Genomic DNA, 57,671 nt, shown 5'->3' on the forward strand with positions numbered 1-57,671 from the left:
CGTACCGGCTCAAGCAGCGGCGCAAGGAACCAGAGTACAATCTCTCAGGGGTGGATCACATTCAAGCGAGCACCGGTGGATCACTCCCACGCGAGCGCGGCGGATCAGAATCTCGTTGACAAACGCACATCTGGCTCGGCCGGCGGCACAATACTGGTCCTCCCACTGTCGTTGTTCCTCATCGGAGTCGTCCGCGAGGTCAGAACAACACGTCAGTCTCTTGCGCCGGCGCCTTCCCGTCCTCCGTAGCGGTGATTGACCGGGGATTGTTGCGTGGAGACAGCGATCCGGCAACGATGTCTGCGCTAGGACAACGATTCTGCCGGGATGGCTGCGCTGGTGCAACAAACCCGCTCTGGGTTGCCGTGGCGCAGCAATCCTCGGCCGACCGCTGCATCGGCGCAGCGGTCCTGGCGAGATCGTTGCCTCAGGGCACAGGTTCAGCCGCGACGTGTGCGCTGGCGCAACGATGGACTTGCACTACCCACCGGGCGATGCCCTCTACCCCGTGGCGTCGGGACGACCTCGCTCCGGCTCCAGCGGGGCACCCATGTCCACCGTCGGGCTTTTCCAGCGGTCCATGATGTCCGTCCAGTTGGGGCTACTTTTTTCTTACCAACTCCACTCCGTCCTTAAGGGCAAATTCGTTCAGAACCGCCTTTAGGATCCTGGCCTTGTTTCTGACGTCGTCTTGTTTGATTTGCTCTCTTATGATTCTCCGGGCTGCTTCGTCCAATGAACCTCTCAGGCTCGCCAGATCGAGTAGCGTTGCAGCCTTGCAGAAAAAGCTCCTCGATCTACCCTCATCAAAACCCTCTATCATTGTTTCAAGTAATCTGATCCGTCTTTTCTGCTCTTCTACGAATCGCTCAATTCCATGTTCTCTTACAAAACGCAGGTTCACCATGACTTTCTTGTACGATGGGTAAGAAGAAGACTCTTCCAATTGCTGATATTCTTCACCACTTTTGAACTTGGGGCACGGAAAGTCTGAACACTCACCACAGACTTCAAGGTTCTTCTTCTTGACGCAACAAGTTATGAAAGAACATGATGGATGCTTATGAAAGAAATCGGGGCCACCACATCCAGGACATCTTGAGGCGCCTACCGTGTAATATCTCGGGCATAGACCGCAATCGAGACCACATACACCGATTGTCGGATATCTCTTCGTTGGGTGTCCTTTCGGCTCGGAGTCTGTTTGTTTCATGGGTTTTGCCTCCTCATTTCCAAAGCACTCGGTTGATCCCTAATCACCGCCAGACACAAGATTCTTCCACCTGGCAATACTACCTCCTGACACAGGCGTGATTGGAGGAGGCTCAACGGGTGGCAAACACAAACGAACCCAAAAAGGCGCATAAGTCCGATCAGGAGACGACACAGAAGGTTCAGGAAGCGCTCCGTAGAGACAAGAACCTCCGGGGCTATGCCCTGGAAGCAGATGTAGAAAACGGAGAGGCTATCGTGCGCGGTGTGGTAGACACCCTATCAGAAAAGCGGCACGCTGGGACCGTAGCCCGGGGCAAGCCGGGGGTCAAATCGGTTGACAACGTGATCTCATTGAGCACAGACGGCCAGACCGATGATCGGGACGTGGAATTCGAGGTGGCGGAGGAGCTGGAGGCAGACCCATCTGTCAACCTGAGGCACATCGGCGCGGAGTCCTCACGCGGAGCAGTGACACTCGTGGGTAACACGCGCGACCCGGACGAAGTGGAGGCTGCCAAGAAGGCTGCGGCAAAGGCTCGAGGGGTAACCAGCGTGACTAGCCAGGTTAAAGTGCATAAGGAACTCCAACCTGACGAGTTGTTTCACAGTCAGGTCAGGAATGACGAAGAGGATAATCCTCCGCGGGAAGTGCCCGGCCGCCGGTAACGCCTTGCCAGGACAGGGATCGCAAGACCGGCTACCCATCGAAGCGGGGGCCCCCGAGTGTAGGCACCCCGCTTACTGCACTTATCGAGGAGGAAACAGGCGTACGTCATCCGAAAAGTGCCGGGGAATCAGGCAATACGTTTGAGGGGCGGTGCGGTGTTGAGCCAATGGAGGTTTACCCGGGAAAACCCTTGCCCGACCTGCTATAGCTGGATTCCCAGGGATTCCCCTTGTGACCATGAGAAGTACGTGTGCCCCACCTGCGGAAGAAAGCAATGCCTCAGGCACTGGCCATATCCAATGAAATCCGAGACCGAAGCCATCCACTTCCTGAAATCAGCCGAAGTGGTTACAGGAAGAAGGTGCTTCGTCAGGAAAGTGGCCAACAACGCCGGCAAGGATAAGTGGAAGATATTCACCTCCGAGGAAGACTATCAGAGTTATCTCGAGAGCAAAAGGCACAAACGCCAACAGGCCTGATGCTCAGGACAAGCCCCGCCCTGACTCGGTGGCTTGAACCAGGGCGACAAACGCAATGGCGGAGTCGTCGTCATACGATAGACTCAGCAGTACCCGCGTCTTGCCCCGCTCGCTTGCCAGCAGGGCAAGGCGACCGCCAAGCTCGACCAGCGGCTCGCCCCGGGGGCCACGGAGGACTTCGATATCCCGCAGGTCGACACCGCCATCGACCCCGCCATCCCAACCGATGCCTAGTGACTTGAACACCGCTTCCTTCGCCGCGAACCTCGTGGCGTAGTAGGTGGCGGGGGCATGATGGCTCTTCCCCATCAGCTGTTCCCTCTCAGTGAAGACCCTGTTGAGGAATACGTCCCCCGATCTTGCGAGCGTCTCGGCCATGCGGCTGATTTCGATGATGTCCACGCCCACACCCAGCATCAACGCACCCGTCCCCCAACCATAGAACCATTGGTCGCCGCGCGACCGTTGGCTGGCGCAGAGCCGTCAGCGAGCGCGTGACCAGCGCGCTCAGCTTCTCGCCGCCACCAGGAGAGCAGCACCTGCCACGTCTCGAACCGTGGCGCCTCTAGACAGATCGCTCACCGGGCGGTCAAACCCCTGCAAGATCGGCCCATAGGCTTTGGCGCCCGCAAGCACCTGGACCAGCTTCGAGGATATGTTGGCGGCATCCAGATTGGGAAACACCAGTATGTTGGCTCGTCCCTCGACTGCGCCCGTATCCATCATCTTCCGGCGCGCAACCGCCTCGACCAGGGCCGCATCAGCCTGCATTTCGCCGTCGAAGAGCAGGCCTGGGGCCTTCTTACGGGCCAGATCCACCGCCCTGGCCACCTTATCCACGTTCGGGTGATTTGCACTGCTTTTGGTGGAGAACGACAGCAATGCGACCCTTGGCTCCCAGCCCAACAACTCACGGGTGCTCATGGCCGTGGCGACCGCAATGTCCGCCAGTTGTTCGGGACCCGGATCCGGGTTAATCGCAGGGTCTGCGAAGACCAGGAGGTTCCCCTGGCTTCCCGCAAAGCCGGGAATGTCCATCAGATAGAAGCTGGATGGGAGGCCGATCCCCTGCTTGAGGCCTATGATCAGCTCGCTGGCCATGATTACCTCGTCCGTGGGATGGGCGATGCCCGCCACCATACCGTGGGCATCGCCCTTTCTCACCATCATGGCGCCGAAGCAAAGCGGCTGGCTGAGTATCCGCCGGCATGCGCTCTCCGGCATGGTTCGAGGATATGGGTGTTTCTGTCTCAAACTGGATCATGCACAGGCGATTGGAGCAATGCCGGCGCGAATTGGTGCGCATTGGGCCAGTCAGGGACAGCATCACCGAAATCGCTTTTCGCTGGGGGTTCAACGATTCCGCCCACTTCAGCAAGGCATTCAAGAGGTTATTTGGTCTCTCGCCGCGCGACTATCAGAAGCGTCACTTCGGTGATCCGCCGAAACCGTGCGCGGATCCATCTTCGCGGCTACCCCCCGCGGCAGGCCATCGTCTGATGACGCGCACTTGATGGTGCCTCCCTGGTCCGGCCATAGTAAGCGCTGCCTCAGGCCCTGTAGGCTTTCCGGAAGAGGTCCAGGTAGTCGGCTCTGCTTATGGTCCTGCAGTTGCTCGGGGTCGAACCGTTGATAAACGACGCCTCGGCCAGGCGGTCGAAATCGTCCGGAGACACACCGGGCTGACTGCCGAACTCCGGGATACCGACGTCCTCGGAGAGCCGCTCGAGTTCTTCCACGAGGAAGGCAGCGGCCTCGCGCGGAGGCATTACGTCAACGGGTAATCCGCAGATCCGGGCTACCTCCGCATGCACCTCCGGGTTGGCCTGCGCGTTGAACTCCGTCACCACCGGCAGGAACATCGAGTTGGCCACACCGTGGGGCGTGTCGTAGAGGCCCCCAATCGCCTCGGCCATGCAGTGTACCGCGGCAACGTCCGAGTGTGAGAACGCCACCCCGGCCATTACCGAGCCAAGCATCATGATGTTCCGGCTCTCCCTGGTCCCCTCCAGCACGGCCTCCTTCAAGTTGCGGAAAGTGTACCGCATGGCCTCTTTGGCCCAGGCCTGGGAAAACGGATTCGACGCCTTGCAGGTATACGACTCGATCGCGTGGACGAATGCGTCCATCCCTGTCGAGGCCGTGAGCCCCTTCGGCAGGTTGTGCGTTGTGGCGGGATCCACAACGGCGAGCCTGGGAGCCAATCGAACGCTTTTCACCGTCATCTTGAACTTCCGGCCGGTGTCGGTTATGACCGAAGAGCGAGTAACCTCCGACCCTGTTCCGGCCGTCGTGGGCACAGCCACGATGGGCACCACGTCCTTGGGGAACCTGTCGCGCCCTTCGTACTGCCTGAGCGGCGCGTCGTTCGCCTGCAGCACGGCGATTGCCTTGGCCGAATCGAGCACCGACCCGCCCCCTACCGCAAGGATCATATGGGCCTCGAACTCCCTGATGGCCAGTCCGCCTTCTTCACAATCGATGTCGCGGGGGTTCGGCTTCACATTGTCGAACACCCGAATCTCGAATCCCGCCTGCCGCATATCCTCGAGCAATGGGTCGACGATGCCGGCCTTCCTGACTCCGGGGTCCGTGACGACAAACACCCGGCTCCCCTTGAGCGTTTCTTTAACTAGAGCCGGTAATCTCTTGAGCATCCCTTCACCGAACTCGATGCGCGGAGGTAGATGAAAGCTGAACGTTCTATCCATTTGCCCATTCCGCCCTTCAAAAGACGTTATCGAACAGCCTGCTGAGTTGACCCTGCACCGCACGACCCTTTCGGAGGCCCTCAGCAGGGCGCGAACGTCGCATTCCCCCACTCACAGGCGCGCGACTTTGACGCCCCTGAGCCGCGTCCTAGTCACCCGGACCTTGCCAGCATCCTTCCCTACCTCAATCTCGCAGGTCACGCTCCCTGGATTCGCCCGCTCGACCGTCTCCTCCTTCAGCACGGAACACACGGCCATGGCCGTCCTCAGTGGGGTCAGGCTGCCGCGATGGCTGAGAATGGGGCCAGGGGAACAGGGGAGTGGCACGGGCTCGGATATGACCTGGGGCGGTAGTCCAGGAAGCCCTCATCCACTTCGAGGTAGTCCCTCACGGGGTAAACCCCCGCATTGTTGATGAGCAGTGGAAGTGCCGAGCTGGACAGCGAATTCTGCGCTTTGTGTTACTTAGGCACGCTCAAGAACTATAGTTGTAGTATCTCAATTCTCTGCGCAGTCACACTCACCCCATTTCCCCTCTTCTCCAGTCTCCCAACTATCTGGAGTGCTGGCGCAGGATCTGCAAATATTAACTGTCCGTATAATTGGTATACTTTCTCGAAGACAGTTATATCGATAAGGCCGTGTTCATCTTCCAGAGACAAAAACACAACTGTCTTACCACTTCGTGTCGGAGGCCGGTGCGGTCGTACAGGGAATCCCGCCACTTTAACTACGGTTCCCGGCTTGGCGTTTAGCACGTTTTCGCTTGACAGGTATCCTTCAGCCTTAAGCCGGCTCCTCATAAGCATCATGGGATGATCACTGATCGTGATCCCGAGGACTCGATATTCATAGAGTACCTTTTCAGGTAGAGAAAAGTCATTGATAGAGGAATGGTCCTCCGAGATATTCCACCTTAAGTCTGGTTGCCTGCCATCGTCTACTTGTAAGCGCGCTGCCTCAATTACGCTGCTCAACTGCCAAAGCAGAGATCGCCTATTCGTACTGATTGAGTCGAACGTCCCGCACAATATGAGGTTTTCCGCGACGTTCCGCGGCGGGTCAACGCGGCGACAGAAGTCGAATAACGAGGTAAACGGCCGGGCTCGCCTGGTTCCTATGATCCGGTCAAGAGCCTGCCCCGTCATGTCCTTGACACACGCGAGCGAAGTCCTTATGGCCCCATCCTCCACAGTGAACGCTTTCCCGCTGCTGTTAATACACGGACCCAACACCCGGACACCTCGCCTTCGCGCCTCCACGCAAATCGTGTTAGCAGGGTAGTACCCCATTGGTTGATGACTGAGAATGGCTGCAAAGAAGTGCGCCGGGTAGTGGTTTACGAGGTATGCTGTTTTGGCAGCGGTAACGGCGAACGACGCAGCATGGGCCTCACAGAACCCGTAACCGGCATACGACTTGATGCAGCCGGCTATCTTCTCGGCCACGGCTTGAGGTGTTCCGTTTTCTACTGCTCGGGCCACGAACACCTTGCAGATCTCTTGCATCTCCTTGACAGATCTATTGTGGCTCATGACCCTCCGCAATCTGTCAGCCTCTCCGGGTGTAAATCCAGCGACGGTTACGGCGATTTGAATTACCTGCTCCTGGAATAGAACCACACCATAGGTTTTATTTAAAATGGCCTCCAGTCTGGGGTCTACATAGCTCACCGGCTCAAACCCACGCCTTCTCAATACGAACGGATCGACCATGTTCCCTTGTACCGGGCCTGGCCTAATAAGGGCTACCGATGCTACCAGGTCCTCGAACCTATTTGCAGCCAGCCGTCCTTGTAGGGCCCTTTGAGCGGGAGACTCAAGTTGGAACATTCCGATGGTGCGGCCCTGGCGGATCATCCTGTAGCTCTCCCTATCCTCAACAGGGATCTTGTCATAGTCGACGCTTCCTGCGGCGGTACTTCCTGGACTGCCGTTGATCATTGCCACACTATCCTCAACCACGGAGAGCATCCTTAGTGACAATAAATCGAGTTTAATGAGGCCGAGGGCTTCAATATCGTCTTTATCAAATTGGGTCACTACCACGCCCTTCGCGGCTTCCTGCAAAGGTGTTAGCTCGGTCAACGGTTTCCGGCTTATGACGATCCCGCCAAGATGAGTTGACAGGAAGCGTGGGAAACCTGCTATCTTCTCGGACGCCTCCAATAGATGCCCAAATTTCACGGGGTCGAGCCTCAAGTCGCGGAGCTCCGGCAAGCGTTCCACTACGCTCTTCAGGTCATCAGCAGGTACATGAGGCAGCCGCTTTGCCAGCCTGTCAATCTCTTCTTCCGAAAACCCCATCGCTTTGCCAAGGTCCCGAACTGCCGATCTCGCTTGGAAGGTGTTATATGTACACACAGACGCTACCTTGTCGGCTCCGTACTTCTTTGAGGCGTACTCCGCAACTTCGTCCCGGTAGCGCGCGTCAAAATCAACGTCGATATCAGGGCTCTGAGCCCTCTCCAGGCTCATAAATCGCTCAAACAGGAGTCCCCTTGCGATTGGATCCACATCAGTCAGATTAAGACAGTAGGCGACAGCAGAATCTGCGGCCGAACCTCGTCCCGCGTGGCGTATACCTCTACGTCGTGCATAGTTGACGATGTCGTGCACGATAAGGAAGTAGTCATCGTACCCCAAAGCAGTTATGATACCGAGTTCGTGTTCAAGCCTGTCGCGGATTTTGGCAGTAATCCTTCCGTATCGCTTCCGCGCTCCCTCGCGCACGAGGCCCCTGAGCATCTCCCTCGCGAGGGTTCCCTCTGGAGTGGGGAAAGATGGATAGCACTTTCCCTCGACCTCGAGCGCTACGCTACACCTCTCAGCAAGGAGTGAGGAACCATTCACGGCGGCAGGGTATTGGGCGAAAAGGGCCTCCATCTCGGCAGGCGTCTTGAGGTAGTTTTCAGCATTAATCTTCCGCTCTGGATTAACGTCATCCAGCTTGCTCAGCGTCCTCACGCAGGTCAGAAGGTCGTGGATAACGAAGCCGGCTTTACACGAATAGTGAACATTCGCGGTGGCTACCATGCCAAGCCCAAGCCTCCCGGCGATTTCTGAAAGACGCTCGTTAAGCATCGTGCTTCCGGGTAGAAGCCCCTCCGACAACTCGATGAAGAATTGGTCATTGCCGAACACGCTCACATATTTGCGTGCTGCCTCAAGAGCTCCAGCATAATCACCTTTTAGGATTCGGGAGGGAATCTCGCCCCGCCGGCAACCCGATAAGGCGATCACTCCCGCTGCATGGTCTCGCATGACCTCAATATCCAGCGCTGGTTTCCTTCTGGGGTTATCCAGATGTGCCCTGGTAAGCGCGGCGCAGATATTCCTGTACCCCTCGCTGTTTTCCGCCAACAGAGTAAGGTGTGGCGAAGGCTCCGTTCCGCACCATTTCAACGTGGCCTCCACCCCTTGAATGGGTTTCAACCCGCGCCTCAGAGCGGCGTCTCGGAATTTGACGGCAGCGCTCATGTTATCGTGGTCGGTAACGGCCAGTGCTTCCATCCCGAGGTCTGCAGCCCGGTCTACCAGCTCCTGGATCGAGCTCCCGCCATCCAGGAAGGAAAATGGGGAATGCGTATGAAGGTGAGGAAACTTCACGGTATCAACCCCGCTTGGAGCAAGATGAAAAGACGCTGTTCAATCGTATATCTTGTATAGCACCCACCGGCCGGCACACGCTTCGAGCTCTGCCACCATGCCCCCATCGGAGATCACCCTATAGATAACCCTTTCCGGCTCACCCTCCCACCACCGTCCGGTCTCGGCCCAAGTATCCATGATCCTCGACACTCTGAACCATCTACGCCAGAAGAATTTCGCGGGTTTCACCTGCGCGTCCGTTATAACCAGCACCGGTTGGTTCACTACCTTGCTCATTTGATACTCCTGCTTTTTGCCCTTATGGGATCCCATAGGGAGAGTAATTCTTCTCTCCTGGAAGTTTTGAGGTTGCTTCCTCTTGTAACAGCGTCTCCACTGTACCTATTACTGAGGGACACAACCGCATACTCGAGCCTTCTTGCAGGCACACGGGTGTTCATGTCTGCCGGGCCAAGGGGAAGAGGTATTTGCGCTCCTTCTGCCTTACCCAGCTCACCCACACTGATTACTATCTCTTCCACGGGGGCAGAAATGCCAGGCATACTACTGAAACATGCCCACGCTACTGTTTTCAGTGCTATGGGGGACGACTTGCGGAATGGGAAAACACGTGAGGCGGTTAGTCTTTCCCCGTTCTCCAACGCTACTTCGACGCGGATACTGCCTGCTCCACACCCCCTGCTCCTGAGTTCCCCGCTCACCCGAAAGCAAACTACCTCTAATCCCCTCTTGATAACCTCTGTCGAATCAGTGCTGCCATCAAACGAGACACGCCCGACGACCTCTGGGGGTGGATAGGCCTGCTTAACGTAGTCATTATCTATTCCTCGCACCAGATCGTGAATCTCGCCCCCCACACGCCCGAACTGTTCCACCAGCTTGACTTTAGGAACCCTGCTTATCTCCTCAACTGTTTTTATCCCAAGGGCCTCTAACTTAAGTTGCACCTCCTGTGGCACCTTCCATAGATAAGAGACCCTGAGGCGCTCAAGGAATTCCTTTTCGTTTCTAACAACAGCCAAGCACAGGGACACACCATCTATCCCCGACACTTCCTCCATTCCCTCTGCCCCTTGTCCCATGCTGATCTGGTCTGCCATCTGCACCGTAGCTGCGCGGGAAACGAATTTAGAACTTGCTACCCCTGCCAGCATGAGGAATGAAAGACCGGACAGTTCCGCCCTGGTCGCCTGTAAAGTGGCCTCTGCGTCAGCATTTCCGGACAACCTCACAAAGGCCTGATTGGGACTGATAGGCTCTACTACCGGAGAGTGGTTGTATAGGATATCCAGGAATCTGCGCGACGAAGCAGTGTATTTTCCTTCACAATACTTGGCGAAAACTATGTTTGGACAGATCAGCAGTGCTTGACGACGGGTCATGTTCATCCTGACACCGGAGCAGTAAGCCTTTCGAGAAACATCAAGACAGACCCCATCTTTAAGCACCGCCAGAGGGGTGTTTACGTCGTAGCTTTCACAAGCAGCATAGAGCCCTGCAAGATCAATAAATGCGACTATCGAGCCGGAACGGTTCATGGCGATCACCTATTATCAAACATATGTTCGGGGACAAGACCAATTATACCAGGGTTCCCCCAAAGTCAAAAAAACCGGTACGGGTGATAAAGCCCCTTAAACGCGACCCTGCGAGGATTTTTGTCCTGCGCGTGGCGCATTACCAGCACTTTCTTTCGCGCCGTGCTTAGTGCATATAGGTGGAAAATGAACCCTTTCAAGACACGGAGGGCGCCTTGATACCGGGGCAAGGTTTACACGCCGTCTATCCTGAACTCGAAGAAGGCCTCCATCTACGCCAAGCAGACAGATGACCCGCAGCTCCGCACAATGTGCGAGAGATTCCGTGACCTTCATGAGAAGAACGTCAGGGTGCTGTCCAATCTTGTCGGGGAGTCCGCCGGCGGGCCTGAGGGGATGGGCGGCGGATTTGGCTAGGTGAGACGATTCTAGTTCAAGGGGGTAGACGTGTGGCTGACAAGTTGAGCGACAGGGACATCGCGGCTGATCTGCTGTCAGGGGCGAAGCAGCTATCGACAGGATATCACGATGAATACGTCCAGAGCACCAAAGAGTTGTTTGACTACATGCATAACAAGGGCTGGCATAACGTAAAGCCAGTGACCGGCCCCATGGGGGAAAGCCCCCGAAGCTAACTGCGTGTAGAAGGTGCTGAGAGGCAACCACGGCGTGGTTGCCTCTTTCACTTAACGACCACTTGACCCTTCATGGATGGGTGGTAGGTGCATATATAATCAAACGTACCGGATTCGGTAAACGTGTGTTTGAAAACCCCGCCCTTGGCCAAGTTGCCGCTGTTGAATCCCTTGCCAGTGGCGGTGTGGGGAGCCTGGTCCTCGTTTACCCACGTCACGGTTTCTCCTTTGTGTATGGTCAGGGTTGCCGGCTGGAATTTAGACTTCTCGATTATTACCACGTTCTTGTCTGGCGTTGAGCCAGGTTGTTCATTCCCCGGCTGCTTACCACCGCAGCCACTTGTCAAGATGAGCACCGCAAGCATTACTATCAGCAGTAAGTACATCTTGTTCATGCGCATCCCGTTCATGCTAGCACCCCCCCTGTCTACCCTATTGTGAATCCCCAGAACCACAGGCCCAATCCGAGGAAAGCATGGATAAGCGCCACCACCACAATCGCATACCCATTGCGACGATGCCAAACGAACGGAATCTTTATGAGCCTTCTGCCGGTGACGACCTGGAGAGAGATCAACGCCAGCAATAACAGGCCCAGCCACAGGTGCAAGGGCTGACCAAGGATCAAGGTATCGCTATCATAGACGTCACTCCCCAGAATTCAGTCAGTTGTGGTACGTTACGGCGATTGTATCAAACAAAGCTGTAATTCGACCAGCGGCCAGTGCACGCTGTTAGCCATTCGCTGAACGAGGTGTAGACTACAGTTGGCAGTCGATTAAACATCTATTTAACTATTGCTGGTAAAGTACAGGCGCGAGGAGAAGCAGGTGTATTATTCTTTGGACGATTCGCACGTGATCAACCTCATAAACGAGGCAGCGGCCCACACTCTATGTACCCTAGCACTAAGGTCAAAGTAAGTCCAGGTCTACACAAAGGTAAAACACGATGAGGAAGTCGTGGGCTTAACTACCTTAAACGGAGGTGTCAGCACTTTCGAAGCACCCTGCCCGCGCGCTGACCCGTGAGTTCGCCGTCCGCGAGCACGGGCACCCCGTTGACGAGGACGTACCTGATCCCCAGAGGAGGCAATCGCGGCTCGGTGAAGGTGTTGCGGTCCATCACAGAAGAGGGGTCAAATAACACCAGATCCGCGGCATATCCAGGCTTGATTAGGCCCCTGTCGTCGAGACCGAGCCGGGTTGCGGGGAATCCGGTCATCTTGCGAATGGCCTGCGGGAGGGAGATGACGCCTTCCTCGCGAACGTAGCGGCCGAGGATCCGCGGGTAAGAACCGCCCACCCTTGGATGCGGTTTGCCGCCGAGAAGGCCGTCGGTTCCTACCATCCCCAGCCGGTGCTGAAGCCCCAGGCGAACGTTCTCTTCAGAACCGAGCATGGCTGCCATCGACACCGCGCACTCCTCTTCCAGGAGGAGGTCGAAGACGAACTCGGCAGGGGTTTTCCCCACCTGCGCCGCAGCATCGGTCACTATCGCTCCTTCGAATTGCCTGTTCGCCGGTGTCTTTACTGCGGTTATCATGATCCCTTCCCAGCCTGCAAGCTGGACGTAGTTGTCCCACGCTGGCTGTGTACCGTCGGAACTACCCGATTCACCGCATCCGGGGCCGTCTCCGTTGATGTCGCGTGCGATGCGACGTCGGGTCTCGCGGTCGGCGAGCCTACCCATGGTGGCGTCGACCCCCCCCTCCAGCGCCCAGGGTGGCAGGAGGGCCATAAGCAGTGTGCTGGCGGCGGTGTACGGATACTGGTCATAAGTGACGTCCATCCCGCCGTCGACTTCCCTGTCAATGCGGGCCAGGGCGGCCGCAAACTTGTCCCAGTTGCTCCTCCCGCCGGCCTTGAAATGGCTTATGTGCAGAGGTAGTCCAGCCTTGCCGGCAATGCGTATGGCTTCCTCGAGTGACTCCAGGAGGAAATTGCCCTCGTTCCGCATGTGGACGACCATAATCCCGCCCCAGTCAGCGACCCGCCGGTACAGCCTGATCAGCTCCGCTTCGTCCGAGAAAAGGCAGGGCGGGTATATCAGGCCGGTTGACATGCCGAAGGCTCCGGCTTTCATACCGTCGTCGATGAGACGCTCCATATTATGGAAGTCCTGCTCTCCCGCCCACGCCTGCCTGATTCCCATGACGAGCAGTCTCACGTTACCCTGGGGCAGGTAGGTGGCGACGTTGACGGCCGGGCAGGCCGCCTCCAGCCGGTCGAGGTATCCGGCGAGAGATCGCCAGTCCCAGTGAAGAAAGGGATTGCCCGCCAATCCGGCGAGGAATCGCCGCCATTCGGTTACACGCTCATCGTCCACTGGCGCCGGACCTATACCATCCTGGCCGATTACCTCGGTAGTCACGCCCTGGCGTATCTTAATCTCCGCCAGTGGCTCCACCAGGACCATCAGGTCTGAGTGGCTGTGCATGTCGATGAAGCCCGGGCAGAGGGCAAGGCCGCTGGCGGGAATCTCCCGGCGACCTCTGCCTTCCAGGGAAGGGGCGAACGCGGCGATGCGGTCACCCGCGACCGCCACGTCGCCGCGCTGGCCTGGATTACCGGTTCCATCATAGACTGTGGCTTCCCTGATAACGAGATCGAACAATTCGTACCCTCCCGTTGTACCTGGCGCTATCCTAGACGGCGCTGCGCCCGCCGTCGACCGATATGACCGCCCCGGTAATGAAGGACGCGGCGGGGCCGGCCAGGTAGACAACTACATCTGCAACTTCTTCCGGTGCAGCGATTCTCCCGAGGGGATACTCCCCGCGGATCCTGTCACACCAGTCCGGCGGCGGACCCCCTGGAAACAGGGCGTCAATCATCGGGGTCTCTACCAGACCCGGGCAGACGCAGTTAGCCCTGACCCCACCCGGGCCATAGTCGATGGCGACCTGGCGGGTGAGCGCGATAACCCCCGCCTTGGAAGCGGAATATGCAGCCTGGCGTGGAGTGGCCTGCAGGCCGACTCGGGACCCGATCGTGACAACAGCGCCGCCTCCCCGCTGCAGAATGGCCGGGATAGTACACTTGAGGGTGAGGTAGGTGCCGGTCAGGTTAACGTCGAGTACCCGATCCCAGTGCGCGCGCTCCGTGTCCAGCAACGACGCCGGGTACTGTACTCCGGCCGCAGCGCATACGATGTCCAGTTCCCCATAGAGACTCGTGGCCATTTCCATGGCCGCGGTGATATCGGCCTCGCAGGTCACGTCGGCTGGGTGAAACCGGACTTCCAGACCCGCTTCACGCAAGGCTTCCGCTGCCGCTTCCCCATCGGTCTCCGGCAGGTCGAGGCTCACCACCCTCGCCCCCGCTCTGGCAAGTGCGGCAACCGCTGCCCCACCGATGCCCCCCGCTCCCCCGGTTACAAGGGCCACCTTATCGCGCAGGTACCCTGCCCACGCATACCCGGTGAATGCCGTGGCCGCCGTCAGGCCTGCGCAACAGTCCATCATTCGGACACCACCGGGTTCGCCAGCCTGCAGACTCCCTCAACGTGCACCTCGACCGTGTCGCCGGGTTTTATCGGCGCCATGCCTGCGGGCGTGCCCGTTGCAATCACGTCCCCCGTTTCAAGGGTCATGAACCGGCTCACCGCAGCGACGATGGCGGGGATTTTATGAACCAGATAGGACGTATTGGAGTCCTGCCTCACCTCTCCGCTGACAATGCAACGGATGGTCAGCCGGTGAGGGTCGGGGAGTTCGTCGGGCGTTACCAGGTAGGGGCCGAGCGGTGCGAAGGTGTCGATGCTCTTCGACCTGAACCAGGGGTCCCCACGCTCAACGTCTGCGGCCTGCATTTCTCGTGCGCTCACGTCGTTACAGCAGGTGTAGCCGAGCACGTGATCGAACGCCTCCTCCGGCTTTATGTAGCGACCTGGTCTCCCAATAATGAGTGCCATCTCAGCCTCGGGGTCCACGCGCCCCGCCCAGGACGGGATCCTGATGGCGTCCCCGTGACCGATCACCGCCGAGGAAGCCTTGCAGAAGAACAATGGTTCCGCCGGCAGGTACAGCCCGCTTTCTGCCGCGTGGGCCGCGTAGTTGCGCCCGAGACAGACCATTTTGCCAGGCCGCCTGACCGGCGGCAGGTAGCGGACTCCCGCTCCCAGCTCCACCGGCCGCCCGGCCGCTGGTTCATCCAGCCGCGCGGCCAGATGGGCCAGGAGGTCGTACTGCATCGCCAGCGTCACGAGTGGCTCCGGTTCTTCCAGCGCGGCGTCGACCCCCGCGACGAGTCCAGTGACGTCCACCGGACTCCCCTCATGTTCGACCGCTACGAAACGCCTGCTTCCGGCTTCCATCAACGCGAGTCTCATTGACCGCACCATCCTTCCACGGCCACGACCCTGGCCGGCGCCCCGTCTCCGTCGCGGAGCTTGACCGGCAAGGCCAGCAGCCACACCTCGTCCTCTTTGATTTCCTCGAGGTGAGTCAGGTTCTCGATGAGTATCCGGCCGTTCCCCAGGTAAAGACGGTGAATGTCGAGGTCCAGGGGGAAGTCCACCGCCAGGAACTTGATCCCCTTTTCGAGCAGGTACTGGGCAGCGTCATAGTCCAGTCCGGGGATGTCGGTAAAGTACTTCCCGGAATCCCAGCGGCGGTCCCACAGGGTGCGGATGATGACGCCTACGTCGGGCCCCACGTTGAGGGCCTTCGCCTTGTCTAGGCCGATCCTCCCGCGCTCTCCGATTCCCGACGCGTCGAGAACCACCGCGCGGCTTATGACTTGAGCCAGCGGCACGTTGTCGATCGTGGTTGCCCCGGAACAGAAATGGGCCGGCGCGTCCACGTGCGTCGCTGAATGAGTGGCCATTTCCAGTTTCCTGACCATGCATTTGTTCTTCTCGTAGGTGCCGGTGACCTCGACTTTCACGGGTGCGTGGTAGTCGCCCCAGAACTTCGGCATCCCTTCGTAGACGGTTAGTGCCAGATCGATGAAACGCAATTGACCGCACCTCCTGAAGAATTGATCGGCCCTGTATCGATGCCGGCCGTGGCGCGTGGCTCAAGCCCCCTGATTACACGGGTGAGCCGCGTGAAATCATCCTGATGGCCCCCACCGGGCAGACCCGCGGTTCTGCGCAAAGGCCGCAGCCGCCGCAGGTTCCCGGATCTACCTGTCTCCGGCCGGCGCCGTCAACGGGCGTAATGGCGTCGTGAAAGCAGAACCCCTGGCATCGCCCGCAATCTGTACACAATTCCGGCGTGACCGAGGCTACTAGGTCACCACCGCGGGCGATCTGCTCCAGCTCCAGGAAGAAAACGGCAGCCTTCCCGATGAGAGCCTGCACGGTCGTGCCCTGCGAGGAAACGTAGGCCCCGATGCCCTCGACCATCGAGGTGATCACCTGGAATCCCGAAATCATCACAGCGGAGCATACCTGGACCGACCCCGCCCCGGCGAGCAGGTACTTGATTATGTCGCTGGCGCTGGTTGCCCCGCCGGTGGCGCTCACCGGCCGCCCGAGCCGCCTGTATGCAGCGAGCACCTGGGCCAGCACGGCATATTTGATCCACGGGCCGCCGTGACCGGCGACCGAGCGGTGCATCACCGGGGCCATCGTCTCGATGTCTATGTCGAGCCCGGCCGGCCGGTTGGCCAGGGTGACCCCCGCAGCGCCCGCCCGCAACACCCGCTCGGCTATGTGGACAATGTCGGGCCGGAGCGGGAGCTTGGCCACGACTGGTACCGGGCTGCCGGTCGACGCCGCCTGGACCTGTTCTTCGAGAATGGCCAGTGAGCTGCCATCTATGGAATGGGGGCACGACACATCCATCTCCAGCGCGCTAACCCCGCAGGAGCCAATCTGCGCCGCCAGGCCGCGCCACTCCTCCGGGTCCGCGGCCAGGAGGCTGCCGAAGACGGGCCGGCCGCCGGCGGCGCAGGGGAACGCCCGCGTACGCCGTCGCCAGCCGGTTTTGGGCCTGTTCCTTCATCCGGGCCCGCACTTCGCCGGCTGAACGCTTTGTCGCGCGTTCGGTCATGCGCCTTCCCTCCTCCTGTCACCTGTCCTCGCTCCGAGGTATGCCTGGCGCACACCCGGGTCGTCCAGGAGCTCGCCCCCGGTGCCCTCCATCACGACCCGGCCGGTTTCCAGCACGTACCCGTGGTCTGATATGGCGAGCGCCTGTGAGGCGTTCTGTTCTACCAGCAGTACCGGGATGCCACGGGAGTGGATGTCGATTATCGCCTGGAACAGGCGTTCTATCAGGATCGGCGCCAAGCCCAGAGAGGGCTCGTCTAGGAGCAACAGCCTGGGCTTCGCCATAATGCCCCTGGCCACGGCCAGCATCTGTTGTTCCCCTCCAGAGAGGGTGCCGGCGGGCTGGCGCGAGCGCTCCTCGAGGATCGGAAAGAGATTGTAGACATATTCTAGATCCGCTCCGAAATCGTCCCGACGGGAGTACGCGCCCATCAGGAGGTTCTCGTAGACAGACATGTTCGGGAATACCTTGCGGCCTTCCGGTACGTGGACTATCCCCCGGGCAACGATGAGATTTGGCTTGCGGGGCAATTCATCCCCCATGAAACGAATGCTTCCGGACTTAACCGTTATCAGGCCCGAGATGGCCTGCAGGAGGGTGGTTTTCCCCGCGCCGTTGGCCCCGATGATGCTGGTGATTTCCCCCTCGCGCACCGTGATCGTGGCCGAGGAAAGCGCCTGCACCGCTCCGTAGCATACCGAGAGGTCCCGGATCTCCAGCACTGCGGTCACCTCCTCCGCCCCAGGTAGGCTTCGACTACGAGTTCGTTATCCTGGATCTCCGTGGGTGTTCCGTGGGCGATGACCCTCCCGAAGTTCAGGACAGTAATCCGGTCGCAAAGATCCATGACGACGTCCATGTGATGCTCGATGAGGAGGACGGTAAGGCCGTACTCCCTGGTGATCCTCTGTATCAGGTCCGTCAGATCGAGGGTCTCCCGCGGGTTTAGCCCGGCCGCGGGTTCATCGAGGAGCAGAAGCCGCGGTCTCAGCGCCAGCGCCCTTGCGATCTCCAGCTTGCGCTGAAGACCATACGGGAGGCTCGTCCCTTGAACGCGGGCCATACCTGCCAGTCCCACGGCGGCCAGGATTTCCATGGCAGTGGAACGCGCCTGTGCCTCAGCGCGCTTGACACCGCCCGTACGCAGGCAGGCGTCGACGAGGCTGTATTCAGCCTGCCGGTGAAGTGCGGTTACCACGTTCTCCAGTACGGACATGCCCTTGAACAACCGTATGTTCTGAAACGTCCTCCCGATGCCCTGGGCGGCTATGCGGTGCGCGGGCATGCCCGCGATATCGGCTGAAGCCAGTCGCACGTGCCCCGAATCGGGGCGGTAGATGCCCGATATGAGGTTGAAAACGGTCGTCTTCCCCGCCCCGTTGGGACCGATCAGGCCATATATCTTGCCTTGTGGGACACTGACGCCGAAGTCATCCACGGCAACAAGGCCGCCAAAGCGTTTAGTCAGGCCCGACACTTCCAGCAGGAAGCCCACGGGGGCGGTATCGACGGCGCATGGCATGCTAGTCATGACGGCTCCCTCCTCTCGCGCCGGACGCGTGCGGCCAGTTGTCCAAGCCACTCCCATGAGACCTCGAAGTTCCCGCACAGGCCGCCCGGGCGGTAAAGGATGACTACCAGGATGGCCACGGCGTATATGACGAACCTCCAGGCAGCCGCAAAACGCAGGATCTCCGGCAGCGTGGTTATGAACACTGTCGCCATCACTCCGCCCGTGAGGCTTTGCAAACCCCCAAAGAAGACGATCGTCACCAGCTCAGCCGACCTGTTCCACCCGAACATGTTCGGCTCTATATAAGTGATGTAGTGGGCGAACAGCGCCCCGGCGAGTCCAGCCAGGCCGGCGCTGATGGCGAAGGCGGCCTGCTTGTACCAGAAGGTGTCGATGGCCATCGCCTCGGCGGCCAGCGGGTCGCTCATCAGGGCGATGCAGTTCCGGCCGTACTTGGAGCGCACGAAATTCCTGACCAGCGCGAGGGAGGCGGCCGCCAGTAGCAGGATGGCCCACGGTCCCGCCGATAGGGGTATGCCTGGCAGCCCCACGGCGCCACCCGTGATGCCTGGAAGCGCTGTGACCAGCGCGCGGATTGCCTCGCCGACGCCCATGGTTGCGAGAACGAAGTACTCGCGCCGTAATCTCAAGGTGGGGTAGCCGATGACCAGCGCTACGAGGACTGAAACCAGCGTGCCGCCAGCCCAGGCCAGCGCGGAGGGCAGGCGGAGGTTCAGCATCAGCAGCGCGGAAGCGTATGCGCCGATGGCCATGAATCCGGCGTGACCGAAGGAAACGAGGCCGGTGACGCCCATCAGGAGGTACAACCCCGCGACGATCATGACGTTCAGGGCGGTGAAGACCAGGATACCCTGGTAGAATGAAGACATGCTACCCCACCTTCAGGCCTTTTCTTGAGTGAACCTGCCCAGGAGCCCGCTGGGCCGGACCAGTAAAATGAAGATAAGTAGCGCGTAGATGAACACCGGGCTGAAGGCGCTCGACACGTAGGCGACGAGCATGATCTCGATCAGGCCGAGAACCACGCCTCCGACGACGGCCCCCGCGACACTTCCGAGCCCGCCGAAGATCGCGGCGACGAAGCCTTTCAGTATGAGTTGACCGAGCTGCGGGTACACCGAATACTTGATCCCCAGGAAGACGCCGGCGATGCCCGCCAGGCAGCCCGCCATGAGGAACGCGAAAGTGACTATCCGGTCGGTGTCCACGCCCATGAGGGCAGCCACCCTGAGATCGTAAGAGGCGGCACGCATGGCCCTACCGATCTTCGTTCCATAGATGATGAAGTTCAGCGCGACCAGCGCGAGGCACGCCGTCAGCATCATCAGGAAATCCAGGTAGCCCACGGTCACCGGCCACTGGATCAGGGGGGTGGATGTTACAAGCCTGGGATACACGTAGAAGGTGGCTCCAGCCCCGACGAGCAGCAGGTTCTCGAATAGCAACGACACCGCCATAGACGAGATGAGGAAATAGACGATGGGTATCTCCCTGAGGCGGATGGGCCGGAACGCTCCCTTTTCGGCCAGCGCGGCGACAATTGCCGTGGCAGCGCCGGCTACGGCGATTGACCCCGCCAGGCCCAATCGCAGCAGGCCCGCTCCCAGCAAACCCGCGTAAGCTCCGACGGCCAGCAACGAGCCGTGGGCCAGGTTCGTAAACCGCAGGATGCTGTATATCAACGAGAATCCCACCGCGATCAGGGCGTAGATACCGCCTATTGCTATGCCGTTGATGGTCTGCTGGGCAAGCAAGTTCACCCCTCCCCGGGACCCACTTCTGACATTCGCACGTCCTCTCTCCGTCGGGCGGTCCCGCCGATATCCCGGGACCGGCTTTTCGCGGCCGGTCCCGGAGCCATCATCACAGTCTCCTTCGGGTTCAGGGCGCCTTGTACCTGGTGACCAGTTTGAATGCACCGTTTTCAACCTTGATGATCGCCATCTCGATGTTCTCGGGACGGTGCGTCTTGTGGTCTATGGTGATAGTGCCCGTCAGGCCCGCGACGTCTTTTGTACTCTCGAAGGCATCGCGGAGGGCATCTCTCTGTTTGTCCACGCTCATGCCCGCCAGATTGCGCGCCCCGATGCGCTTCACCGCATCCTTGAAGACTTCGAACGAGTCATGGATCATCGCCGCGTTGATTTCGGGTTCGATCTTGTACGCCGCGAAATACTTGTCGCGGATGGCCTTCAGCTTGGGATCCTGGAACGATGCATAGTTAACGTAGTAGGACCCCTCAACTTCCTTGGCAGCCATCTGGAGCAGGACCTGGGAAGGCCAGCCGGTGTGCCCGAGAAAGGGGACATTAATCCCCAGTTCGCGGGCCTGTTGTGCGGCCAGGGCGATCTCCTTGTAGTAGTTCGGCAGCAGGATAGCGTCCGGGTTCGCCGCCTTTATCCTCGTCAGCTGGGCGCGGTACTCCACGTCCGAACCCTGGAACACCTCCTCCGCGACGATGTCCCCGCCGTTTGCCTTGAAATAGTCGATGAAGGGCCTCACCATCGTTGTCGCAAAGGCGTTGCCCTGGTTATAGAGCACCGCTACGCGCTTGAACCCAAGCTCCTTGAGGGCGTATGCCGCCATCGTCTTGCCCTGGACGATGTTCGAAGCAACCGTCAGGAACGAGTAGCGGTTGAGGCCGGTCATCTTCGGGGTGGTGACGTTGGGGTCCACCGCGTTGGCCAGGACGGGCACTTTCTTTTGCTCCGCCAGCGGGGCGAAAGCGAGGTTCGCGTTCGAGTTGTTGGTCCCGAACACCATGACGACCTTGTCCTGGTCGGCCAGCCTGTTGAATGCATTCACTGCTTCCTGAGCGTCACCCTTGAAGTCGTATGTCACGACTTTGACCTTGACGCCGTCCAGGCCGCCGGCCTTATTCAGCTCGTCCACGTAGATTTTGAACGCGTTGGATTGCGCCGTCCCCCAGGCTGCCGTACCGCCCGTCAACGCCGCAAGCTCGCCCACCACGATAACCTGTTCCCTGGCGCCGCCGCAGCCGGCCAGCAACCCGGCCGTCATCGCAAGCAGCAACACGATACCGATACTACGTGCCATTTACCTGTCCCCCCTCGTGAAATTCTCGTGAAATCAGTGGAATACGCCGAACACAGAGCGCCCTCAGCGCCCTCCCGCGAATCGCGACTTGCTTCCTTGTTCGCACCCCCTTCGCGCCTCCACTTGCGTCTCCGCCTTGCGCCTCGCGCCGTGCAGATTCCTGATTTACTCTGCCGGTCGCTCGCGATGCCGGATGTCCTGCCCCCGGCGACACCGCTCGGACTCGTAGGCGGCCAGCACCGCGGCCACCGCCGCGCGGCCATCGTAACCATCGACGGACGGGCGACGGCCCTCCCTGATGGATGCCACGAACTCCATCAGCTGGAGGTCGAAACCGTCCGCTCCTTCCGGAATGGGGATCTCTTCGGGGCCATCGGAATCTGATGTGAGAAGATACGACTTCCCCCACGTGTTCAGGCGTATGGCCCCCTTCGTACCCGCTATCAGCGCCGCGCACTCCGTGGCGTGGCGGGGGAAGGTCCAGCTCTCGAAGACCGTCGCGTAGGCGCCATTCTCGAACTCCACCAGCATGACTCCGTTGTCTTCCCCGTCTATGGGATGGACGTACTGCCCCAACCTGGCCGTCACCCGCGCCGACCTGGAGTCGAAGAACCAGCTCAACCGGTCCAGCGAGTGGACACCGTTGTCCAGCAGGATGCCTCCTCCGGCCAGCCTGTTGTCTGCCAGCCACCCCGGGTAACCCGGGTAGAAGCCCGCCCAGGCGATCCAATCCTGGGCCATGATCGGCCTGCCGATGCGACCCGCCGAGATGAGCTGCTTCGCCGAAATGCTGGCAGGCCAGAAGCGGTGGGTCTGGCCGATCATGAGGCGTACCCCCGCACGCTCGCAGGCGTCGATCATGGCATCGCAGTCTTCCAGGGTTGTGGCCATGGGCTTCTCGCACAGGACGTGCCTGCCTGCCCTGGCGGCCTCTTCAACCACCTCCCGGTGCAGGGTATGGGGGAGGCATACGGTCACGGCATCCAGCGGCTTCTCGAGCATGGCCCTGTAATCGGTGAAGTAGGGGAGGCCCAGTTCCCTGCTGAGAGCAGCGCCCTGCGGAAACCGGTCGGCCAGTCCAACCACCTCTACATCTTCGATCCTGGACAGGGCAATGGCGTGCGCCCTGGCCATACGCCCTCCCCCAATAATGCCGACCCGTGTCTTCATACCCCGTTTATTGCCCTCCCCAGTAGAAAATGGTACAGGCGACGAGGCCGGCCCAGGCGATTGAGCTTCTCCTCGCCCGCGGGAGCCACCAGGCCCGCCGCCACCAGGTGGTTCAGGAGCCTGTTCGTGCTGCGCAGGGTGATGCCGAGGAGCGGGGCGATGTCATTTGCGCTGAATCTCTCAGCCCCGAGGCTGCGGACGCAACCGTATAACCTGTCCACCGCCGTTGCGCTGACCCCTGCAGCCTCCGCGGCCGCGAGCACGGCGGGTTCAATGTGCCTGAGCCCATACTCCACGCGGGATTCCAACCCGAGCGGACCGAGCACCCGCCGTTCCTCCGTGACCACAAAGCAGGCGTCGCCCCCGCAGCGCTTGGCATGCTGGAGGGCGACCCTTGCGTTAGTACCCGCCTGGTTGGCAGTGTACCCGAGGCCGACTCCCAGGCTTACGGTGGTGTTGAAATGATGTTTGATGTCGGCGATGAGGGGGGCGCGCGTAAAACAGTTCGAAGACTTCTCGAACATGCCCCGGGTAGTGAAGAACAGGAACTCATCGTTACCGATGAAGTTCATGCACCCGTCGATCTGTTCAACATAGCGGAGGAGTGCGGCGTGTATCTCCAGTTTCAGTTGCTGTACCCTGTGTTCCGAGGCGGCTCGTCGGGCTATGCCCTCAAAGTTGTCTATGTCCACGAGCCCCACCACTACCTGGCTCGCCTTGTCCCGGAGGCCCTGCCCTATAAGGGCAGCCTTCTCGAGAGCCTCCTTGATCGAAGACTTCGTGGGCAATACACGGACGCTCGGCACGCCTCGCCGCTCGAGTTCATGGTGCGCTGACCTCAGGCAGGTCACCGCCACTGAAGTGAGGCCTCGCCTGAACAAGTTCTCGTGGAAGTTCACCAGTTCGTCTTTATCTATCGCCGCGCGGTACTCCTTTGAGTACACCCCGGAGGCACTGACTCCGAGCTCGTGATAGACCTCCTCGACCGTTTCGCGGGAGAACGTATCGGTACTGAGCCGTGTTATGTCATAATGATCGTGAATCTGAAACAGGGCGCGATACAATCCCGTTCCCTGCAGAGAAACGTGAAGCGCTGGCAATCTGATATCTTCGCGGGCGAGGGTACGGTAGTAGGGCACGGGACCTGTGAACAGTACCATGTCTACCGCAGGAGGCAGCTGGCGGTATATCGCCGGCGCCTCGTCATCATCGCTGTACGGCATTCCTACAAGCTCGAGCGCTGGGATAAGCCTGCCTACGTCCAGTACCCTCGACACGAGGTCGTCCGGCCCAATGACGGCCACAACGGCGGGCCGGGCCTGCGCTACGTAGTCCTCATGGCTGTTTCCCGCGTCCACCTTCTCGTTCAACGGTTCCTTCAACGGTCATCACTCCAGGGGCACATTTGAGACATGACCTTTTTATGACCTAAATTCTTCGCCGCCGGCATGAGAAATCCTTTCGATGAGATGTGGTAGTTGGGGGATGGTTTTGGAGACGGATGAGTACCGGTCGCCGGAAGGTGAACGATGAGGTATGGCGCCAGCCCCTAGTTCAGGGCGGCGATGCCGTCCATTCTACCAAGCGACATTTCGCCGGCGTACTTACCCTTCCTGCAGTACACCCTTGGTGTTCTCAGGGATATCTTGCTGAGCAACTCGTTGAAGCCTGTGCCTGCGGCAATGGCCTGCTCGCGCGCCGTGATGCGCTCGCTTCCCTGGCTGCCTATATAGACAACGTTGTCGCCGGGCTCTACGCCCCCGGCGTCCGAAACGTCAATGATCGCCGTGTCAGCGCAGGCCGCCAGGAGCCTGCACCGCCTCCCGTTCACGAGAACGCAGCCCCGGTTTACCTGGGAACTCATCATCCCATCAACGATACCCATGGAAATGGTCGCGGTTGTCATCGGCGTTCTGACCCACTGCCTGGCGCCGTAGCCAACGTGCCATCCGGGAGGCAGGCTCTTGACCTGAATCACTCTTGTTACGCAAGAAAGGGCCGGCCGCAGCTCGAACGGTGGGTTGTCGACGCCGCACAGGCCGTATATGAGGTCCCCCACGCGGACGGCCGACTTGAACATCTCCGGGAAACGGCAAACAGCCGAACTCGAGGCCATGTGGATGAGGCATCCATCAGGGGGATTCACGCCGGCAAGGAAGGCGTCGAACCTCTCGAGCTGCCTCTGGTTTTGTTCGGAATCCTCTCCGGCCGCGCAAAGGTGCGTTGCAAACCCCTCGAGCTTGCACCCTTTCAGCGACTTCAAGGCCATGGCCACGGCGTGGCCCTCCTCGGGCATAAATCCCATGCGACCCATGCCCGTGTCCACCTTTATGTGGAACCTGGGGGGCCACGCCTGGCGGTTCCCGACCTTTCTGAGGTAGTCCAGGGTACGGAAGTCGGGGACGAAGAACGATGCGTTGATGGAGATCGCCATGTCGATCTCATCTGGTAGCATAGCCGTCATTATTATCAGGTCTACCTTCGAGGTGTCTATCCCCGCCTTCCTGAGCTGCGAGGCCTCGGTGAGTTTTGCAACCGTCAGGTGTCTGCATCCCATTTCGACCAGGACCCTGGCGAGGGCCACCGCACCATGCCCGTACGCGTTGCCCTTCAGAACCGGAATGACCTCGCTTGGAGCGACGTATCTGCAGACAGTCTCGTAGTTGAAAGCTATGTTGTCCAGGTTGATTTCGCAAAACGTGGTATGGCCACTCATACACGAATCCTCCACTGTGCCCAACGCCGGTTGAGAAATCTGGAGCTGGGTCGCCCGGGGCATCGACAACGCCTGGGTTTACCGGATGATGAGCTCGCCGTCCTTGAAAACCATCTGCCCATCGATCCACGCAGTCGGCTTCCAGTACACCATGTCAATGTGAATGGGGGCCTTGCTCACGCCTCCAAACCCCTCGTTGTTTCCCAGGGCCACGTGCCCCGTCCCGTATTTTCCTTCATCCTCGATTATGTTACCGATAAGCCTGGCCTTCGGGTTCAGGCCGAATGCGATCTCCGCGATGTTGTCGGCGTCGGGGTGCCCGACGCCCTCGATGATTTCGCGCAACCTCCGGGCTTCGGCGCCACCACTGATAGAGACGGCCTTTCCGCCTTTGACCTCGATCTTGATGGGCTCGCGCACAAGGCCGATCATCGAGCTCGAAGCGTCACAGACGAAGACCCCCTCGGTCGTTCCTTCCACGGGAGCGATGTACACCTCGACGCTAGCTCCCATCTTTTCCCCGGGGTTGTGGCATATGGCCGGATTCGCAACCGGCAACCGTCCCTCGATACTTGCGTGAAGGTCTGTCCCGGCCGGTGAGGTTATGCGTATAGACTTGCCCTCGGCCATTCTCGCAGCAAGCGCGTCGACCAGCGGCTTCTGTTTCAGGAAATCGCACTCGATAAGCCCGGTTATCAGAGTGTCCGGCCTGGCCTCGGATAGCGTAAAAACCCTGGTCCCGTACTCCTTTGTCGCGCGGATGGTGGCCCTGGTGTGGAATATCGTTCTCGAAGTGGGCGCGATGACGACATCCGCGGCGGTCATAGCTTGGGCCACCGGCGCCGGGGGCTCATCCCCGGGCTTGGAGAGCGGCCTGGTCAGGATGATGCTGAACTCGCCTCCGGCCGCATCCACTGCAGCAGCCAGGGCTGTAGCGATGGTGAAGTCCCTCCCTGTATCCGTGACGATGAGTACCCTTTCGCCGGGCCTCAGCCCGATGTTCTGCTCGACGATCTTGCGAGCTCCCCTGGCCATTTCGATAGGTAACACGAATGGATCCCTCCACTCAAATAGATAGGCGAACCGAAAAGTTGGCTCGGGCATGGAGGCCGGCCCGTCCATGGGAAGACCAGCCGGCCTCCAATACGCGCCGTCATTGCGAGTTCTACGCTTCGTCCAGTTTCCCGCGCAGGGCCTGGTCTATCACCGACGTGATGTCCTTGTTGGTCGGCGGGGTGAGCAGGCTGACCACTACCATCACGACTGTGGTGACGATCATGCCCCACACACCGCCATAGATCCCGAACACGGGGTCAAACTCGGGCCCGCCGAGGAGCATCTTGGCTCCGACGATCGTCCCTGCGGCCAGGCCGGCTATGACTCCCTGCTTGTTGGCGCGCTTCCAGAACAACCCCGCGACGGCGACGGGGAACAGCGTTGCGCTCAGGCTCAGGGAGAGCAGGGTTAGTAATACAACCAAGTATGTGTCTTTGGCGTAGTAACCGACCAGCATGCCACCAAGGAGGAAGACGGCGGTCCACACCTTTCCGGTTCCCACAAGCTTCGCCTGGGAGACCTGGGGGTTGATCTTCTGGTGGACATCCTTCGCCACGCTGGATGCCAGCGCCAGCGCCAGTGAGTCAACGGTTGACATGGAAGCTGCGAACAGTCCGACCACGATGAGCGCGCCAACCCACACCGGCAGGTAGCCCAGTATGAGGGTGGGCATGATAGCGTCGGCTTTCTCAAGGTTAGGGACAAGGAGCTTCCCGGCAAAGCCGTACAGCATGGCCGGATAGAATGTCAGTGTGGTGCCTATAGGGACTATGACGGCCATTGCAGCCAACGTCTTCCAGGTTTTGCACATGTAGAACCGGACCCAGTTCTGGATCCACATTATGCCCCCTAAAGCATCACACAGCATATATCCGAACCATGCCTGCGGGGTAAGGAGGCCCTTCGCGCCGGGCAATCCCAGCAAAGCAGGGTGTTTCTCGGCGATTCCCTTCATAACGCCCCCGACGCCCCCTACCTGCGGAAGGAGGTACGCCAGTCCAAACCAGATCGCCACGAGCATAATGAGGCCCTGGACCAGGTCGGTCCACACGACACCCCTGGCTCCGCCGGTGATCGAGTAGAATCCGACGGTGGCGATGAATATTACGGCGCCCCAGTGGAACGGTATGACGCCCCCCGTGAGTGTCTCCAGGGTTAGCGACACGGATTTAACCTGGGAGCCGATGTATGGCGCGAGCCCGAGGATCATCCAGAAGGCCATAACCATCCTAACCACGTCTGAGTCAAACCTGTGGGCAAAGAAGTCCCCCTGGGTCACGTAGTGAAACTTCTTTGCCAGCTTCCACATGGGGATGCCTATGACAAGGAACAGGAAGGCCCAGAGGAGGTTCGCCACGTTCGAATACCAGATGCCCATTCCGTGGGAATACACGAAGCCGGTGCAGCCAATGTACATGTACGCGCTCTGGTACGTGGCGTAGAAAGTGAACGCCATGAATATCAGCCCGAAGGATCTGTTGCCGAGGAAGTAGTCCTCCAGAGTCGTAGTCGTAGAACGGGCACCTCTCAGGCCGATGTACATGGAGATCGCTACATACGCGGCTACGGCGGACAGAATTAGAACTACGCGCGGTTCCATGGCTCACTTCCACCTCGCTTCGCCTGACTGATCCAGGATTATCCGATAGAAGATCCAGGCCGCGATGATGAAGTACAAAACGTTCAGGAACAGGATGTAGTTCAGTACCTGCCCCGGATACGTATTGAAGAACCCCAGAACGGGGAACTCATAGAGGATGCCGAACAGAACGACGATCACGAGGCAGATAGGCCACCACACGCCTTTCGAGTGCACGAACCGACTGGTACCGCTGCCTTCCATGCGAATGCCTCCTTTCTATGATTGCGACTGGACCCGGGAAAACGCGCCGTGTACCGTGCCGACTCAACACCCCCCTTCAGGCAATGGCAAGGTGGACTAAAGGACATTGTTCATTCAGTGCAAGTGCCATGCCAGACTCCCGTCGAGCGAAAAAGGCCGTCAGCCGGACATTGCCCTTTCCTGGTAGTCAGGTGATGTGTCCGATTGCGGAGACACTGTACGAGCTATCGCACAGTGTGGCGTGTGCGGTCGGACATCTTCTTGTAGAGGGTGCTCCTGGAGATCCCGAGGTATTTGGCCGCCTTGGAACGGTTGCCCCCGCACTCGTCCAGCGCCTTCATGATTATCCCTTCCTCGGCCAGCCTGAGCGTCCTGTGGAACGATAGACTGGGGTCACCAGCACCAGCATCAGGCTCTGACAACTCAAGGCCTGCCTTGTACTGGGTGATCTCCCTGGGCAGACTACCGGGTTCGATAACATCGCTGTTCCCTAAGGCAACCGCCCTTTCAAGGATGTTTTGGAGTTGGCGGACGTTGCCCGGCCACGGAAACTCAAGCAGCATTCTGTACGTGTCATCCGAAATGGAGCATCTGCGTCCGCAAACAGCTGAGAGGACCGTGAGCGCCGATTCGGCAAGGTCAATGATGTCCTGCTTTCTTTCCCGCAGCGGCGGTATTTCCAGGCAGAAGACGTTCAACCTGTAATAAAGGTCCGCCCTGAATGCTCCTTCTTCAACAAGAGTCCAGAGGTCGCGGTTGGTCGCGGCTATGATCCTCACGTCCACGCGCTCTCTCGCCACGCTACCTATGGGCTGGATCGTGCCATCCTCAATGGCATGAAGGAGCTTGGCCTGGCAGACCAGGTCCAGGTCCGATATCTCGTCCAGGAAAAGCGTCCCTCCGTCAGATTCCCTGAACCTTCCTTTTCGCCCGGTGCGCAAAGCGCCAGTGAACGAACCCGGCGCGTAGCCAAAGAGCTCGCTTTCGACCAAATTCTGAGGAATCGCTGCGCAGTTGAGCACCACAAATGGGCCGTCCCGCCTTGGCGACGCCTCGTGTATCGCCCGGGCAAACAGGTTCTTGCCGGTGCCACTCTCGCCGATGATAAGGATGTTCCCGCGAAGCGAAGCCATCTTGTCGGCCATGATCACGCATTGCCTTATAGCCTCGCTGCCCCCCTGTATCCTTGCGAAAGGTGAGCTACCTATGCTGGCCCTCGCACCCGTCCTTGCACGTCCCTGAAAGCTGACCAGCGGCACATCGGATGGCCAGTGGTCCTGAACCCCGGCGTCCTCCAGGATGATAGCCGCACCGTCTACGTTCGCGTCGGATACCACCGGGACTACTGAGAACTTCAGCGGGACTCCGTTCACCAGTCTGGTGTGGGGCACTATAGCCCCTCTTCGACCACTGAAAATCATGTTGAGGTCCTCTATGCTCAACCCCTCGGTACACACTTGCTCCAATTTGTTGCCCATGATCCCGATTTGGCTTTTCCCGGGCTCTTTTGCGGAGAAGAGGCCGCCCCGGAGGATATGGCCGAGATGTTCGCCACGGGCGGAATAGCCGGGAGCCTGGTAGAACTTCGTGCTGAAGTCCTTCGGATCGAGCGCGACCATGTGACCCACGGACACCTTGTATACGTAATCAAAGCGCTGCCCATCTACCTCGATAAATGCCCTTTTTTCACCCAACCGCACATCGGCAGCGATTAGGTGTTTTCGACCCGAGGAGTCAGTCATGGAACAGGTGAGAGCGAGAGGTTTCCCGCTGCTGTGCTGGCCCACCAACACCTCCGCTGAGCCTGGTTCGCCTCCGACGCGCCCTATGGCCACGAAAGGATCGCCGCTCCTTAGCACGCCGTTTCGAACGCCGATTATCTCCAGGTCGCCAGGCATGAGTTTGCCATCATCGGCTCCGAGACACGTATCGCACACGATACTGACGTCTCCATCGGCGCACCTCCCTGCTGGGTGCCCCGGCCCCTTCGGGGAATCGAGTCCAAGGAGGATCCTCGCCTGGCGATTACACAGGACGATTTTTCTGGAGCGATCGACTACAATGATGCCTTCATGGAGACTATCAAAGACGCTTGTCAAGAATCGACTCGAGTCATCGGACATCCCTTGCTATCCCCCTCCAGGATTGGGACGCCACCGCCGGCAACGATAAAGATGCCGTGGCATCCGCTTTGGCGATGAGCGATCTGCCGGTATCTCGCTACACGCGTCTTCGTCGGGTACCAGTCTAAGCGGAAGGTAGAAAGACTCTTGGGGCTGGGCCTGGTTGACGGTGTTTACTGCCACATTGATTCACCGTGGCCGGCGGGACTCCTGTCGGCAGATACTCAGCGGCTTTTGCGGGGGTCCGGGGTCGATGGCCTGCTAGTACTACTGCGTTAAGTGGCAGGAGATGGCGCCGTAGAGAATCACTGGATCATGATGACACGTACACAGCTTCAAGAATCGCGCTCACGGCTTGCGGCTTTCTTGGGGCCGATTCTGGCGAAACTTGGGCGTTCTGAGAGGCGGCATTGGGGCGCTTTCTGGGTCCAGGGTCTGCTGATGGAGGGGGGACGCAAGACAGCCGCTGGTTTGGACTGGCTCTCGATATGATTGACAGGGCGCTTGTCTTGCGGATTCCTGTGGGAGTAGTCACCGCGGACGCTGGCTATGGTGTAGTGGGTAAGTTTCGCACCGGCTTACGGCAGCGGCAGTTGAAATATGTTGTGGGCGTTCAAGAGAGCACCGGGGTATGGTTAACCGAGGAGACCAACAGTAAGCCAGCATACCAGGGGCGTGGACGTCCACGCAGACGGCGCTATGATTTGCCTGAACCGCAGTCGGTGTTGGAAGTAGCGAAGGCGCTTGGGCCTGGCTCGTGGCAACGCATAACGTGGCGGCAGGGTACAAAAGGCGACTTGACGAGCCGCTTCGCCGTAGTGAGGGCTCAGCCCTCATGCGGGCACGCGAATCATGAAGTGCGAGACGTCATGGGCTGGCTGTTGATCGAATGGCCGGAAGACACCACGGAGCCCACCAAGTACTGGGTGTCCAATCTTCCTGAGGATACACCCGTGCAGGAGTTAGTGTATTGGGCGAAGATCAGGTGGTGGGTTGAGCAGAACTACGAACAGTTGAAACAAGAGGTCGGGCTGGACCACTTCGAAGGTAGGACCTGGACAGGTTGGCACCATCACGTGACATTATGCATGATTGCGTTCAACTTCCTTGCCCTGGAGACGTTGCGCTACTGGGTGGACCCTGCCCAGAGTGAGACGCGAACTCCAGAGGATGCTAATTGAGATATTCGGTTTTTGCCCGCTATGCATGAGAACGTGCAGAGTCAAACCACATACTTAACGCAGTAGTACTAAGCCCAAAGTGGCGAGTTCCGCCTCATATAGATACAAACGTGATCGCTTGCCCGGTAGTTTTCGGTTGGGGCAATTGCCGAGGCTATCGTCTAGGGAGCTTCAAGGTCACTTGCAGTGGGAGACAGTACGCGGTCGAGATAAGCAAGCCCAAGGGCTATCGTCATTTCAAGTGGCGCTATACCGACATTGATGTTGGCGCCTCAGCGTGTCATTTCTGGTTGGGTCTGAAGCACCAGGACATCGACTGCACTATTCGAGTGATGGCCGATGCGGATAGAGCGGTGTGGGAGTTCATCACTGATGACGTGGTTAGTGGTGCGCGCAACGCGCTGTTTGCAGCTGTCTCGTGACGTTACACATGTGGTAATATTGAGGAGCGCAGCTGCCAAACGGAGTCCCATAGTGCTGCCCCGCGCCGGCAGCGAGTGAGGTGGAGTGTCGTGAAGTCCTCTCGAGAACCCGCCAGCGCCCTGACCCACCTTATCGGGGCCCTCCTTTCTATAGGCGGTTTGGTAGCCCTGATCTACAAAGGCGCTGTCTACGGGACGGCCTGGCACGTGGTCTCCTTCACCGTTTTCGGCGTCAGCTTGATCTTGCTGTATACCGCCAGCACGCTCTACCATGGTCTGGCGCTATCGGCAAGGGCCAGGCTCGCGCTCCGCAAGCTCGACCATATGATGATCTTCCTCCTGATCGCAGGTACATACACACCGTTCTGCCTGGTGCCTTTGCGGGGGGCTTGGGGGTGGCCTCTCTTCGGGGTCGTTTGGGGCTGCGCCGCGCTCGGAATGATTGTGAAGTTGTTCTGGATGAATGTGCCTCGCTGGCTGTCTACCGGCTTCTACCTGCTCATGGGATGGCTTGTGCTTGTGGCGGCCTATCCCCTGTCTCGGGCGGTAACAACAGCTAGCCTGGCCTGGCTTGTGGCCGGCGGCCTCCTCTACACGATAGGCGCCGTATTCTATGCGGCAAAGTGGCCCAGTCCCTGGCCAGGCAGGTTCGGCTTCCACGAAATCTGGCACCTGTTTGTCATGGCGGGGAGTTCTGCCCATTTCGTAGCCGTACTCGCCCTCGTGTAACTATCGAGTGCGCTGTTCGGTTGACGGCTGATGCGGATAGAGCGGTGTGGGAGTTCAACACGCGGCCTGTCTCTTTCCGACCGTCAGTTGCGCAAGCATTTCCTTGCTCAGAGCGCTGCGCCTTTCGAGACCGCGAGCCGCATTTTTTCGACGTACGCCTCCGGTATTGGATTCAGGCCTCCGGCGCTCAGCGCAAGGAATCCGACCTGAGCCCCTTCTTCTACGTAGATAGCCGCTGCCATTGCCTTCTTCATGTCTGGGGCTACGCATATGACGCCGTGGTTCTGCAGGAGCACCGAAGAGCCCTTGCCCAGCGCTTTCACGGCGACGTCCGCGAGTTCATTCGAACCCGGCAGCGCGAATGGTGCAACCGGAACCGGGCCACCAGCAAAGACAAGAGGCACGGTAACGACCGGAAGAGGCCTGTTAAGGACCGAAAACACGGTTGCGTAGACCGAATGGGTGTGGATTACCGCCATCACATCCGGTCTCGCCCTGTAGATCGCCGTGTGCATCGGCGTCTCAGAGGAAGATTTGTGTTTCCCCTCCACGACCTCCCCGGAGACGGTGACCACGGGGATGTCTTCCGTCTTGAGCGTTTCGTAGGGCAGCGACGTAGGTGTGATAGCCACGTAACCTGTTGCGCTGTCTCTTGCTGAGATGTTCCCCGAGGTGCCCCTAATGAGCCCCAGCCTGCTCATCTCCAGGGCCGCTTTAAGAACCGTCTCCCGAACCTCCGACAGGATCATGTTCATTCCTCCCAGTCTACCAGCAGATAATCTCGTTCTTGACGCCGGTCCCCTTCGCATGGTCTTCGACGGCCTCAACGACATCATCCAGGCTGTAGGCTCCGGTCACGAAGTCTTCGGCTGTGATAACGCCGCGGCATATCATGTCGAACGCCATCGAAACGTGTCTCGGTGTGGTATGGAAGAGGCCCTTGAGCGTGAGCTGCGAATAGTGCATCAGCTCGGTGCTGAGCGTGATCGTCGTGCCGCTCTTACATCCCCCGAACAGAACCACCGTCCCGCCCTTCCTGGCCATCAGGATGGTCTTTTCCCATATCTCCGGTAGCCCTACGGCTTCTATAGCGACGTCCACGCCTCTTCCTTCCGCAGTAAGATCCCTCACCGCCTTGACCTGGTCATCTACCTTCGAGGCGTTGATGGTTTCCGCGGCCCCCAGCTTCTTCGCGACTGCCAGTCGTTCCTCGGAAAGGTCGCAGCAGATGACTCTGGCACCCTGAGATGCCGCGCAGCGCAATAACATCAGCCCGATCGGACCCGCTCCGTTGACCACCACCGTGTCGGCAAGTCTAATGCCCGCCCCGTCAGCGCCGTACACTGCGCAGGCCAAAGGCTCGAGGAGAGCCGCCGCGCGGAAGGACAGGCCGTCCGGCATTTTGAACATGTTCTTGTTAACAATGGGAGCCGGGACCTTCACGTATTGCGCGAACGCCCCCTCAAGCCAGGTTCCGTTCGCGCACATGCTCGTGTCTCCTACCTTGCAGTAGTAACACGCGTTGCACGGAGCGCTGTTGTGCGTCGCTATCCTGTCGCCGACTTTGAACTTCGTTACCCCGGGCCCGGTCTCTACGATTGTACCGGAACACTCATGCCCGAAGAGCCCGGGGCCTTTCCGCATGGGATGGCCTCTGCGGAACGTCTTTACGTCGGTTCCGCACGTCAAGGCGGATTCCACCTTGATGATGACCTCACCCGGACCGGCCTTTGGCTCGGGAATCTCCTCGATCCTTACATCCCCCGGCCCGTAGAACATGGCTGCCTTCATGACTTACTGCTCCTCTCTCCCGACAATTCCCTGATCCCCCAGGGTATAGGCTCTCACCCTGCCGGTTCACCCAACCCCGACTGGATGATCCGGCATATTGCGGGATTGCGCCTGAGGCGTTCAATTTCTTCGCTCGTGAGGGGAGAAGGCCGGTCTCGTTCCGCGTCGACGAGGCACAAGAAGCCGAATGGCTCTGGACCCGCGTTCACAAGCTGGTGCGGGGTCCCGGGGGATATGTAAATGACATCCATGAACCCGACATCCCAGCACTCCTCCCCCACGATGACCCTACCCTTGCCCCTCACCCCGACGACGACATGCGAGTGAACGTGCTTCTCAAGGCTCGAGTACCCTCCGGGTGCCACCTCGAAGTACCTCAGGTGAAACGCCACCTTCTCCGAGTAGCCCGCCAGTATCATCCGTGAAATACCGGACCATCCGCCGTTTTCGGACTTGTACCGTTCCACACGGACGCCATCCCAGGTGAAATCCGGTGAGAACGTGTATTTCCGGGACTCGGCGCGCAGCCTTTCCATCTCGCTCGAACCTACGTCGCAGTCACAGCTGCTTTGCGCACAGGCCATCGACAAATCCTCCCATCACTCGAAGAGCACCATCGCCTTTATGACGTCACCGCCCTGTGCCATGTCGCTGTACGCCCTCGCAACCTGGCTGAACGGATAGCGGTGCGTGACGAGGTCCTGTGCGCGCACCACACCGCACTCGATCAGCCGCAGCGCCTCGCGGGTATCGTTGGGTCCACACGAGTAGCTCGGGATAATAGTGATGTCGTTGAAATACAGCGAATGTGGCTCAATCTCCATCGTTTCGCCCGGCGGTGCGGGCGCAAACATCACCACGGTCCCGCCCCTCGCAACACACGAAATACCCGAACGAATGGCTGCCGTGCTGGGAGGTCCTGTTATGACCACATCGGCGCCGATGCCCCTGGTCAATCGCCGGACCACATCCCCCGGGTCCTCCGCTGACGGGTCTACTACGGCATCGACCCCAAGCGATTGCGCCAGTTGCCTGCGTGCCGGCACGTAGTCCGATGCCACCACCAATCCCGCACCATACCTCCGCGCGAGGAGGCACAGAATCTGGCCCATCACCCCGAGTCCGATGACCAGTACGGCGTCGCCCTGGCTGATTGCTGATCTCCGGATAGCCTGAACGCAACAGGCAACCGGTTCGACGAGCGCCCCGTCCTCAAAAGTCACGCCCTCCGGCAATACCAGCGTATCGGACAGGTTCTGTGCGGGCACCCTGAAGAACTCCGCCATGCCGCCCGGGTCGAGGTGCGAGTTCTTCCATTCGTGGCACATCGAGTAGTCCCCATGACGGCAGTAGTGGCACTGGAAGCATGGGGCGTGATGGTGGACGAAGACTCTGTCCCCCACCTTGAATCCCTGAACCTCGCTACCGGCCTGGCTAATCACCCCGGCAGGCTCGTGTCCCAGAACCAGCGGTGCTTTCTTCCGAATGTACCACGGCATGACGTCACCGGAGCAGATCCCACTCGCCTGTGTCTTCACGAGGATCTCGCGGGGGCCTATGGCCGGGACCGGCGCGTCCTCGATTCGTATGTCGTCGAAATCGTAAATCCTGGCTACCTTCATTCTCCACGCCCCTCCGGTTTCTCGAGGAGCGCCCTGGCGGTACTCACTATCTCCTCGATGGTTTTTGCTTCACCCAGTCCGGTGAGGAGGGAATGAGCTCTCACCACGGGAACATCCAGCTGCCACGGGATCTGGGTGGTGGATACCACGAGGTCGGCTCCCGACGAGGCGCTCCTGGCCTCGGAGGTCCGCGCCTTGTGCAGAGTTGCCGGGATCTGGTGGCGGGCGAACAGGTCCTTCAACTTGCTCATAACCATCGTCGAAGTGGCGATTCCAGTTGCGCATACGACGATCACCTTAAGACGGCGCTGTTCAGCCACGTTCATGCCCCCTTCGAGCCGCTAATGGGCCCACGCAGTTAGGACAGGCAACGGGACAGCAGGCCGAAAGCCTGTTCCGCGCTGCTGTAATCCGCTATTTCCTTGAGAACGCCCTGGTCGTGTATTACGTCCATGACCTTCCGAAGGGCCTCTACCTGCTGTTCGGGTTCTGCCACCGCAAGAAGAAACACCACGGTAACGTCCGTGGACTTCGCGGGTTCATCCATCCTGGAAAATCTGACCGGGCGGCCGAGCACGCCGACGCATAGGGAGGTTCTCACAACGTGCCCGGCATCCGCGTGAGGTACGGCCACGTTGATTTCGCCGGCTTCAAGGCCGGTCGGATACTCCCTCTCGCGACTTATGACGGCGTTCACGTAAGTCTCGCGCACAAATCCCTTCAAGAGGAGTACACGAGCCAGGAGTCTCACTACTTCCTCCCAGCTTTCAGCTCCAGGAAGCAGCACCACTTGATCAGGTTCGAGGACCCATATCATGACGGTCACCTCGCAGTCGCGCGCGGCCGGGGCCCACAGTGAGGCCCCGGCAAACCACGCGCGGTCAAGCACGGCACGGACTCTACGTCCCAGCGATAATCTGGGCGATCTTCACCAGGGCGATGCCGATCCAGTGAAGGCCAGTGCCCAGTTGTGTGATGGTGGTAGCGCCCTCGGGGAGCTTATATCCCGCCTGAACGCCAACTTGCGTGACCAGCGGCGCGAACCATGTTGCTCCGTAGAGCGCGATGATCATGAAGATGGTACCGTTGATCACGCCGCGCACTATGTTACCGCGGCCGAATGCCAGCCCGAAGATCATGAAGAACGGCATTGCCGCAAGATCGACGAAGGGCAGCACCTTGTTGCCCGGTAGTATTACGGCAAGCGCGAGGGTAATCGGGATCATAATGAGAGCCGTGGACATAGCCGCTGGATGGCCGATCGCGAGCGCCGCGTCCATCCCGATGTACACGTCACGCCCCGCGAAGCGCTTACTGAGCAGCTCCTTCGCAGCCTCAGATATCGGCACCAGACCTTCCATGAGAAGCTCCACCATCCTTGGGAGGATGAGCAATGTGGCTCCCATATTCATGGCCAGATTGCCGATGTCCTTGAGATTGAAACCCGCCAGTAGTCCGATGACCGCCCCAAGGATGAAGCCCATGATGGGTGGCTCTCCGAGCGGCCCGAAGCGGTCCTTGATCGAGGCCGGGTCCGCGCTCAGTTTCCCAACAACCGGTATCCTGTCAACAACCCTGTCGATGAGGTACGCTATGGGAGCCAACTCTGTGACGGACCCGGTGGTGCATGATACACCGGGCAGATCGAATACCTCCTGGTATGCTGGGGCAGTCCAGTCCGCCAGCTTGAGGTAGATGACCGAGTACAGGCCACCAGCAACCAGACCGAGTGCAGGGCTTTTCGTGACGGCCACCGTGAGCGCAGTCACGTAGGCATAGTGCCAGATGTTCCAGATGTCTATGTTGAGTGTTTTCGTCCAGCGCATCCCGAGGAGCACAAGATTGAGACCAACCGCTACCAGTATAACGACGGCCGAAAGGGGCAACGCCCAGGTTATGGCGGCCGCCACCGGCCAGCCCATATCGACTGCGGTCAGCTGAAGGCCGAACCTCTTCACCATGGCCTGGGAAGCACCCGACAGGGCCCCCCACATTAACCCTACCAAGAGGTTTATCCCGATGAAGCCGAAGCCAACGAACAAGCCGGATCGAATTGACCGCGACAGCTTCTGCCCAAGTACAAGACCAAGCACTGTAATAATAATCGGCATCATGAGCGATGGGCCAAGACCCAACACGTACTGTATAATGTCGAAAAGACCCTTCATCACTGCACCTCCTCCTGACGATTAGACTGATCGGGTTCGGGCGCGGTTCACTCCACGCCCATCTGTTCCCTACCTGCCCGCTACCGCCCCCCTTTCACGCTCGAGCCGGTTGTCCTCCTGCAACACGCCGCGTGCCGTGAACTCGTCGGTCACCAGGACGTTTATCAACCGCCCCCTCAACGCCCCCAGGACCGTCAGCACCTTTGTTGCCCCGCCTGCCACAGCGATCACGTGAGGGATTGCGCGGAGTTCGTCAAGGCTTATTGCCACCGTGCGCCCCTGCAACCCACCGACCGGCCTGCCGTCGATGTCGAAGTGGCGTCCCATGAGGTCCCCCACAGCGCCCTCGTCCCGTAGCCGGGACACGGTAGCCTCGTCTACATATCCGATCTGGTAGAACGTTGACTGCGGTCCAATGTCGCCAAGGCCCGTCAGGACATGGGTGGCGCCGCGGGCGCGCTTCATCACCTCGGCGATGAATGTGTCACCGAGTAGCGCCCTGCACGTGTTCTCACTATCAACGTACACGGGTGCATACAGGAAATGCCTTTTGCCCCCGAGAATCTCCGCGATCTTATAAGTGATTTCGTACGGATTGATATCCGCTATCCCCTGAGTGAGACCTCCGGTCATCTGTATCACCGAGAAGTCCTTAATCTGCCTTGGCCTTATAAAGAACACCACCTCGGAGAGAGTGGTGCCCCAGGTGACACCGAGCCGGTCCCCTGGGCCGAGGACGGACTGGAGGTAAGCCGCGCCAGCCTTGCCGAGAACCCGCTTCAACATAGCGGGATTGGAGGGCGAGGGCACCACTGAGGCAGCCTTCAATCCGAACCGCGCCCTGAGTTGCTCCTCCAGGCGGACACACGGGGCGAGCGGATGGACAACCCGGATCTCGACGACTCCAGTGTCACGCGCTTCTTTCAGGAGGCGCGTGATTTTCAGGCGTGACACTCCGAGTCGGTCCGCCACTTCCTGCTGGGTCAACCCTTCCTCGTAGTAAGCCCACGCCGCGCGGAGCAAGAGGTTCCCATCGTCGCCCCCGTCATCCCGCAGGGTGGTGGTAGCCCGGCCTGCCTGTTCGCTATCCCGCCGCATGTTGAACATTTGTTTATCCTCCTCATCAAATGGTATTCGACGAGACCCCTCGGAAGTCCTCCTACGACACGCACTCTCCACTTCGAGATACCTGATCAGAGTGCGAGAGCGCCCTGGGGCACCGCTTTGAGGCACAATCACGGGCGAGGCCGGAGAACTTACTTGAACATTGCGCCCATCTTCTACAACAAATGTTCGCACGGGTGGCTGTGGCGTAACGTGCCCGGAGCGTGATGCAGGTGATGACCGAGCAAACGTCAAACAACCCGGGGGGCAGGAGGGATGTATGTGGATACCATTACGATAGAACAGAGAGAGGGTTTCTTTGCCGACAGCATAGCGGCTCTCGCCGAAATTCTCGACGTGTTGCAGAGCAAGCCCGCACTCAATATCAGGGAACTGAAACCCGAAAACACGGTGCTGGTAATCGTGGATGTAGTGAAGGGCTTCTGCGTAAAGGGAAACCTGTTCAGCCCGAGGATAAAAGCTCTTGTCTCGGAAGTGGAAAGGGTAATGAGGCTCTGCAAAGAGCATGGTATCCAGGTGATATGCTTTGCGGACAGCCACCCAAAAAACTCTCCCGAATACAAAACCTATCCCGAACACTGTGGCGTGGGCACCGAAGAGAGCGAATTGGTGGATGAACTGAAAGCCATCGGTGGATACAGGCTCTTTCTCAAGAATTCCACTAGCGGCTTCCTGGAAAAAGAATTCCAGGAGTGGCTGGAGGCAAATGCGCAGATCACCAACATGATTGTAGTGGGAGACTGCACGGATATTTGCGTGGAACAGTTCGCAAGCACTGCAAAGGCTTACTACAATATGAAAAACGTCGGGGCAAGGATAATCGTACCAATGGATACGGTTGAAACGTTTGACCTGGGAGCGCACAATGCGCGGTTGATGAATACCGTTGCTTTCATGATAATGGCGGGTAACGGTGTCGAGCTGGTACAGACCGTACAATAGTGGGCGTAGGGCGCGCTTGTAATCCCCTTGACCAGGTCTTTTATGCCCAGATGAACGTGGCAGTTGAGAAATTCCCCGGGGTGGGTATCGACATAAGCAGCCGCCAGTGGTTCCCTTCGGAGTTGAGACCAGCATGGCAGCTGCCGATCAGAGCTTGCCACTTCGGCACAGATACCGGGAGACGGCTTGTACATACGCAAAATATAGTACAACGCGCTGACCTGGGTCACGCCGGCGAACTCCGGGCGAGGCGTGAGGCCGGACCGACAGGGATTTCGTAGAAGCGCCAAGCTTTATAGCGCGGGCTGCAGGGAGAAGCGATTTGCTCACATCGATGTTGAGGCTCTTGATGACCAGGTCCATACGGCCATTTGAGTTGAAACGGGCCAGAAACGTCAGGTATCCGTTTGACATGCCTGAGTTTGGTGTCTACGTGCACGTGCCATTCTGCAAGGTGCTGTGTCCGTTTTGCCCATATTACAAAGAAAAGTATGATGCCCGCCTGCGCAAAGACTTCGTCGAAGCGCTTCTCTCCGAAATTGAGATGAACAGCCCCAACACGGTAACTCGAGCTGAGAGCTTGTACTTCGGTGGGGGAAGCCCTGCTTTGTTGGGCAAAGACCTCATCACTGTCGTTGAGGCACTCAAACGTCACTACCAGGTGCCTGCCGCGGGACTGGAGCTTCATCCAGACGACGTCCGTCCCGAGACATTGCCCATCATTAGGGCTGCTGGTTTCAACATGGTGAGCATAGGCATTCAGTCCTTCAGCGACGAGTTGCTCGGAAGACTGGGGCGCCATGAGGTAGACGGGCAACGCAAGGTCCATATGCTACAGGACAATGGTTTCGAGGCAGTAGATGTCGATCTGATCTTTGGAATACCAGGCCAGACGGAATCCAGCCTCCGCAGGGACTTCGAGACAGCGGTAGACTGCGGAGCAACCCAGGTGTCTGCATATCCCTTCATCGATTTCTCCTGCGCGGAGAACCAGCACAAGCCGCTATCACGCTTTCACAAGAAACGCATGCTCGATTGCCTGTGCAATGCCGCAGCAAGAGTAGGGTTTGAACGGCTATCCGTCTGGACGTTTCGAAAAAGGGGAACCAGGCAGTACTCGTCGGTAACGCGTGACGCATTCATCGGATATGGGCCGAGTGCAGTGTCTCTGTCCAGGACGACGTTCACCGCAAACGTGTTTTCTGTGGATGAATACGTCAAGTCGGTCAGGGACGCTCTTGCCCCAACCGCTCTCAGGCTGGACTTTACCAGGACAGCCCGGTACTCTTACTGGCTTTTCTGGAATGCTTACAACCTGCGGATCTCGTCTGACCGCTTCCGCGATCTCTTTGGAGAGGAACTATCCAGGTACTATGGGTTTGAACTCTGGTTAGCAGACAGGCTCGGGCTGCTGGAGAAAACATCTGATGGCTACGCTCTTAGTTCACTTGGTGCATACTGCTTTCACCTCTTGGAGCAGCACTACACCCACCAGTACATTGACAAGGTGTGGAGCGCCTGTCTCCAGGACCCGTGGCCCGAAGCCGTGACCTTGTTTTAGGGCAGTCGTATTGTCGGTATCCGGAATTCACAGCGATGACCGCAAACCGGTGGGGTTGCCGGTCCAGGGAATGGCCGGCAACCCCTTTCTACTCTCTTACCGGCGCTCGGGCTCGGGATAAGCGAAACGCCCGCCTCCTGAGAACTACAGGCGACTGGCTCCCCTCAGCAGCGCAAGCGACACGGGCCGCTCGTCCAGCGGGTACGACCATTCGTGACGCGAGGAAGCCCGGTCAACGACCACCGGCCGGCGTAGAACGCCGTCGCGCTCTATCTCCTCGGCCAAGTCAGCAAGATGGCGTTCGTCTACCTGCTCGTGTGCCCTGAGCGCCGCCGACTCAACCAGGGCGAATGCGTAGTGGACGGTGCCGACTACTTGAGGAACGGCCTCATATCCAGCCATCTTGGGGCAGACAGCTCCCTTCATACCTTCGGCAGGTCCGCCAACGCCCTGTCTATCTCATCCTGGGGATGCTCGTAGTCCTGCAGTCTACCTGCAGCGTAGGCCTCGTAGGCAGCCAGGTCGAAGTGCCCGTGGCCACTCAGCCCGAATAGAATCGCAGGCTCCTTGCCGGTTTCTCTGGCCTCCAGCGCCAGATCGATCGCCGTTCGTATTGCGTGTGCGGATTCCGGGGCCGGCAGTATCCCTTCAGTACGGGCGAACGTGGTGGCGGCTTCGAACACGGGAATCTGTTTGACGGCCCTCGCTTCGATCAGCCCGTGATGGTATAGCGCGCTCACCAACGGCGACTCACCGTGGTAACGCAAGCCCCCTGCATGGATCCCGGCCGGCACGAAAGCGTGGCCCAGCGTATACATCTTGGCCACCGGGGCCACGCCGGCGGTATCACCGAAGTCGTACGCATACACGCCGCGGGTGAGGGTCGGACACGCAGCGGGCTCGACCGCGATGAACCTGGGCCCGTTGAGTGTTCCCCCAGTCCGCATACATTCGAGCACAGGTTTGAGGAACGGGAACGAGAGCCCGGCGAAGTTGCTGCCGCCGCCGCAGCATCCAACGACGAAATCGGGTTCATCCCCCGCCATGGCCATTTGCTGCTGGGCCTCCAGGCCTATGACAGTCTGGTGCAGCAGCACGTGGTTCAGAACGCTCCCCAGCGAGTACTTGGTGTCGTCGTGTGTCGCCGCGTCCTCCACTGCCTCGCTGATCGCGATACCCAGGCTTCCGGGCGAATCCGGATCCTTGGCGAGTATTGAGCGGCCAGATTGCGTCTTGTCACTCGGACTCGGCGTTACTTCCGCGCCATAGACCTGCATGAGCGAACGCCTGTAGGGCTTCTGTTCGTAACTCACTCGCACCATGTATACCGAGCAATCGAGCCCGAACAAGGAACACGCCATCGCAAGCGCGGACCCCCACTGCCCCGCCCCTGTCTCTGTGGACAGTCGCCTCGTCCCTTCAAGTTTGTTGTAATAGGCCTGGGCAACAGATGTGTTCGGCTTGTGACTGCCCGCCGGGCTCACGCCCTCGTACTTGTAGTAGATCCTGGCAGGCGTGCCCAGAGCGGCTTCGAGTCGCCTCGCGCGGAAGAGGGGCGTAGGCCTCCACAGTCTGTAAACGTCCAGGATCTCGCCGGGGATGTCGACCGAGCGACTTGAGGAAACCTCTTGTTCGATGAGAGCCATCGGAAACAGCGGGGCCAGGTCTTGCGGACCGATGGGTTTGAGAGTCGCAGGATGCAGTGGCGGATCGAGCTGGAATGGCAGGTCCGGTACGATGTTATACCATGCCGTGGCCATCTGTTCTTCTTTGAGAATGAACTTGGTCGTCGCGTCTCGCATCTTGTCTCGCTCCTTTCGAGTGCCCTGATTACAGCACCCCGAAGACTGGCCGATGGCTTGGCAGTGGCCCCACAGCACACCAAAACAAATAACCCGTCCCATAGGGGACGGGTTGACCGCGGTGCCACCCCGCTTAGTCCTGGAATCCCGCTGCTCTGCACGGGTCCTCCAGGCCTCGCTCGCTTCAGGTACGGGGCAACGAGTGCCCTTATACCCTCTCCCTTTATCGGCGGATCTCCGGCAGGTCCTACTCCGCACTTTCGGGCCCGCGGTTCACAGGTCCATTCAGTCGCTCCTCCCGGCGTCGGGCTCGCACTGTCCCCGGCTCGCTTTTCCGGCGGTGTTGCGCCTACTAGTCCTGATCATTACCTGTGCCTGTATCAAGTTGGCGATATCCTATCACGCATGTAGACCGTCCGTCAAGGATCGGTCGGCTCTATTGTGGTCGGACAGTGATATTGTCACCCTGTGAGCGGACTGAGAATGTGTCAAAGGGGGCACGCGGAGTCCGGCGGGCGCTCCCGAAAGCGTAGACTCTGCCTACAAGTCTGCCCCGCATGCGTTGTCTTGGCCGACGAACCAACCGCAAGGGTGGTCCCTACCTACAGATGGATGCCGCAGGTGTGGGTTCTGCCTACAGATAGACGCCGGCAATGTGGCCCTGCCGACAGAACCGCCGCGACAGTGTTGTTCCCACGCACATTTCGGCAAGTTGGCCCCCGCGACACCTTCCGGCCGGGCGCTTAGGGATCGCGCCCACAGCAAGGCAAATCCACCCGGGGCGTGAACTCCTCTCTGTGAGGGGCGGCCGGTATTCCGAGGCAGCGGTCCCTGAAAAGTCGGGCTGCTACCGGGATCGTTTCGTCATCAACCAACTCAGAGTACAGGTCGCAGGTCTCCTCAAACTTGTTTGCTCCAAGGAGGGCCAGGGATGGAAAAGGTGAACATGGCCCAGAAGTTTGGGCTATTCGCAGACTACTGGAAACCCAGGATCGCCGGTGAGTTGAACGACTCTTACGTTAAGCTGGCCAAGCTAAAGGGTGAGTTCATTTGGCATCACCACGACAATGAAGACGAACTGTTCTTCGTCGTTAAAGGAGAACTGGTGATCCGCCTGAAAGACGGGGAATTCAACCTGCAAGAAGGGGAGTTCCTGATTGTCCCCAAAGGCGTTGAGCACTTGCCCGTCGCCGATGACGAGGTATGGGTGATGCTAATTGAGCCGAAATCCACCCTCAACACCGGCAACGTTAAGAACGAAAGAACAGTCGAGCACGTGGACCGAGTCTAGGAACCGCTCGAGTCCTTGGCTACGCTGGACAGTAGCTTTTGCAGTTTAGCTTCGTTCACTATTTCGTGCGTCAAGAACCTCCCGATCTAGTCTTCTGTGTCCTATGGCACAGCAGATGTGTTCGCTTGCGATGTTTTCAGCGTTAAGCGTTATGATCCCGATTTCCTCGACTACACTAATCCCCTCCTTGCCACTGCACAGGCGGGGCCGGCGGTCGCCGCCAGCGGGTCAGCCCTCGCCTGCCTGAGATTCCCTACTGACTCTCTGAATGAACTGGTACAGGGTCTCACCCACCATGGCCCCGAATATGCGGTGAAAGTGGAAGGGCGAAAAGCAGGCTATCCTGGCAAGGCTGATTCTCCTGCAACATCGCCCCCTCTTCACATACACCTCTCAATGACACTGAGCATCAGTATCAATGCTTCACCCTTGGTAAGCGCCTGCTTGGGGCGGAATGTGTGGTCAGGGTATCCTCTGACCAGCCCCTCGCTATATGCGATGGCCAGCTTACTCGTGTCGAATGCCTGACTGTAGTCACCGAATGCAACCGCCGCGGCGAGCCTCTCCCGTTCCGACGCATCCCTTCCCCTGACCATCCCCGTATAATGAAGCAACTTGACCAGGCCGGCGACCGCCACATCACGAGGTACGGTGTCGCCCTGAACCAGGCCGAAAGTGTACGAGTGTACGACTTTCTGATCGCTTATTCCAAGGGTCGACCTTAACACTTCACTCCACTGTTCCACGCTCACAGCCGCGTTCAATCTCTCGTCATTTCCAACTCTTCCATCCGTCAGAATGGATTCGGCAGTCTTGAGCGCCACGAGCTTCCTCTGCAACCTCTCCCGGTATCGCTGCAGTTCGGCATCAACCCACCCAACACGGACAGGTACGGCCGGCTCTTGTTTGTCGCGCTCTCCGGTACTGCTATAGGTGACGTTGTACTTCGTGACAACACGGTAAACCATAGAAATGGCCTCTGCCACTGTAAGCCTTTCCTTGGGCCTGAAGTACTCAACTGTCCTTGAGTCTACCAATCCCGCACTGTAGGCTGTGCGTACAAGTGCGTTCTGGCGGTCGCTTACAGCTTGCAGATCCTTCAGCGCCTTTGCGGGTTCCAGCTCTTCTGCGGTGCTGTACCCCCTGAGGTATTGGAGCGATAGCAGTTTCACCATGCCACCCACCGCGTCCTCACGGGCGATTTCGTCTCCGGTCGCCAGGTCATGCACATACATGTCCAGCAGTCGTTCCTTGCTGTCAGCGGGCAGCTTCAGGACGGCGTTCAACAAGACGGCCCAGTACTCGGCCTTGATCGGCTGGTCCAGGTACTCTTCGTTCAATATGTAGTTTCGTATGATACTCTTATCATGCTCACTGATGCCGTCATACTGGCTGTCCGTCCCCGCTATGGCAACTATCCTTTGCTTGAATTCCGCCAGCTCATCATATACCCAGTGCTTCTCCTTTTGCGGTAATTCAGTCACGACAACCGGGCTGTCGGCTGGCACCTGGACCGGGCTACTCAGGGCTTCAGCGACTACGGCTACGTGTAGCTCGCGAGAGTCACTGCCATTGGCGAGGACCGAAAAGGCGCTAACACTCAAGAGCAGCATGGTGCATAGTACAACGCTCAGTCCTTTCCCCAGTCTCAACAATCACACCCCCAGATCTGCAGATCCCACCGGACTACATGACTACATGTGAGAGGTTCTCGAGCCTCAACATAGGAGTCGTCGAGGCACCTCGTCGAACCGATAGGCTCAAGCGGAACTTCTTGGCGATAACCGGCGTCTTTCGTGATGGGTTCAGCGCCTTCATCAGGACTCCTTCACCAAGGACAATGTGCTGCCGGTTTGCTGTCAGCCGTACGAATACACGCCTACCCTTCAGTGAGGGGGATGCCTATGCCGCAAGGACTGCGATGTCTGCCGGGACGCCTGGTTAGAGCAATACTGTCAACGCTATTGCTGTCGGCAATGGCGTTCGCAGTCTCGTGCGCGCCAGGTGCTCAGAACGCTCGGGAGCGATCGCCCGGCGCCCCAAACCCTTCCTCACCGGGGCAATCCGCCAGCGTACCGAGCAGCGAGGTACTCCCCGGCCCAGCCTCGACGAGTGGGACCCCGAAGAACAGACTGGTGAACCCCACCGGCAGGACTGTCAAGGAAAGGTTCCGGACACCCGAGGGGTTTGAACGCTCCCCCGTCGCGGCAGGCTCGTTCGGGAAGTTCCTGAGAGACCTGCCGCTGAAGCCGGACGGCACGAAGGTCCAGTACTACGACGGACGAGTGAAGGCACACGACGTCTATGAGGCGGTCGTGGCCGTGGACGTCGGCGACAGGGATCTCCAGCAGTGCGCTGACGCGGTGATGAGATTGAGAGCGGAGTATCTGTACAAGCACAAGAGATACGACCAAATCCATTTCAACTTCGCCAACGGCTTCAGTGCCGACTACAGCAAATGGATGGACGGGTACAGGGTTGTCGTGGAGGGCAACCGCAGTTCCTGGGTCAAGAGGACGGGAGCGTCCAATACCTACCAGGACTTCCGAAGGTATCTGGACGTGGTGTTCGCCTATGCCAACACAGTCTCCCTGGCAAAGCAGATGAAACCAGTGCCTGTGTCCCAAATGCGGATCGGGGACGTGTTCGTAGACCAGGGGCACGCGTTAATCGTGGTAGATATGGCCGAGACAACGACCCCCGGCAAGAGGCTATTCATGATTGCACAGAGCTACATGCCGGCACAGGACATACAGATCCTCAGGAACCCGTCGAACGAAGACCTGAGCCCGTGGTATGAATTGGACTTCGGCGAGACGCTGCACACTCCCGAGTGGACTTTCACAAACAGGGATCTGAGAAGGTTCGACTGAGAGAAGCCAGGACTCTCTACTGTGCTTGAGAATCCTCACCAAGCCATTCATCTCGAGCCCCGGGGAACAGGCTGTTCTTTCCACGCCTGAGAGGGACTTGCCGCCGGTTGTGGCCTCCTGGCCGAAAGGGGTTTACACACAGCCTTAGTTGGAGTAATACTAGGAACTGTTGTTTCGCCCATTAATGAGGTGAATCCGCAAATGCTCCCCAACACCGGACCAGGCACTGAATTGGAAAACCAAGCGGATATGACCGCACAGTCCATCAGGAATGTGGCCATCATCGCGCACGTTGACCACGGCAAGACTACGCTGGTCGACGCGCTCTTGAAGCAGTCAGGCGTCTTTCGCACGAACCAGCAGGTCGCGGAGCGACTCCTGGACTCCAACGAGCTGGAGAGGGAGCGCGGCATCACCATACTGGCGAAGAATACCTCCCTGTCCTACGGTGGAGTGAAGGTAAACATCGTAGACACGCCGGGGCACGCTGACTTCGGCGGGGAGGTCGAGCGAATCCTCAGCATGGTCGACGGCGCGCTACTCGTGGTGGACGCCGGTGAGGGGCCGATGCCCCAGACCCGCTTCGTTCTGAATAAAGCCCTGGATCACAGGCTGAAGATTATCCTCGTGGTCAACAAGATAGACCGCGTCGACGCCCGGCCCGCCGAAGTGGTGGACAAGGTCCTGGACCTGTTCATATCGCTGGGAGCCGGTGAAGAGCAGATAGACTTCCCCGTTGTCTACACTGACGCGCGTAGGGGCATCGCTACGCTCGACCCGGATCTTGCGGCGGCGTACTCGGGCCTCGCCAGGACCGGTGGGACGCCAGCGCTGGAAGAAGGCATCCGGCCCGTCCTCGACGAGATCCTCCGCTCCATCCCCGCTCCGAAGGTGGCAGCTGGCGGCCAACTCCAGATGATGGTGAGTACCCTGACCCGCGATGATTACCTCGGCCGGATCGCCATTGGCCGAATCACCCGCGGTACGCTCAAGAGGGGTCAGGGGGTTGCCGTCTGTCGCCTCGACGGCTCCAGGGTCAAGGCTCAGATCGCTTCCATCCACATCTATCACGGCCTCAAGCGCCTGGAGATCGACGAGGCCGTTGCGGGCGACATCGTGGCGGTTGCGGGGCTGGATGATGTGGCGATCGGGGAAACGGTGGCCGATCCGGACTATCCGGACCCCCTCCCCCCCATCCGGGTCGACGAGCCGACAGTCATGATGACATTCCTGGTGAACGATAGCCCGTTCGCGGGCCGCGATGGAGCATTCGTTACCTCGCGCCACCTGAGGGACAGGCTGTACCGCGAGTCCGAGAAGGACGTCAGCCTGAAGGTACAGGACATGGGCAGCGCCGACGCGTTCCTGGTGAGCGGGCGCGGCGAGCTCCATTTGTCCATACTCATGGAGACAATGCGCAGGGAAGGGTACGAAATGGCGGTCTCGAAGCCGAAGGTCATTTTCCGCGAGGATAAGGGGCAGACGCTCGAACCGTTCGAGTACCTCTCCGTCGATGTACCCGAAGAGTACGTCGGCGCTGTGATGGAGGAGGCGGGGCCCAGAAAGGGCGAGATGGTCGATATGAGGGGTTCCGGCCAGGGTAGGGTCCGGCTGGATTTCTCGATCCCGACCCGCGGCCTGATGGGATTCAGGCCCGCGTTTCTCACCGCAACGAGGGGTACCGGCGTGATGACGTACTCCTTCGATGGATACAGGCCGCACAGAGGGGCAATTGACACGCGGAGGCAGGGCTCAATGATCGCCTGGGAAACGGGCGTTACGACCACGTACGCGCTGCACAACGCCCAGGAGCGGGGGACACTATTCTTGGGCCCCGGCGAGGAGGTCTACGCCGGACAGGTGGTTGGTGAGCACTGTAGGCCACGTGATCTCGACATAAACGTGTGCAAGAAAAAGCACCTGACCAACGTGAGGTCCAGCGTGAGCGATATCACGTTGCACCTGACGCCGCCGCGCCGGCTCAGTCTCGAGGAGTCACTGGAGTGGATCGGTGACGACGAGCTGGTGGAGGTGACGCCGAAGGCCATACGCCTGCGGAAGGTGACCCTGGACAGGCATGAGAGGTACCGCCAGCGGGGCACTGTTGTCGAGGAGCCGGAAACGGACTAACCAAATCTACTGGGCGACGGCTCTCCGGACCGGCTGCCGTTGACGTAGACGGGCGTCACACACTGCGGCTCCCAGGGCTCCGGTCAGCCTGGGCTTCTTGAATACGGCTGTTTAGCTCCTTTCGCCAAGTACACCGGTTCCCCGCCTACGATAGTAGTCACTACATCACCGGACTCCTTGACGATCACCAAATCCGCATCCTTACCGGGGGTTATGCTACCCTTACGATCCTCAATGCCCATCCTTCGCGCGGGGTTATAGCTCATCAGCGTGGCGGCTTCGACGGGGCCGAATCCCCAGGACAGGAGGTTTCGGAAGACGCGGCAGGCCGGGGTCACACTGCCTGCGAGGCCTCCCGCTTCACTCAAAGTCGCTGCGTCTGCAGTGAGCGTGACTTCCTGGCCCGAGAACGTATACTTGCCGGGCGGGAGGCCCGCCAGTTGCGTGAGGTCGGTGACAATGCCCATGCGGGCGGGGCCCTTGGCCCGCCAGGCAAGGCGAACCACGGCCGGGTGGAGGTGTTGGCCGTCCGCGATTACCTCGACCCAGATACGATCATCGGTCAGGGCCAGGCCGGCAACGCCCGGCTCCCTGTGATGCAGCGGCCGCATTGCGTTGAACAGGTGCGTGGCGTGGCTCAAACCCGCCTCCACTGCACGCTCGGCCTCATCCCAGGTGGCGGCGGAGTGCGCCGCACCTACTACTACCCCGTGACTCACAAGCCACTCAATGACCGGCAGGGCGCCCGGGAGTTCCGGCGCCAGGCTCATGATCCGGAGCGAGACGTGGCCTGCGGCGTACAGTTCACGTACCTCGCCCAGGTCCGGCTGCCGGAGGTGGTCGATGGGCTGGGCCCCACACCTTCGAGGGTTAAAGTAGGGCCCCTCGCAATGGGCCCCCAGTATTGAGGCGCCTCCCCAGCCTGGTTGACGCGACCGCTCCCTGGCCGTCGCGATGTTCTCAAGCGCCCGGAACAAGTCGGGCAGCGGGGCTGTCATCGTGGTGGCCAGGAAGGCCGTAACGCCCCACGAGGCCAGCGTTCGCGCCATGGACTGTAGCGATGCCGGATCCCCGCACATTGGGTCTGCCCCGCCGGCGCCGTGGACGTGAACGTCGATGAAGCCCGGCACGACGAAAGCCCCTCCGGCGTCGAGCTCGTGGACGGCGGCAAGTCGATCCCCGCCGGTCCCCGCGCTGGCCCCCGCCGGACACCGTGATGCCACCTCCGCCGGCCTCAACTCAGCGATCTTCCCGTCGCTTACCAGCAGGTCCCCGCGGCAAATCCCCTCTGGAGTCACGATCCTTCCGTGGCGGATGACCAGTGAATTCACGCGTTCGTCACCATCCCTGACCCGCTGAGCCCGGCGTGCAGGCAGCCGGCAGCGGCCTCTCTGTCCACAATCACGGTGACCGACGGATGCTGCTGCAGTACGGAGGCCGGGATCTCTGGCGTAATGGGTCCGAAGAGGGCTTTCTTGACGATGGCCGACTTGTCCGCACCGCTCGCCAGTAGAACTATATCCCTCGCCTCCATGATCGTGGCGACCCCCATCGACAAAGCGAAACGCGGCGTACCCGCGCTCTTCAATCCGAAGTTCATGCGTATAGTCTGATCCGTCAATTCAACCAGCCTCGTCCTGGTATTAAAGGCAGTCCCGGGCTCATTGAACCCGATGTGACCGTTCCGGCCTGTTCCAAGGATGAGGAGGTCTATACCGCCCACCCTGGCAATCTCCATCTCGTACCTGGCGCATGCCTTCTCAGGATCGGGGTCGGAAGCGTCGGGCATGTGAATCCGCTCAGCCGGTATATTGACATTGTCGAAGAAGTGTTGGCGCATGAAAACACGATAACCTCGCGGGTCCTGTGGATTCATCGGATAATACTCGTCCAGGTTAAACGTTGTGACGCCTGAAAGGTCCAGCAGGCCATCCCGGTACATCCTGACGAGCTCCGAGTACAGCCCCAACGGGGTCCTTCCCGTGGGAAGGCCGAGGACCAGGTCCCTCTTACTTTGAACTCCTTTGAACACGATGTTCGCCGCGGCTACACTGAGGTCCTCGTACCTGTCGGTGACCTGGATATTCACCGGGCCATCTCAGCGGCTGCCCTCACGTAGCCACCGCTCTCCTCGAGAAGGCGAACAGCCTCACCGGCAGACAGCCTCGTGAGGGCCATTACAACGGCCACCTTCACCTGGAAGTGAGCCTCTTCAAGGTAACGAGCAGCCTCCTCGTCACTACATCCGGACGCAAGCGTTACCATCCTTCTCGCGCGCTGCACCAGCTTGATGTTCGTCGGCTGCATGTCGACCATCAGATTACTATAAACCTTACCGAGCCGGATCATCGCCGCGGTGCTCAGCATGTTGAGAACCATTTTCTGGGCGGTGCCCGCTTTCATCCTGGTCGATCCCATAATTGCTTCCGGCCCAGTTACGGGGCATATGGCTACCTCAACAACTTGGGACATCTCCGCGCCCGGGTTGTTGAAAACGGCAATTGTCCTCGCGCCCAGCGACCCCGCCTCTCTGAGCGCGCCAACCGTGTACGGGGTGCGCCCGCTCGCCGCTATTCCCACGACGGCGTCCCCTCGCCGGACGCCCCTCGAGCGTACGTCGGCCGCCCCCTGGCCTGTGTCGTCCTCGACTCCTTCGACCGGGCCCGTCAGGGCCGCGTTGCCTCCCGCCATTATCGCCTGGACCATCGCGGGGCTCACTCCGAAGGTCGGAATGCACTCGGAAGCGTCGATTGCGCCCAGCCGCCCGCTCGTGCCAGCTCCGACATAGAACAGCCTGCCGCTGGCTTTCAGGCATTCCACTATTAAATCGACGGCCCTCGCGACGGACGGCAATTCCCTCTGGACGGCAAGGGCCACGCCCACGTCTTCGTCGTTTATCATCCTGACGATCTCAAGGGTTTCCATGCGGTCGATAGCCACCGTCCGCATGTTGCGCCCTTCGGTCAGCAATGCTTCAAAACCGGGACCTTGTTCCATTCCACGACCCTCCGGTTGTTACCGTAAACTCCACAAAATGGAATCTGGACCTCGGCCCGAGCATATTTACGAGCGGCCGGTCCGCTTCAACAACATGGCCCACCACATTGACCCTGGGGTCGGGTGGCAGGTCAGTCAGGGTCACCTGGAGCTCCCCTGAATACCGCAGATACAGCCGGTTGTCCACCGTGACGGTATACGCCGGACGGGGAGCCGGGCTGCGGGGAAGGATGTCGGCGCCCTTCCCCGCGTAGTCCCTTGAGACGGCCGATCGAACAACCATTTCGGCGGGGTCCGGCCTGTTCTGATGAATTCCGCCGAACACTACGGATCGCTCGGCGCCGGCAGCATCCGGTAGCAGGCTTACCCGTAGGGGCACCGAGCCACGAAGCCATATCGAGGAGAGTGATTCGAGTTCGCCGGGAGAAGCGCCGGGGTCGCCGAAGAGGAGCACGTCCACCACTCCCGACGCCAGCAGCTCGGCGGCCGCCCTGGCGGCAGGCAACTCACGGTGGCGTTCCAGGGTCGGCAACCCCTGGCACAGGGGTCCCCTTCGCCCGGTGCTGGACGGAACGAACGCCCATACACGAAGGCCGTGCTCCTTCAAGATGCTTGACGTCCTACACAGAAAGTCCATGGACAACCCCGTCTCCGGCCTGGGATAGAAATTGTGGCAGGCCTCCATCCTCGAGAAGTCCGCACCGGAAGAGCGAAGCGCGGAAAGCGCCCACACATCCACCGTGGAGGCGTTCACGACGACCGTCATGCTCGATGAACTGTGGGTCATTGAGGCGATTTCATCCGGGCCGTACCCGAAGTCGACCCTGATCCCGTTCAGGCCCAGCCGCTCCAACGGTTCCAGGTTTGCGGGGGTAGCCCCGACGGCGCGGAACGCCCTGGGAGAGATGTCCGCTATCACTCTGAATCCGAGCCTGTGAGCTGCCTTCGTTACCTGCTCGACGAAAGCCACGGCCCCTGATGGATCCTGTTCTGTTATGTGCATGGAGGTGAAGACTTCTCTGTACCCCAACTGCGACGCCCGCTCCATGTAACCGAGGACCTGCGCTGTGTCCCCTGCCCCGGGGTATACCGAAATGCCCGCGGACCTCTCCACGCCCGGGATCACCCTTTCGCCTAAGATTCGCGGTCTCAAGTGACCGGCCTGGGATCATCCCTACCACAACAACTGCTATTTGACCGAACCCGCAGCTGGCTTGATCTCGGAAGCGAGCCTATCGTCGAACCCAATGATCAGCGCCGCTGTGAATCCGGCCACGTACGAAATGACGAGGCCCGCGAGATACAGGCCGGGCGATGTCGCCAGGAAGGCGAGGGGTATCCCGGAGACACCCACCGCGATGCAGCCGATTCTCGTGGTTGCGATGAACGCGCCGCCGACCGCACCCCCTATGCAAGCCGCAATGAAGGGTTTACCCAGGGGAAGCGTCACGCCGTAGATGAGGGGCTCACCAATACCGAGCATCCCTACAGGCAGGGCCGCCATTATAATCTCCCGCAGTTCCTTATCCTTCGTCCTGAGATATACCGCGAGTGAGGCGCCGACCTGCCCCGCGCCGGCCATGGCGAGCACCGGGAGTAACGGAGTGTTGCCCAGCTTATTGATAAGTTCCATGTGGATCGGTGTCAACCCGTGGTGAAGCCCGGTCATCACCGCTGGGAGGAACGCACCAGCGAGGACAGCGCCGGCCACCGGGCCGCCCACGTTGAGGAGCGCCTGCGTGCCTTTCGTAATTCCGTCGGAAAGAAAACCGCCGATTGGCTGGACGACATACAGTATGACGAGCCCGCCCACGAGTATCGTGATCGTCGGCGTAGCGATTACGGTGACGGTATCGGGCATGACCCGGCTCACTCGCTTATACAGCCACGACAGGAAAGCCGCAGCGATCAGGACTCCGATGAGTCCTCCCCGGCCGGGCACCATCTTCAACCCCGTCAGCGCCGGAGCAATCAGGATCGAACCTGCCACAGCCCCTAGCGCCGGGGGGCCGCCGTATTCCTTCGCGGCGTTCATGCCGACCATTATCGACAGGTATCCAAAGACCGCCCAACCGATTACGCTTAGTGCTTGCATCACAGGGAGTTTCGCGTCAACGCCCATGCGGACGAGGAGGTTGGTCAGGGCGGCTATCATGCCGGAGCCTATGATCGCTGGCAGCAAGGGCAGGAAAACGTTCGCGAGTTTCCGGAGTACTTCCCTGACCCCGCCGCGCGAGGCGGCTGCGGGGGCGGCCGAACCCGTGGATTCCCCCACGGCGATTCCGAGCCTGGAGGAGAGTTCTCGAGCAACCTTCTCCGCCAGTCCTGGTCCGAGTATCACCTGGACGAGGTTACCCGTTTGAATCGCGCCTTTCACGCCCTCGCACCTCTTGAGAGCCTGCACGTCAACCGCCGCCATACCTTTCGGCTCGACGCGGAGACGCGTCATGCAGTAGTTCACCGACACTACATTCGGGTCTCCACCCAGGGCCTTAAGAACGTCCTGGGCTATCCGGCGTTCGTCTGCCATAAATTCACCCTCCCGAGATTGCAATACGGCCATTAATCCATTACTAACCCGTCCGAAACCCGCCGTCGTTTCGACCGTCCGGTTGCCCCACACCACCACCCTTCAGCGCCGGCAGCCACCCGGGGACCGCCGGGGTCACCACCCCTCGGGGTTACAGCCTCGGAAGGTCCATTACGAACTTGTACCTGTCCGCCCTGTACACGGACTTGACTGCCTCCACAGGCTCGCCCTTTCGGTCGTAGGTGACCCTCTTCATCTTGAGGAGGGGTGTCCCCTGATCCACTTCAAGCAGCCCCGCTTCATGCTTGTTCGCGACCACCACCTCGATGGTCTGCCGCGCCCGGTCCAGTTCGATCCCGCTTTTCTCCGCGAAAAGCCTGTAGAGGGATTTTCCGTTCAAGTCCTCGGAGAGAACCCACTGGAACCTCGGCAGAGGAACGTAGCTTACTTCGAGCGCCATTGGCTCGTCGTCAGCGAGCCTGAGCCTCTCGAGCCGTGCTACCGGCGCACCCACGTCGATTCCCAGGAGGGCCGCGATGTCTTGGTCGGCGCGGGCCTCCTTGACGGTCAACACCCTGCCGGACGGCCTGAGGCCGCGCTTTTCCATGTCTTCCGTGAAGCTCGTGAGCCCCGACAGGCCCTGAGTAATCTTGGGCTCGGCGACGAACGTCCCCTTGCCACGCTTCCTGTACAGCAATCCCTCGTTTACGAGTTCGAGGACGGCCTGCCTGACAGTCATCCGGCTCACGCCGTATTGCGTGGTGAGGTCGGTCTCGGGCGGCAGCTGGTCGCCGGGCTTGAAACGCCCACCCGCGATTGCCTCCCTGATTGTCTCCTTGATCTGGTAGTATAGCGGGATAGGAATGTCCGGGTTAACAGCCATCACATCACCTCTATATGTCTAGACATTGAGTTCTATTCGGCGGGTCGTTGCAGTATTCCTTCCGGGATCACGTGTCGTGAGGTCTATTGAGGGTAGTCGAACCGGCGAGAACATGATAGTATGAAACCAACGGGGAGCTCCTGAAAGGAGCTGAGAAAGGGCTGTGCAGCCCTGACCCGATGAACCTGTTGGGGTAATGCCCGCGTAGGGACAGTGGATTGTTATGTAGCGGCGCCCCCGGGCGCCGCTGTGTTCTTCTGGGGACAGCGTAAGTCAAAGGAGGTAGATGCCGGTGAAGAGAGTCAACACAAGGGTGTTAGTTGAAGCCGGTGTGATGATCGCCCTGGCCTCGGTCCTGAGCATGATTAAGGTCTATCACGCACCGCAGGGTGGCTCGGTGACAGCCGGTAGCATGGTGCCGGTCCTGGTTCTTGCGCTGAGGTGGGGCCCAAGGGCAGGCATACTGACGGGGATCGCTTACGGCTTCGTCCAGCAGCTTATCGAACCCTTTGTAGTTCACCCCGTTCAAGCAATACTGGACTATCCCGTGGCGTTCGGGGTCTTGGGTCTTACGGGTTTCTTCCGGCAGTCTCCCGCGTTGGGGTGCCTCGTCGGAATCCTGGGGCGGTTTGTCGCCCACGTGGTCTCGGGTCTCGTATTCTTCGCCAGCTACACGCCGGCAGGAAGCATACCCCTGGTATATTCCCTGGTCTACAACGGGTCATATCTGGTACCGGAGGTCCTGATCAGTGCGGTGGTTATTTATTTCCTGTCGACAAGCCGAGTGCTGCAATGGGGCAACGCAGGCGAACCTCACCCCGGGTAAGGCAATAGACGGGAGGCAATGCCTGATAATCGCTAATCGGGCAGGCTCTATCTCCGACAGCCTTATCTCCGAACTCCGTGACCGCCTTGGCAACGAGCATTGGTATGTGGTTGCCGCGGATGGGGGCGCCGATCTTGCAAAGGAGATTGGCCTGGCCCCCAATGTCGTGGTGGGCGACATGGATTCCCTGAGCATGGAGGGCCAACGGGAGCTCGCGGAGGCGGGTTGTCGTTTCATCACTCACCCCGTTGAAAAGGATCAGACAGACACGCACCTAGCCATGCAGTGGGCCTGCGGGTTTGGTTTCACCGAAATATCGGTCCTGATGAACCGTTCCGGACGGTTGGACCATGTCTTGGGTATCATATGGGCGGCTTACGGGCTCGTTGAGAAGGGCGTATCGGTTCGTTTTGTGGACGCGCAGTTTGAAGCCGTTCTGGTC

The 57,671-nt window shown here is 59.6% G+C and carries 55 protein-coding genes and 1 riboswitch (1 of these 56 running past the window's edge); of the genes, 12 read left to right on the forward strand and 43 right to left on the reverse strand.

What is annotated here, in order from left to right:
- Window positions 1-601: 601 nt before the first annotated feature.
- Window positions 602-1,213, reverse strand: a complete 612-nt coding sequence (locus HPY55_05370; GenBank protein ID NPV70058.1) for a DUF3795 domain-containing protein — start codon at window positions 1,211-1,213, stop codon at window positions 602-604.
- A gap of 119 nt (window positions 1,214-1,332) precedes the next feature.
- On the opposite strand from HPY55_05370, the gene HPY55_05375 reads away from it, so the two are divergent.
- Window positions 1,333-1,881 carry a BON domain-containing protein gene (locus tag HPY55_05375; GenBank protein ID NPV70059.1) on the forward strand — a complete coding sequence of 183 codons (549 nt, stop codon included), beginning with the start codon at window positions 1,333-1,335 and terminating at the stop codon, window positions 1,879-1,881.
- A 483-nt stretch (window positions 1,882-2,364) separates the two neighbouring features.
- Here HPY55_05375 and acpS read toward each other — a convergent pair whose 3' ends face one another.
- Both acpS and HPY55_05385 read right to left on the reverse strand, forming a co-directional pair.
- Window positions 2,365-2,781, reverse strand: a complete 417-nt coding sequence (gene acpS, locus HPY55_05380; protein NPV70060.1) for a holo-ACP synthase — start codon at window positions 2,779-2,781, stop codon at window positions 2,365-2,367.
- A gap of 87 nt (window positions 2,782-2,868) precedes the next feature.
- Window positions 2,869-3,615, reverse strand: a complete 747-nt coding sequence (locus HPY55_05385; GenBank protein NPV70061.1) for a phosphate acetyltransferase — start codon at window positions 3,613-3,615, stop codon at window positions 2,869-2,871.
- On the opposite strand from HPY55_05385, the gene HPY55_05390 reads away from it, so the two are divergent.
- Window positions 3,597-3,875: a helix-turn-helix domain-containing protein gene (locus HPY55_05390; protein NPV70062.1), complete on the forward strand. Its 279-nt coding sequence runs from the start codon at window positions 3,597-3,599 to the stop codon at window positions 3,873-3,875. The two genes, HPY55_05385 and HPY55_05390, sit on opposite strands and share 19 nt — an antisense overlap.
- Before the next feature lie 36 nt (window positions 3,876-3,911).
- Here the strand turns inward: HPY55_05390 and HPY55_05395 are convergent, their stop codons facing one another.
- The 5 genes from HPY55_05395 to HPY55_05415 all read right to left on the reverse strand — a co-directional run bounded on the left by HPY55_05395 (window position 3,912) and on the right by HPY55_05415 (window position 10,221).
- Window positions 3,912-5,072, reverse strand: coding sequence for an iron-containing alcohol dehydrogenase (locus HPY55_05395; protein ID NPV70063.1), 1,161 nt, complete (start codon window positions 5,070-5,072; stop codon window positions 3,912-3,914).
- 111 nt (window positions 5,073-5,183) lie between these two features.
- Entirely contained in the window at window positions 5,184-5,330 is a 147-nt protein-coding gene (locus HPY55_05400; protein ID NPV70064.1) for a hypothetical protein, read from the reverse strand.
- Between the two features lie 224 nt (window positions 5,331-5,554).
- On the reverse strand, window positions 5,555-8,680 hold the full coding sequence (locus tag HPY55_05405; GenBank protein NPV70065.1) for a DNA polymerase III subunit alpha: 3,126 nt from the start codon (window positions 8,678-8,680) through the stop codon (window positions 5,555-5,557).
- Between the two features lie 39 nt (window positions 8,681-8,719).
- Window positions 8,720-8,959: a hypothetical protein gene (locus HPY55_05410; protein NPV70066.1), complete on the reverse strand. Its 240-nt coding sequence runs from the start codon at window positions 8,957-8,959 to the stop codon at window positions 8,720-8,722.
- Window positions 8,956-10,221 (reverse strand): hypothetical protein, encoded by a 1,266-nt coding sequence (locus HPY55_05415; GenBank protein ID NPV70067.1) that lies wholly within the window; start codon window positions 10,219-10,221, stop codon window positions 8,956-8,958. The genes HPY55_05410 and HPY55_05415 overlap by 4 nt, the downstream gene beginning before the upstream one ends.
- Window positions 10,222-10,670: 449 nt before the next feature.
- On the opposite strand from HPY55_05415, the gene HPY55_05420 reads away from it, so the two are divergent.
- Complete coding sequence (locus HPY55_05420; GenBank protein ID NPV70068.1) at window positions 10,671-10,856, forward strand: spore coat protein; 186 nt, start codon at window positions 10,671-10,673, stop codon at window positions 10,854-10,856.
- Window positions 10,857-10,903: 47 nt separating this feature from the next.
- Here the strand turns inward: HPY55_05420 and HPY55_05425 are convergent, their stop codons facing one another.
- The 18 genes from HPY55_05425 to HPY55_05510 form a co-directional block, all read right to left on the reverse strand.
- Window positions 10,904-11,251 (reverse strand): cupredoxin family copper-binding protein, encoded by a 348-nt coding sequence (locus HPY55_05425; protein ID NPV70069.1) that lies wholly within the window; start codon window positions 11,249-11,251, stop codon window positions 10,904-10,906.
- 595 nt (window positions 11,252-11,846) lie between these two features.
- Complete coding sequence (locus tag HPY55_05430; protein ID NPV70070.1) at window positions 11,847-13,472, reverse strand: D-aminoacylase; 1,626 nt, start codon at window positions 13,470-13,472, stop codon at window positions 11,847-11,849.
- 31 nt (window positions 13,473-13,503) lie between these two features.
- On the reverse strand, window positions 13,504-14,322 hold the full coding sequence (locus tag HPY55_05435) for an SDR family oxidoreductase (protein NPV70071.1): 819 nt from the start codon (window positions 14,320-14,322) through the stop codon (window positions 13,504-13,506).
- Entirely contained in the window at window positions 14,319-15,188 is an 870-nt protein-coding gene (locus HPY55_05440) for a fumarylacetoacetate hydrolase family protein (GenBank protein ID NPV70072.1), read from the reverse strand. The genes HPY55_05435 and HPY55_05440 overlap by 4 nt, the downstream gene beginning before the upstream one ends.
- Window positions 15,185-15,817, reverse strand: a complete 633-nt coding sequence (locus HPY55_05445) for a cyclase family protein (GenBank protein NPV70073.1) — start codon at window positions 15,815-15,817, stop codon at window positions 15,185-15,187. The genes HPY55_05440 and HPY55_05445 overlap by 4 nt, the downstream gene beginning before the upstream one ends.
- Before the next feature lie 73 nt (window positions 15,818-15,890).
- On the reverse strand, window positions 15,891-16,649 hold the full coding sequence (locus HPY55_05450; GenBank protein ID NPV70074.1) for a 4Fe-4S binding protein: 759 nt from the start codon (window positions 16,647-16,649) through the stop codon (window positions 15,891-15,893).
- A 204-nt stretch (window positions 16,650-16,853) separates the two neighbouring features.
- Window positions 16,854-17,579, reverse strand: coding sequence for an ABC transporter ATP-binding protein (locus HPY55_05455; GenBank protein ID NPV70075.1), 726 nt, complete (start codon window positions 17,577-17,579; stop codon window positions 16,854-16,856).
- A 5-nt stretch (window positions 17,580-17,584) separates the two neighbouring features.
- Window positions 17,585-18,379 (reverse strand): ABC transporter ATP-binding protein, encoded by a 795-nt coding sequence (locus HPY55_05460; GenBank protein NPV70076.1) that lies wholly within the window; start codon window positions 18,377-18,379, stop codon window positions 17,585-17,587.
- Window positions 18,380-18,384: 5 nt separating this feature from the next.
- Window positions 18,385-19,260 (reverse strand): branched-chain amino acid ABC transporter permease, encoded by an 876-nt coding sequence (locus HPY55_05465; GenBank protein NPV70077.1) that lies wholly within the window; start codon window positions 19,258-19,260, stop codon window positions 18,385-18,387.
- Between the two features lie 12 nt (window positions 19,261-19,272).
- Window positions 19,273-20,145 (reverse strand): branched-chain amino acid ABC transporter permease, encoded by an 873-nt coding sequence (locus tag HPY55_05470; protein ID NPV70078.1) that lies wholly within the window; start codon window positions 20,143-20,145, stop codon window positions 19,273-19,275.
- Between the two features lie 127 nt (window positions 20,146-20,272).
- Window positions 20,273-21,448 carry an ABC transporter substrate-binding protein gene (locus tag HPY55_05475; GenBank protein ID NPV70079.1) on the reverse strand — a complete coding sequence of 392 codons (1,176 nt, stop codon included), beginning with the start codon at window positions 21,446-21,448 and terminating at the stop codon, window positions 20,273-20,275.
- A 165-nt stretch (window positions 21,449-21,613) separates the two neighbouring features.
- The gene (locus tag HPY55_05480) at window positions 21,614-22,618 is read right to left on the reverse strand and encodes a Gfo/Idh/MocA family oxidoreductase (protein NPV70080.1); all 1,005 of its coding nucleotides are present in this window, start codon (window positions 22,616-22,618) and stop codon (window positions 21,614-21,616) included.
- Window positions 22,615-24,000 (reverse strand): hypothetical protein, encoded by a 1,386-nt coding sequence (locus HPY55_05485; GenBank protein NPV70081.1) that lies wholly within the window; start codon window positions 23,998-24,000, stop codon window positions 22,615-22,617. Before HPY55_05485 ends, HPY55_05480 begins: the two co-directional genes overlap by 4 nt.
- A gap of 167 nt (window positions 24,001-24,167) precedes the next feature.
- Window positions 24,168-25,334, reverse strand: a complete 1,167-nt coding sequence (gene alr, locus HPY55_05490) for an alanine racemase (protein ID NPV70082.1) — start codon at window positions 25,332-25,334, stop codon at window positions 24,168-24,170.
- 78 nt (window positions 25,335-25,412) lie between these two features.
- On the reverse strand, window positions 25,413-26,384 hold the full coding sequence (locus tag HPY55_05495) for an aminopeptidase (GenBank protein ID NPV70083.1): 972 nt from the start codon (window positions 26,382-26,384) through the stop codon (window positions 25,413-25,415).
- 115 nt (window positions 26,385-26,499) lie between these two features.
- On the reverse strand, window positions 26,500-27,990 hold the full coding sequence (locus HPY55_05500) for a sodium:solute symporter family protein (GenBank protein ID NPV70084.1): 1,491 nt from the start codon (window positions 27,988-27,990) through the stop codon (window positions 26,500-26,502).
- Between the two features lie 3 nt (window positions 27,991-27,993).
- Complete coding sequence (locus tag HPY55_05505) at window positions 27,994-28,233, reverse strand: hypothetical protein (GenBank protein ID NPV70085.1); 240 nt, start codon at window positions 28,231-28,233, stop codon at window positions 27,994-27,996.
- A 224-nt stretch (window positions 28,234-28,457) separates the two neighbouring features.
- On the reverse strand, window positions 28,458-30,356 hold the full coding sequence (locus tag HPY55_05510; GenBank protein ID NPV70086.1) for a sigma 54-interacting transcriptional regulator: 1,899 nt from the start codon (window positions 30,354-30,356) through the stop codon (window positions 28,458-28,460).
- 488 nt (window positions 30,357-30,844) lie between these two features.
- Here HPY55_05510 and HPY55_05515 point away from each other — a divergent pair, with 488 nt between their 5' ends.
- Window positions 30,845-31,537 carry an IS701 family transposase gene (locus HPY55_05515; GenBank protein NPV70087.1) on the forward strand — a complete coding sequence of 231 codons (693 nt, stop codon included), beginning with the start codon at window positions 30,845-30,847 and terminating at the stop codon, window positions 31,535-31,537.
- A 512-nt stretch (window positions 31,538-32,049) separates the two neighbouring features.
- Window positions 32,050-32,688, forward strand: coding sequence for a hemolysin III family protein (locus tag HPY55_05520; protein NPV70088.1), 639 nt, complete (start codon window positions 32,050-32,052; stop codon window positions 32,686-32,688).
- Between the two features lie 107 nt (window positions 32,689-32,795).
- Here the strand turns inward: HPY55_05520 and HPY55_05525 are convergent, their stop codons facing one another.
- The 8 genes from HPY55_05525 to HPY55_05560 all read right to left on the reverse strand — a co-directional run bounded on the left by HPY55_05525 (window position 32,796) and on the right by HPY55_05560 (window position 39,376).
- Window positions 32,796-33,437: a class II aldolase/adducin family protein gene (locus HPY55_05525; GenBank protein ID NPV70089.1), complete on the reverse strand. Its 642-nt coding sequence runs from the start codon at window positions 33,435-33,437 to the stop codon at window positions 32,796-32,798.
- Window positions 33,438-33,453: 16 nt separating this feature from the next.
- Window positions 33,454-34,479: a zinc-binding dehydrogenase gene (locus HPY55_05530; protein ID NPV70090.1), complete on the reverse strand. Its 1,026-nt coding sequence runs from the start codon at window positions 34,477-34,479 to the stop codon at window positions 33,454-33,456.
- 53 nt (window positions 34,480-34,532) lie between these two features.
- On the reverse strand, window positions 34,533-35,063 hold the full coding sequence (locus HPY55_05535) for a cupin domain-containing protein (GenBank protein ID NPV70091.1): 531 nt from the start codon (window positions 35,061-35,063) through the stop codon (window positions 34,533-34,535).
- A 15-nt stretch (window positions 35,064-35,078) separates the two neighbouring features.
- Window positions 35,079-36,101, reverse strand: a complete 1,023-nt coding sequence (locus HPY55_05540; GenBank protein ID NPV70092.1) for an alcohol dehydrogenase catalytic domain-containing protein — start codon at window positions 36,099-36,101, stop codon at window positions 35,079-35,081.
- A complete protein-coding gene (locus HPY55_05545) occupies window positions 36,098-36,421 on the reverse strand; it encodes a PTS sugar transporter subunit IIB (GenBank protein NPV70093.1) in 324 nt (107 codons plus the stop codon). Before HPY55_05545 ends, HPY55_05540 begins: the two co-directional genes overlap by 4 nt.
- Before the next feature lie 38 nt (window positions 36,422-36,459).
- Window positions 36,460-36,990: a PTS sugar transporter subunit IIA gene (locus HPY55_05550; GenBank protein ID NPV70094.1), complete on the reverse strand. Its 531-nt coding sequence runs from the start codon at window positions 36,988-36,990 to the stop codon at window positions 36,460-36,462.
- Window positions 36,991-37,000: 10 nt separating this feature from the next.
- Window positions 37,001-38,272, reverse strand: a complete 1,272-nt coding sequence (locus HPY55_05555; GenBank protein ID NPV70095.1) for a PTS galactitol transporter subunit IIC — start codon at window positions 38,270-38,272, stop codon at window positions 37,001-37,003.
- Between the two features lie 66 nt (window positions 38,273-38,338).
- The gene (locus tag HPY55_05560) at window positions 38,339-39,376 is read right to left on the reverse strand and encodes a sugar-binding transcriptional regulator (GenBank protein NPV70096.1); all 1,038 of its coding nucleotides are present in this window, start codon (window positions 39,374-39,376) and stop codon (window positions 38,339-38,341) included.
- Window positions 39,377-39,649: 273 nt separating this feature from the next.
- Here HPY55_05560 and HPY55_05565 point away from each other — a divergent pair, with 273 nt between their 5' ends.
- A complete protein-coding gene (locus HPY55_05565; GenBank protein ID NPV70097.1) occupies window positions 39,650-40,336 on the forward strand; it encodes a cysteine hydrolase in 687 nt (228 codons plus the stop codon).
- A gap of 322 nt (window positions 40,337-40,658) precedes the next feature.
- Window positions 40,659-41,897, forward strand: a complete 1,239-nt coding sequence (locus HPY55_05570) for a radical SAM protein (GenBank protein NPV70098.1) — start codon at window positions 40,659-40,661, stop codon at window positions 41,895-41,897.
- 144 nt (window positions 41,898-42,041) lie between these two features.
- Here the strand turns inward: HPY55_05570 and HPY55_05575 are convergent, their stop codons facing one another.
- The gene (locus HPY55_05575; protein NPV70099.1) at window positions 42,042-42,323 is read right to left on the reverse strand and encodes a hypothetical protein; all 282 of its coding nucleotides are present in this window, start codon (window positions 42,321-42,323) and stop codon (window positions 42,042-42,044) included.
- Window positions 42,320-43,699 carry a TrpB-like pyridoxal phosphate-dependent enzyme gene (locus HPY55_05580; protein NPV70100.1) on the reverse strand — a complete coding sequence of 460 codons (1,380 nt, stop codon included), beginning with the start codon at window positions 43,697-43,699 and terminating at the stop codon, window positions 42,320-42,322. The genes HPY55_05575 and HPY55_05580 overlap by 4 nt, the downstream gene beginning before the upstream one ends.
- 931 nt (window positions 43,700-44,630) lie before the next feature.
- Between HPY55_05580 and HPY55_05585 the strand changes: the two genes are divergently transcribed.
- Window positions 44,631-44,990: a cupin domain-containing protein gene (locus HPY55_05585; protein NPV70101.1), complete on the forward strand. Its 360-nt coding sequence runs from the start codon at window positions 44,631-44,633 to the stop codon at window positions 44,988-44,990.
- A gap of 380 nt (window positions 44,991-45,370) precedes the next feature.
- Here HPY55_05585 and HPY55_05590 read toward each other — a convergent pair whose 3' ends face one another.
- Entirely contained in the window at window positions 45,371-46,642 is a 1,272-nt protein-coding gene (locus HPY55_05590) for an S-layer homology domain-containing protein (protein NPV70102.1), read from the reverse strand.
- A 324-nt stretch (window positions 46,643-46,966) separates the two neighbouring features.
- Between HPY55_05590 and HPY55_05595 the strand changes: the two genes are divergently transcribed.
- Together HPY55_05595 and typA are read left to right on the forward strand one after the other, a co-directional pair.
- Window positions 46,967-47,863: a DUF4846 domain-containing protein gene (locus HPY55_05595; GenBank protein NPV70103.1), complete on the forward strand. Its 897-nt coding sequence runs from the start codon at window positions 46,967-46,969 to the stop codon at window positions 47,861-47,863.
- A gap of 249 nt (window positions 47,864-48,112) precedes the next feature.
- Window positions 48,113-49,993, forward strand: a complete 1,881-nt coding sequence (gene typA, locus HPY55_05600) for a translational GTPase TypA (GenBank protein NPV70104.1) — start codon at window positions 48,113-48,115, stop codon at window positions 49,991-49,993.
- Between the two features lie 83 nt (window positions 49,994-50,076).
- On the opposite strand, the gene nagA is transcribed toward typA, so the two are convergent.
- The 6 genes from nagA to phnF form a co-directional block, all read right to left on the reverse strand.
- Window positions 50,077-51,324 (reverse strand): N-acetylglucosamine-6-phosphate deacetylase, encoded by a 1,248-nt coding sequence (gene nagA, locus HPY55_05605; GenBank protein NPV70105.1) that lies wholly within the window; start codon window positions 51,322-51,324, stop codon window positions 50,077-50,079.
- Window positions 51,321-52,082 carry a glucosamine-6-phosphate deaminase gene (nagB, locus tag HPY55_05610; protein ID NPV70106.1) on the reverse strand — a complete coding sequence of 254 codons (762 nt, stop codon included), beginning with the start codon at window positions 52,080-52,082 and terminating at the stop codon, window positions 51,321-51,323. Before nagB ends, nagA begins: the two co-directional genes overlap by 4 nt.
- Window positions 52,079-52,990: an N-acetylmuramic acid 6-phosphate etherase gene (murQ, locus tag HPY55_05615; protein NPV70107.1), complete on the reverse strand. Its 912-nt coding sequence runs from the start codon at window positions 52,988-52,990 to the stop codon at window positions 52,079-52,081. Before murQ ends, nagB begins: the two co-directional genes overlap by 4 nt.
- On the reverse strand, window positions 52,968-54,131 hold the full coding sequence (locus HPY55_05620; GenBank protein ID NPV70108.1) for a DUF871 domain-containing protein: 1,164 nt from the start codon (window positions 54,129-54,131) through the stop codon (window positions 52,968-52,970). The genes murQ and HPY55_05620 overlap by 23 nt, the downstream gene beginning before the upstream one ends.
- 48 nt (window positions 54,132-54,179) lie before the next feature.
- Complete coding sequence (locus HPY55_05625) at window positions 54,180-55,520, reverse strand: PTS transporter subunit EIIC (protein ID NPV70109.1); 1,341 nt, start codon at window positions 55,518-55,520, stop codon at window positions 54,180-54,182.
- 151 nt (window positions 55,521-55,671) lie between these two features.
- Window positions 55,672-56,403 (reverse strand): phosphonate metabolism transcriptional regulator PhnF, encoded by a 732-nt coding sequence (gene phnF, locus HPY55_05630; GenBank protein NPV70110.1) that lies wholly within the window; start codon window positions 56,401-56,403, stop codon window positions 55,672-55,674.
- Window positions 56,404-56,523: 120 nt separating this feature from the next.
- Window positions 56,524-56,631, forward strand: a riboswitch (TPP riboswitch).
- A 58-nt stretch (window positions 56,632-56,689) separates the two neighbouring features.
- Between phnF and thiT the strand changes: the two genes are divergently transcribed.
- A complete protein-coding gene (gene thiT / locus HPY55_05635; protein ID NPV70111.1) occupies window positions 56,690-57,229 on the forward strand; it encodes an energy-coupled thiamine transporter ThiT in 540 nt (179 codons plus the stop codon).
- A 106-nt stretch (window positions 57,230-57,335) separates the two neighbouring features.
- A protein-coding gene (locus HPY55_05640; GenBank protein NPV70112.1) for a thiamine diphosphokinase crosses the window boundary here: on the forward strand, window positions 57,336-57,671 show its 5' portion. The gene runs 234 nt beyond the window's last position; only the first 336 of its 570 coding nucleotides appear in the window; it begins with the start codon at window positions 57,336-57,338; its stop codon lies off the right edge, out of view.

Source organism: Bacillota bacterium (assembly GCA_013178305.1).
Classification (GTDB): Bacteria; Bacillota; Sulfobacillia; order JABLXB01; family JABLXB01; genus JABLXB01.

Bases quoted from the DNA above. Each gene is read 5' to 3' on its own strand.
- HPY55_05435 (NPV70071.1), bottom strand. From the start codon at position 14,322: ATGATGGACTGTTGCGCAGGCCTGACGGCGGCCACGGCATTCACCGGG.
- HPY55_05410 (NPV70066.1), bottom strand. From the start codon at position 8,959: ATGAGCAAGGTAGTGAACCAACCGGTGCTGGTTATAACGGACGCGCAG.
- HPY55_05450 (NPV70074.1), bottom strand. From the start codon at position 16,649: ATGGATGTGTCGTGCCCCCATTCCATAGATGGCAGCTCACTGGCCATT.
- HPY55_05535 (NPV70091.1), bottom strand. From the start codon at position 35,063: ATGGCCTGTGCGCAAAGCAGCTGTGACTGCGACGTAGGTTCGAGCGAG.
- HPY55_05530 (NPV70090.1), bottom strand. From the start codon at position 34,479: ATGAAGGCAGCCATGTTCTACGGGCCGGGGGATGTAAGGATCGAGGAG.
- HPY55_05465 (NPV70077.1), bottom strand. From the start codon at position 19,260: ATGTCTTCATTCTACCAGGGTATCCTGGTCTTCACCGCCCTGAACGTC.
- HPY55_05580 (NPV70100.1), bottom strand. From the start codon at position 43,699: ATGCGAGACGCGACGACCAAGTTCATTCTCAAAGAAGAACAGATGGCC.
- alr (NPV70082.1), bottom strand. From the start codon at position 25,334: ATGAGTGGCCATACCACGTTTTGCGAAATCAACCTGGACAACATAGCT.
- HPY55_05565 (NPV70097.1), top strand. From the start codon at position 39,650: ATGTATGTGGATACCATTACGATAGAACAGAGAGAGGGTTTCTTTGCC.
- phnF (NPV70110.1), bottom strand. From the start codon at position 56,403: ATGGCTGTTAACCCGGACATTCCTATCCCGCTATACTACCAGATCAAG.
- HPY55_05625 (NPV70109.1), bottom strand. From the start codon at position 55,520: ATGGCAGACGAACGCCGGATAGCCCAGGACGTTCTTAAGGCCCTGGGT.
- murQ (NPV70107.1), bottom strand. From the start codon at position 52,990: ATGGAACAAGGTCCCGGTTTTGAAGCATTGCTGACCGAAGGGCGCAAC.
- typA (NPV70104.1), top strand. From the start codon at position 48,113: ATGACCGCACAGTCCATCAGGAATGTGGCCATCATCGCGCACGTTGAC.
- HPY55_05390 (NPV70062.1), top strand. From the start codon at position 3,597: ATGGGTGTTTCTGTCTCAAACTGGATCATGCACAGGCGATTGGAGCAA.
- HPY55_05370 (NPV70058.1), bottom strand. From the start codon at position 1,213: ATGAAACAAACAGACTCCGAGCCGAAAGGACACCCAACGAAGAGATAT.
- HPY55_05395 (NPV70063.1), bottom strand. From the start codon at position 5,072: ATGGATAGAACGTTCAGCTTTCATCTACCTCCGCGCATCGAGTTCGGT.
- thiT (NPV70111.1), top strand. From the start codon at position 56,690: ATGCCGGTGAAGAGAGTCAACACAAGGGTGTTAGTTGAAGCCGGTGTG.
- HPY55_05400 (NPV70064.1), bottom strand. From the start codon at position 5,330: ATGGCCGTGTGTTCCGTGCTGAAGGAGGAGACGGTCGAGCGGGCGAAT.
- HPY55_05575 (NPV70099.1), bottom strand. From the start codon at position 42,323: ATGAAGGGAGCTGTCTGCCCCAAGATGGCTGGATATGAGGCCGTTCCT.
- HPY55_05515 (NPV70087.1), top strand. From the start codon at position 30,845: ATGATTGACAGGGCGCTTGTCTTGCGGATTCCTGTGGGAGTAGTCACC.
- HPY55_05425 (NPV70069.1), bottom strand. From the start codon at position 11,251: ATGAACAAGATGTACTTACTGCTGATAGTAATGCTTGCGGTGCTCATC.
- HPY55_05475 (NPV70079.1), bottom strand. From the start codon at position 21,448: ATGGCACGTAGTATCGGTATCGTGTTGCTGCTTGCGATGACGGCCGGG.
- HPY55_05560 (NPV70096.1), bottom strand. From the start codon at position 39,376: ATGTTCAACATGCGGCGGGATAGCGAACAGGCAGGCCGGGCTACCACC.
- HPY55_05415 (NPV70067.1), bottom strand. From the start codon at position 10,221: ATGAACCGTTCCGGCTCGATAGTCGCATTTATTGATCTTGCAGGGCTC.
- HPY55_05505 (NPV70085.1), bottom strand. From the start codon at position 28,233: ATGGAAGGCAGCGGTACCAGTCGGTTCGTGCACTCGAAAGGCGTGTGG.
- HPY55_05595 (NPV70103.1), top strand. From the start codon at position 46,967: ATGGCGTTCGCAGTCTCGTGCGCGCCAGGTGCTCAGAACGCTCGGGAG.
- HPY55_05525 (NPV70089.1), bottom strand. From the start codon at position 33,437: ATGATCCTGTCGGAGGTTCGGGAGACGGTTCTTAAAGCGGCCCTGGAG.
- HPY55_05585 (NPV70101.1), top strand. From the start codon at position 44,631: ATGGAAAAGGTGAACATGGCCCAGAAGTTTGGGCTATTCGCAGACTAC.
- HPY55_05460 (NPV70076.1), bottom strand. From the start codon at position 18,379: ATGCCATGCGCCGTCGATACCGCCCCCGTGGGCTTCCTGCTGGAAGTG.
- HPY55_05500 (NPV70084.1), bottom strand. From the start codon at position 27,990: ATGGAACCGCGCGTAGTTCTAATTCTGTCCGCCGTAGCCGCGTATGTA.
- HPY55_05510 (NPV70086.1), bottom strand. From the start codon at position 30,356: ATGTCCGATGACTCGAGTCGATTCTTGACAAGCGTCTTTGATAGTCTC.
- HPY55_05440 (NPV70072.1), bottom strand. From the start codon at position 15,188: ATGAGACTCGCGTTGATGGAAGCCGGAAGCAGGCGTTTCGTAGCGGTC.
- HPY55_05480 (NPV70080.1), bottom strand. From the start codon at position 22,618: ATGAAGACACGGGTCGGCATTATTGGGGGAGGGCGTATGGCCAGGGCG.
- HPY55_05540 (NPV70092.1), bottom strand. From the start codon at position 36,101: ATGAAGGTAGCCAGGATTTACGATTTCGACGACATACGAATCGAGGAC.